General features: G+C 37.7%; 50 protein-coding genes, 2 pseudogenes and 1 riboswitch. Of the genes and pseudogenes, 21 read left to right on the top strand and 31 right to left on the bottom strand.

Translation table 11 applies throughout. The features are described from left to right. Together H6G06_RS25430 and H6G06_RS25425 are read right to left on the bottom strand one after the other, a co-directional pair. Positions 1–888 (bottom strand): glycerol-3-phosphate acyltransferase (locus H6G06_RS25430; RefSeq protein ID WP_190564845.1); only part of this gene is annotated, 888 nt, incomplete at its 3' end. Positions 889–1,051: 163 nt separating this feature from the next. Beyond that, positions 1,052–1,192 carry a hypothetical protein gene (locus tag H6G06_RS25425; protein ID WP_190564844.1) on the bottom strand — a complete coding sequence of 47 codons (141 nt, stop codon included), beginning with the start codon at positions 1,190–1,192 and terminating at the stop codon, positions 1,052–1,054. A 262-nt stretch (positions 1,193–1,454) separates the two neighbouring features. Here H6G06_RS25425 and H6G06_RS25420 point away from each other — a divergent pair, with 262 nt between their 5' ends. Next, positions 1,455–2,390 carry a GDSL-type esterase/lipase family protein gene (locus H6G06_RS25420; RefSeq protein WP_190564843.1) on the top strand — a complete coding sequence of 312 codons (936 nt, stop codon included), beginning with the start codon at positions 1,455–1,457 and terminating at the stop codon, positions 2,388–2,390. Between the two features lie 41 nt (positions 2,391–2,431). Here the strand turns inward: H6G06_RS25420 and H6G06_RS25415 are convergent, their stop codons facing one another. Beyond that, on the bottom strand, positions 2,432–3,052 hold the full coding sequence (locus tag H6G06_RS25415; RefSeq protein WP_190564842.1) for a hypothetical protein: 621 nt from the start codon (positions 3,050–3,052) through the stop codon (positions 2,432–2,434). Between the two features lie 430 nt (positions 3,053–3,482). On the opposite strand from H6G06_RS25415, the gene H6G06_RS25410 reads away from it, so the two are divergent. Continuing rightward, a complete protein-coding gene (locus H6G06_RS25410; RefSeq protein ID WP_190564841.1) occupies positions 3,483–4,031 on the top strand; it encodes a pentapeptide repeat-containing protein in 549 nt (182 codons plus the stop codon). Positions 4,032–4,112: 81 nt separating this feature from the next. Here H6G06_RS25410 and H6G06_RS25405 read toward each other — a convergent pair whose 3' ends face one another. The 8 genes from H6G06_RS25405 to H6G06_RS25370 all read right to left on the bottom strand — a co-directional run bounded on the left by H6G06_RS25405 (position 4,113) and on the right by H6G06_RS25370 (position 14,068). After that, a complete protein-coding gene (locus H6G06_RS25405; protein ID WP_242039851.1) occupies positions 4,113–4,421 on the bottom strand; it encodes a hypothetical protein in 309 nt (102 codons plus the stop codon). A gap of 1,072 nt (positions 4,422–5,493) precedes the next feature. Next, the gene (gene cobJ, locus H6G06_RS25400) at positions 5,494–7,224 is read right to left on the bottom strand and encodes a precorrin-3B C(17)-methyltransferase (protein WP_190564839.1); all 1,731 of its coding nucleotides are present in this window, start codon (positions 7,222–7,224) and stop codon (positions 5,494–5,496) included. A gap of 433 nt (positions 7,225–7,657) precedes the next feature. After that, positions 7,658–8,707, bottom strand: coding sequence for a serine hydrolase (locus tag H6G06_RS25395; protein ID WP_190564838.1), 1,050 nt, complete (start codon positions 8,705–8,707; stop codon positions 7,658–7,660). An 82-nt stretch (positions 8,708–8,789) separates the two neighbouring features. Beyond that, positions 8,790–9,494 carry a precorrin-2 C(20)-methyltransferase gene (locus H6G06_RS25390; protein ID WP_190564837.1) on the bottom strand — a complete coding sequence of 235 codons (705 nt, stop codon included), beginning with the start codon at positions 9,492–9,494 and terminating at the stop codon, positions 8,790–8,792. Further along, positions 9,491–10,120, bottom strand: a complete 630-nt coding sequence (locus H6G06_RS25385) for a precorrin-8X methylmutase (RefSeq protein ID WP_190564836.1) — start codon at positions 10,118–10,120, stop codon at positions 9,491–9,493. Before H6G06_RS25385 ends, H6G06_RS25390 begins: the two co-directional genes overlap by 4 nt. Positions 10,121–10,145: 25 nt before the next feature. Continuing rightward, positions 10,146–11,699, bottom strand: coding sequence for a precorrin-3B synthase (gene cobG / locus H6G06_RS25380; RefSeq protein WP_338422989.1), 1,554 nt, complete (start codon positions 11,697–11,699; stop codon positions 10,146–10,148). Between the two features lie 29 nt (positions 11,700–11,728). After that, positions 11,729–11,967, bottom strand: a riboswitch (cobalamin riboswitch). A 65-nt stretch (positions 11,968–12,032) separates the two neighbouring features. Then, positions 12,033–12,860, bottom strand: coding sequence for a metallophosphoesterase (locus tag H6G06_RS25375; RefSeq protein WP_190564849.1), 828 nt, complete (start codon positions 12,858–12,860; stop codon positions 12,033–12,035). 35 nt (positions 12,861–12,895) lie between these two features. Then, entirely contained in the window at positions 12,896–14,068 is a 1,173-nt protein-coding gene (locus H6G06_RS25370) for a phospholipase D-like domain-containing protein (RefSeq protein WP_206754724.1), read from the bottom strand. A gap of 411 nt (positions 14,069–14,479) precedes the next feature. On the opposite strand from H6G06_RS25370, the gene H6G06_RS25365 reads away from it, so the two are divergent. Beyond that, on the top strand, positions 14,480–15,109 hold the full coding sequence (locus H6G06_RS25365; protein WP_190564835.1) for an HPF/RaiA family ribosome-associated protein: 630 nt from the start codon (positions 14,480–14,482) through the stop codon (positions 15,107–15,109). A 4-nt stretch (positions 15,110–15,113) separates the two neighbouring features. After that, the gene (locus H6G06_RS25360; RefSeq protein WP_190564834.1) at positions 15,114–15,341 is read left to right on the top strand and encodes a hypothetical protein; all 228 of its coding nucleotides are present in this window, start codon (positions 15,114–15,116) and stop codon (positions 15,339–15,341) included. 193 nt (positions 15,342–15,534) lie between these two features. On the opposite strand, the gene H6G06_RS25355 is transcribed toward H6G06_RS25360, so the two are convergent. From H6G06_RS25355 to H6G06_RS25345, 3 genes and pseudogenes are all read right to left on the bottom strand, one after another. Beyond that, the gene (locus H6G06_RS25355; RefSeq protein WP_190564833.1) at positions 15,535–16,107 is read right to left on the bottom strand and encodes a DUF4142 domain-containing protein; all 573 of its coding nucleotides are present in this window, start codon (positions 16,105–16,107) and stop codon (positions 15,535–15,537) included. A 19-nt stretch (positions 16,108–16,126) separates the two neighbouring features. Next, positions 16,127–16,201: pseudogene (locus H6G06_RS27680) on the bottom strand (ChaB family protein); the annotation flags it as partial. A gap of 37 nt (positions 16,202–16,238) precedes the next feature. After that, positions 16,239–16,700 carry a pyridoxamine 5'-phosphate oxidase family protein gene (locus tag H6G06_RS25345; RefSeq protein WP_190564832.1) on the bottom strand — a complete coding sequence of 154 codons (462 nt, stop codon included), beginning with the start codon at positions 16,698–16,700 and terminating at the stop codon, positions 16,239–16,241. A 269-nt stretch (positions 16,701–16,969) separates the two neighbouring features. Between H6G06_RS25345 and H6G06_RS25340 the strand changes: the two genes are divergently transcribed. From H6G06_RS25340 to H6G06_RS25320, 5 genes are all read left to right on the top strand, one after another. Beyond that, positions 16,970–17,554, top strand: coding sequence for a DUF5132 domain-containing protein (locus H6G06_RS25340; protein WP_190564831.1), 585 nt, complete (start codon positions 16,970–16,972; stop codon positions 17,552–17,554). Then, positions 17,514–20,489 carry an HAD-IC family P-type ATPase gene (locus H6G06_RS25335; protein ID WP_190564830.1) on the top strand — a complete coding sequence of 992 codons (2,976 nt, stop codon included), beginning with the start codon at positions 17,514–17,516 and terminating at the stop codon, positions 20,487–20,489. Before H6G06_RS25340 ends, H6G06_RS25335 begins: the two co-directional genes overlap by 41 nt. 60 nt (positions 20,490–20,549) lie before the next feature. Then, positions 20,550–21,734: a methionine adenosyltransferase gene (metK, locus tag H6G06_RS25330; protein ID WP_190564829.1), complete on the top strand. Its 1,185-nt coding sequence runs from the start codon at positions 20,550–20,552 to the stop codon at positions 21,732–21,734. A gap of 260 nt (positions 21,735–21,994) precedes the next feature. After that, the gene (locus H6G06_RS25325) at positions 21,995–22,348 is read left to right on the top strand and encodes a type II toxin-antitoxin system Phd/YefM family antitoxin (protein ID WP_242039850.1); all 354 of its coding nucleotides are present in this window, start codon (positions 21,995–21,997) and stop codon (positions 22,346–22,348) included. Beyond that, positions 22,335–22,616: a type II toxin-antitoxin system RelE family toxin gene (locus H6G06_RS25320; protein ID WP_190564828.1), complete on the top strand. Its 282-nt coding sequence runs from the start codon at positions 22,335–22,337 to the stop codon at positions 22,614–22,616. The genes H6G06_RS25325 and H6G06_RS25320 overlap by 14 nt, the downstream gene beginning before the upstream one ends. Before the next feature lie 129 nt (positions 22,617–22,745). Here H6G06_RS25320 and H6G06_RS25315 read toward each other — a convergent pair whose 3' ends face one another. Together H6G06_RS25315 and H6G06_RS25310 are read right to left on the bottom strand one after the other, a co-directional pair. Next, positions 22,746–23,426, bottom strand: a complete 681-nt coding sequence (locus tag H6G06_RS25315; protein ID WP_190564827.1) for a hypothetical protein — start codon at positions 23,424–23,426, stop codon at positions 22,746–22,748. A gap of 473 nt (positions 23,427–23,899) precedes the next feature. Continuing rightward, positions 23,900–25,300 carry an aromatic ring-hydroxylating dioxygenase subunit alpha gene (locus H6G06_RS25310; protein ID WP_190564826.1) on the bottom strand — a complete coding sequence of 467 codons (1,401 nt, stop codon included), beginning with the start codon at positions 25,298–25,300 and terminating at the stop codon, positions 23,900–23,902. Positions 25,301–25,422: 122 nt separating this feature from the next. Here H6G06_RS25310 and H6G06_RS25305 point away from each other — a divergent pair, with 122 nt between their 5' ends. Further along, positions 25,423–26,559: a serine/threonine-protein kinase gene (locus tag H6G06_RS25305; protein ID WP_190564825.1), complete on the top strand. Its 1,137-nt coding sequence runs from the start codon at positions 25,423–25,425 to the stop codon at positions 26,557–26,559. A gap of 291 nt (positions 26,560–26,850) precedes the next feature. Here H6G06_RS25305 and H6G06_RS25300 read toward each other — a convergent pair whose 3' ends face one another. The 5 genes from H6G06_RS25300 to gndA form a co-directional block, all read right to left on the bottom strand. Beyond that, positions 26,851–27,084, bottom strand: a complete 234-nt coding sequence (locus H6G06_RS25300; RefSeq protein ID WP_190564824.1) for a hypothetical protein — start codon at positions 27,082–27,084, stop codon at positions 26,851–26,853. Positions 27,085–27,605: 521 nt separating this feature from the next. Further along, a complete protein-coding gene (locus tag H6G06_RS27105) occupies positions 27,606–27,821 on the bottom strand; it encodes a PIN domain-containing protein (RefSeq protein WP_199306882.1) in 216 nt (71 codons plus the stop codon). Next, positions 27,814–28,056 carry a hypothetical protein gene (locus H6G06_RS25290; RefSeq protein WP_190564823.1) on the bottom strand — a complete coding sequence of 81 codons (243 nt, stop codon included), beginning with the start codon at positions 28,054–28,056 and terminating at the stop codon, positions 27,814–27,816. Before H6G06_RS25290 ends, H6G06_RS27105 begins: the two co-directional genes overlap by 8 nt. Before the next feature lie 224 nt (positions 28,057–28,280). Beyond that, on the bottom strand, positions 28,281–29,582 hold the full coding sequence (locus H6G06_RS25285; RefSeq protein WP_190564822.1) for a hypothetical protein: 1,302 nt from the start codon (positions 29,580–29,582) through the stop codon (positions 28,281–28,283). A gap of 136 nt (positions 29,583–29,718) precedes the next feature. Further along, entirely contained in the window at positions 29,719–31,149 is a 1,431-nt protein-coding gene (gndA, locus tag H6G06_RS25280) for an NADP-dependent phosphogluconate dehydrogenase (protein WP_190564821.1), read from the bottom strand. A gap of 231 nt (positions 31,150–31,380) precedes the next feature. On the opposite strand from gndA, the gene H6G06_RS25275 reads away from it, so the two are divergent. Further along, entirely contained in the window at positions 31,381–32,211 is an 831-nt protein-coding gene (locus H6G06_RS25275; protein WP_190564820.1) for a Ycf66 family protein, read from the top strand. Positions 32,212–32,381: 170 nt separating this feature from the next. Here the strand turns inward: H6G06_RS25275 and H6G06_RS25270 are convergent, their stop codons facing one another. Together H6G06_RS25270 and urtA are read right to left on the bottom strand one after the other, a co-directional pair. Beyond that, a complete protein-coding gene (locus tag H6G06_RS25270) occupies positions 32,382–34,481 on the bottom strand; it encodes a sensor histidine kinase (RefSeq protein WP_190564819.1) in 2,100 nt (699 codons plus the stop codon). Positions 34,482–34,506: 25 nt separating this feature from the next. After that, entirely contained in the window at positions 34,507–35,766 is a 1,260-nt protein-coding gene (gene urtA, locus H6G06_RS25265; RefSeq protein ID WP_190564818.1) for an urea ABC transporter substrate-binding protein, read from the bottom strand. A 406-nt stretch (positions 35,767–36,172) separates the two neighbouring features. Between urtA and H6G06_RS25260 the strand changes: the two genes are divergently transcribed. After that, positions 36,173–37,534, top strand: a complete 1,362-nt coding sequence (locus H6G06_RS25260; RefSeq protein ID WP_190564817.1) for an NAD(P)/FAD-dependent oxidoreductase — start codon at positions 36,173–36,175, stop codon at positions 37,532–37,534. A 370-nt stretch (positions 37,535–37,904) separates the two neighbouring features. Here H6G06_RS25260 and H6G06_RS27675 read toward each other — a convergent pair. After that, a pseudogene (locus H6G06_RS27675) lies at positions 37,905–38,111 on the bottom strand (DUF4926 domain-containing protein); the annotation flags it as partial. A gap of 159 nt (positions 38,112–38,270) precedes the next feature. On the opposite strand from H6G06_RS27675, the gene H6G06_RS25250 reads away from it, so the two are divergent. Then, the gene (locus tag H6G06_RS25250; RefSeq protein ID WP_190564815.1) at positions 38,271–38,813 is read left to right on the top strand and encodes an REP-associated tyrosine transposase; all 543 of its coding nucleotides are present in this window, start codon (positions 38,271–38,273) and stop codon (positions 38,811–38,813) included. Positions 38,814–38,914: 101 nt separating this feature from the next. Here H6G06_RS25250 and H6G06_RS25245 read toward each other — a convergent pair whose 3' ends face one another. Continuing rightward, positions 38,915–40,522 carry a DUF262 domain-containing protein gene (locus tag H6G06_RS25245; RefSeq protein WP_190564814.1) on the bottom strand — a complete coding sequence of 536 codons (1,608 nt, stop codon included), beginning with the start codon at positions 40,520–40,522 and terminating at the stop codon, positions 38,915–38,917. Between the two features lie 201 nt (positions 40,523–40,723). On the opposite strand from H6G06_RS25245, the gene ileS reads away from it, so the two are divergent. Together ileS and H6G06_RS25235 are read left to right on the top strand one after the other, a co-directional pair. Beyond that, complete coding sequence (ileS, locus tag H6G06_RS25240) at positions 40,724–43,657, top strand: isoleucine--tRNA ligase (protein ID WP_190564813.1); 2,934 nt, start codon at positions 40,724–40,726, stop codon at positions 43,655–43,657. A gap of 172 nt (positions 43,658–43,829) precedes the next feature. Then, positions 43,830–43,982: a hypothetical protein gene (locus H6G06_RS25235; protein ID WP_190564812.1), complete on the top strand. Its 153-nt coding sequence runs from the start codon at positions 43,830–43,832 to the stop codon at positions 43,980–43,982. Positions 43,983–44,106: 124 nt separating this feature from the next. On the opposite strand, the gene H6G06_RS25230 is transcribed toward H6G06_RS25235, so the two are convergent. Both H6G06_RS25230 and H6G06_RS25225 read right to left on the bottom strand, forming a co-directional pair. Then, on the bottom strand, positions 44,107–44,703 hold the full coding sequence (locus tag H6G06_RS25230) for a hypothetical protein (protein ID WP_190564811.1): 597 nt from the start codon (positions 44,701–44,703) through the stop codon (positions 44,107–44,109). Between the two features lie 398 nt (positions 44,704–45,101). Next, positions 45,102–45,986 (bottom strand): ParA family protein, encoded by an 885-nt coding sequence (locus H6G06_RS25225; RefSeq protein ID WP_190564810.1) that lies wholly within the window; start codon positions 45,984–45,986, stop codon positions 45,102–45,104. 331 nt (positions 45,987–46,317) lie between these two features. Here H6G06_RS25225 and H6G06_RS25220 point away from each other — a divergent pair, with 331 nt between their 5' ends. Together H6G06_RS25220 and H6G06_RS25215 are read left to right on the top strand one after the other, a co-directional pair. Next, on the top strand, positions 46,318–47,796 hold the full coding sequence (locus H6G06_RS25220) for an AAA family ATPase (protein ID WP_190564809.1): 1,479 nt from the start codon (positions 46,318–46,320) through the stop codon (positions 47,794–47,796). A gap of 6 nt (positions 47,797–47,802) precedes the next feature. Beyond that, the gene (locus tag H6G06_RS25215; protein WP_190564808.1) at positions 47,803–48,600 is read left to right on the top strand and encodes a ParB N-terminal domain-containing protein; all 798 of its coding nucleotides are present in this window, start codon (positions 47,803–47,805) and stop codon (positions 48,598–48,600) included. A 159-nt stretch (positions 48,601–48,759) separates the two neighbouring features. On the opposite strand, the gene H6G06_RS25210 is transcribed toward H6G06_RS25215, so the two are convergent. Beyond that, positions 48,760–49,746: a glycosyltransferase family 2 protein gene (locus H6G06_RS25210; RefSeq protein WP_190564807.1), complete on the bottom strand. Its 987-nt coding sequence runs from the start codon at positions 49,744–49,746 to the stop codon at positions 48,760–48,762. Between the two features lie 205 nt (positions 49,747–49,951). Between H6G06_RS25210 and H6G06_RS25205 the strand changes: the two genes are divergently transcribed. From H6G06_RS25205 to H6G06_RS25195, 3 genes are all read left to right on the top strand, one after another. Further along, positions 49,952–51,172 (top strand): glycosyltransferase family 4 protein, encoded by a 1,221-nt coding sequence (locus tag H6G06_RS25205; RefSeq protein ID WP_190564806.1) that lies wholly within the window; start codon positions 49,952–49,954, stop codon positions 51,170–51,172. 51 nt (positions 51,173–51,223) lie between these two features. Continuing rightward, positions 51,224–51,442 (top strand): hypothetical protein, encoded by a 219-nt coding sequence (locus tag H6G06_RS25200; RefSeq protein WP_190564805.1) that lies wholly within the window; start codon positions 51,224–51,226, stop codon positions 51,440–51,442. A gap of 311 nt (positions 51,443–51,753) precedes the next feature. Continuing rightward, positions 51,754–52,920, top strand: a complete 1,167-nt coding sequence (locus tag H6G06_RS25195; RefSeq protein ID WP_190564804.1) for a helix-turn-helix domain-containing protein — start codon at positions 51,754–51,756, stop codon at positions 52,918–52,920. Positions 52,921–53,047: 127 nt separating this feature from the next. Here the strand turns inward: H6G06_RS25195 and H6G06_RS25190 are convergent, their stop codons facing one another. The 3 genes from H6G06_RS25190 to H6G06_RS25180 form a co-directional block, all read right to left on the bottom strand. Then, a complete protein-coding gene (locus H6G06_RS25190; protein WP_190564803.1) occupies positions 53,048–53,281 on the bottom strand; it encodes a hypothetical protein in 234 nt (77 codons plus the stop codon). A gap of 175 nt (positions 53,282–53,456) precedes the next feature. Continuing rightward, the gene (locus tag H6G06_RS25185) at positions 53,457–53,786 is read right to left on the bottom strand and encodes a hypothetical protein (protein ID WP_190564802.1); all 330 of its coding nucleotides are present in this window, start codon (positions 53,784–53,786) and stop codon (positions 53,457–53,459) included. Positions 53,787–54,388: 602 nt separating this feature from the next. Beyond that, positions 54,389–54,769, bottom strand: a complete 381-nt coding sequence (locus tag H6G06_RS25180) for a hypothetical protein (protein ID WP_190564801.1) — start codon at positions 54,767–54,769, stop codon at positions 54,389–54,391. Between the two features lie 522 nt (positions 54,770–55,291). On the opposite strand from H6G06_RS25180, the gene H6G06_RS25175 reads away from it, so the two are divergent. Continuing rightward, the gene (locus tag H6G06_RS25175; RefSeq protein WP_190564846.1) at positions 55,292–56,455 is read left to right on the top strand and encodes a glycoside hydrolase family 10-like protein; all 1,164 of its coding nucleotides are present in this window, start codon (positions 55,292–55,294) and stop codon (positions 56,453–56,455) included. The last annotated feature ends 155 nt before the right edge of the window (positions 56,456–56,610 follow it).

The raw sequence follows: 56,610 nt of genomic DNA, 5'->3' as shown, positions 1-56,610 counted from the left end.
AAGTTTACTAGTAACATTCAAAACGGTTTCGTATTGTCCAGCCGCAGAAGCTTGTTCTGAGTCTTCCCCAATTGCCGAGGAACGCACTACTAAGGGTGAGAGTGATGATGGTTGGAGAAAATCAATCAACATCCCCGGATCATCAAATGGGGCTAAAATCCATCCTTTTGGCACTGGATAACCCCAGCGTTTAATTTGAGATAATGTAGCTGCTTTAGCCCCAAATATCTCTGGTTCTACCTCATCATCCAAAGTGATAATCGTTTGCTCACTACCGCTTAAATATTGCATCATCGGTTGCGCTTGTGCGTCTGCCTCTTCGACTGGCAGGTTCAGATCATCGGGGATTTGTGTATAAATCCATCCTAGTAACCCCGCTAATCCAAAGGCAGCGACAATTTTGGGGAAATCATTAAAATGTAGGATCGCCACAAATAAGGGAAATAAAATCAAAACCCCAAATTTGATTGTTTCTTTAGAGCGCAGAATGATGAAACCGATGGCTGCTACTAAACTGACAAATCCTGCAATCAGGGGATCGTGCATCAAAAATCCCCAAACTACGTTTGTCGTTCCTGCACCTCTACCTAAAGAATATCTACCTATAACCAAGGCAATCAAAGCAATCAATTCCCAAAATGAGCCTTCACGAAAGAAAACACGGGCGATTGATACCGCTGCAATTCCTTTAAAAGCTTCCGACAGCACTGCCAGAATACCCACCAATTTACCGCCGTGGTAGAAAGCAGCGGAGACGCTAATATTTCCTGTACCAATTTGTGCTAATCGCTGACGCTTGAGGGCGTAGGTAATCCAAGCAATTAGTGGCATTGCCCCTAAGAGTGGGCAAGTAATTAAAATAACTAATAAACCCCAAAGCTGAAACATTTATTTTTGATTGTGAATTTTAGACTTATATTGCATCTAAAATTGCAAATCGCAAATCTAAATTTTAATTATTTTTCTTCGGACTGTTTGATTGATGGCTTTATGGACACTGAACAACTAGGTCAACCCTTGTTGTCAGCGTCCTTTGAGCCTATCAATGATTCTAGCTTAACGCATAGGCAGATTGCAACGCCCATAGGATGAGTGCTACTATTGATCCCAAAACTAACACAGTAGAGATTGTGACTACTTTTGGTGAGTCTGCACCTTCAAATTTCATAATTCCGCGATTTAAGTCGGACATACCTTTGTAAGCCTCCTTTGTTACATTGTCACTCTGTCAGATTCGATTGTAGTTCTTCTGTTGGCCAATGATGTTAAATTCACATTATTATTTTCAGGGAACAGGGAACAGGGAACAGGGAATAGGGAACAGGGGGCAGGGGGCAGGGAGCAGGGGGAAAAGGGTTTTAGCCTTGTTTACTTTTCTTTACACACTTTGGTTTTATTCTGCCTACTTATTTATTTTAGTATAATTCGATACATCAGTTTGAAGGGGTTTGTCGGTGAAAGCAGTGTTGATGGTGATTTTGGCGGTATTTGTGGGGTTATTTGCGGCGATAGAGTTGGGGTTGCGATCGCTGTTTGGTTTTGGTAATCCCCTGATTTACATTGGTGATGAACAAATTGGTTATTTATTAGCACCTAATCAACGTACCCGCAGAATGGGCAACCGCATTGAAATCAATCAGTATTCTATGCGAACTGCGCCGATACAAAACTTACCTCAACCTTCGACATTACGAATTTTGCTTTTAGGTGATTCTATCGCTAATGGTGGCTGGTGGACAGATCAACAGAATACCATCTCTAGTTTGATAGAGGCTTCTTTAGCATCCGAGAGCAGTTACCAACAGGTAGAAGTGCTAAATGCTTCAGCTAACTCCTGGGGACCAAGAAACGAATTAGCTTATTTGCAGCGTTTCGGCAATTTTCAAGCTCAGGTCATAGTGTTATTAATTAACACTGATGATTTATTTGCTACTGCTCCTACTGCCTTACCTGTGGGACGCGATCGCAACTACCCAGATCGTAAACCACCTTTAGCAATTGTAGAAGTTTTACAGCGTTATTTATTTAAACAAAAGCCGATTCCTGAACTCGAAGCAGTTCAAAAAGAAGCAGGCGATCGCGTGGGCATTAATTTAGAAGCAATTGCTAAAATTCACAGTTTTGCTCAAGAAAATAACAGCAAATTTATACTAGCCATGACTCCATTATTGAGAGAGATTGGCGAACCAGGACCCCGTGATTATGAAATCATCGCTCGTAAACGCCTCAATGATTTTACTAAAGAACAACAAATTAATTATATTGATTTTCTCCCAGAATTAAACTCAATTAAAAACCCGCAAAGCTTATATCAAGACAATATTCATTTCAATTTTAAAGGTAATCAATTGGTGAGTGAAGTAATAGAGCGTTGCCTGCGGCGAGCCTAGCTATCGCTTTTAGAGAATTTGGGATTTTAGATTTTGGATTTTTAATTGTTTTCTCGAATCCAAATAGCCAAACCCCCACCTCTACCACGGGCAGCAATAAAATCTTCCGTTATTAAAAAGAAAGCAAAAAATGGTAATTTAGCGATAGACTGATGATAAAAATCCTCAGATTCTACCTTACCAGAACGAATCCTCTGGTTGTAGACAACACGATTAAATAAACTAATTTGCATCTGAGTAAAATCAAAAGCCAAGAGATTTTTTTTGCCCAAATATTGCGCCAGACCTGTGAGTTTTAACAACATAGATCCTAGTTGTACTTGATTAGCAATTTCCCCTCTACCCGCAGACTTCTCTAAATCAGCACTAAAAGAAATATGGGCAGATGCAAATTTTGGTACATAGAAACCCTTACCTAAAATAATTCCCCCGCGTCTTCTGACTTTTTTGGTTCCAGTGGCAAAACAAAGCCGCCATTTACCGACGAGAGAATCAAAAGGATAATTTAGGCGTTGCTGTTTGGCATTTTTTTCTGCTTGTAACAACGCATTGACTACTATCTCAGCAGCAGGAAGTTTATTTCCCTGTCGATACGCAGCCACAGCTTGGGTGAGGGTGCTGAGAAAGTCAGGTGTAGTAGTAGATATCAAATCAGTCGTCATGTTGGTATTTCTTTGTTTTTCCCATACAGGACTTACGCAAAACAGAACGGAAGTAGGGGTAATTCATGAATTACCCCTACGCAAGAATCAGGTTTTGAGTTCAATCTTGCGTAAGTCCTACCATAGTGCTTATAGATTTTAACCTTGATCAACAAGATAGGATTGCTATAGATGCCCAGATTACCTGTATATGGCATTAACATTAAGTTAAGTATCTTTCTATTAAGGAAAGATTCAAAATTCAAAAATCTTGAGGACAATAGAATAACTAAATAGACATCTGAGAAAATTAAATATGCGTTTTTCACAATCCTTGTAGAGACGTTCCATGGGTAGAGATTCTCGGCTCTACTTGCTCACCAGATGTCTAAAGGTATTTTGTGTGGTTTGTAGGAGTTGAACTCACCTATAGACATAGAGAGGTGAAATTATGGACGCTAAAAGCTTCCTGAATCAATATAAATCAGGAAAGCGAAATTTTAAGGGAGCAAAGCTGCATCAGGCAAAGCTAACTAAAGTTGAATTAAGCGGTATCAATTTATCTGAAGCTGACTTGAGTGGTGCTGATTTAAGTGAAGCAAACTTGAGTAAATGTAACCTTAGTCGCGCAAATTTGACTAATGCTGACCTAAATGGTGCAAATTTGCAAGGTGCAAACTTGAGTGAAGTAAATTTGATTGGTGCTGACTTAACGAAAGTTAATTTCCAGGAAACCAATCTTAGTCGTGCAGATTTGCGAGGTGCAAATTTAAAGTTGGCTAACCTACTGGGTGCAAACCTCAGGGAAGCAGATATCAGTGGTGCTGATTTAAGTGGTGCTAATCTTCAAAAAACAAATTTGATTGGTAGCAATATCGAGGAATCAGAACTCAAAGATGCAGATTTAACTAATGCAATCATTTCTGAACCAGAGACAACCCAGGAAGTTCTGCACATAAGTTTATCCCATACATGGATAACATGGGCTGGAAGTTGTTGATATTTTTGGGGAGATGGGGAGATGGGGAGATGGGAAGAAATTTATTCTCTTGCCTTCTGCTTATTCCCCATTCCCTATTCCCTAATAAACTAGAGGTGTAACACCACGCATTTGCCGTAAAGAATTTATACAAGCAGGGCAATCACAGCCAAATAAATCAACCGCCATATTGCTTTCGTCAACATTGAACTCTAGCATTTGAATATCATCAGGAGTATCAAAATCTTCTGGTTGGGCTTGATACTGTGGAATTTGAGCCAATACGGAAGCTCTAGCACAGACTAAACCCACTTTATGTTTATTGCGAATACAGGACAAATTATCTCTATTTTGGGCTGTGTTTGTGGCTGCTGGTTCGGCTGCTTGGGCTTGATTTAGCATCACTCCCATGGTCAAAAAAGAGCTAATCAAGACAGGAGAAGAAAACAAGCTTAGTATAAATTTGTTCGTCATTTTTCTTGATAAATGTTCTTGACTGCTAAGAATACACGATTAAAACTTTCAATTCAAGAGCAGAGCTATCAGGAATAATAATAGTTGATTTAGGTGCTATCTAATGTCAGTGTCAGTCAGGGTAAGTGGCTCAATTTAAAAAACATAATACCCAGATACCCAACTTCTTGGAAAGGCATGAAATTTTTCGGACATAATTATAGGATTTATGTCTTTTTATTCTGCCAATCTAACTCTGAGTAAGAGACTGAGAAATTATTTTTTTTAATCAAACAAAAAATCAATCTAGATGGTGATTTATAAATATAAAAAATGTCCGCAAGGGCGGACATATATCAGGGCTTCTGTCACTTTTATTGGCTACAATCATGTATGGAACATGATGCTTTTATTGTTGATGATAAGAACCGAAAATTCAAGTCTTTATCAGCATTTGACTAGACATAATGGATGGAATTATATCTTTTTGTTTGTGTGAGAATTTAGAAGTTAGCAGAGATGCTTGCTGGAATTTATGGAGAAAACGATTGTCAAATCAGTAATACAAAGGAACAAATTTTTAGATAAATTATCAAGTCTGACTCTAAAAGCGGTTATTTTTCTGACTTTTGTTAGCATATTTTGGGTTAAGCATCTTCTGTATTCTAAATCCTGAAGATTTTCTCAGAAAAATAACCTGGTAAATCGCCTAATAAATATCTGGATTGATTATATAAAAATAACAATTTGCATAACAGGATAGCACAAATCACTAGCATCATTCATTTAATTTTAGACATAATTCCGATATTTATGTCTTTACGTTCTCAAAAGCTATGGTATTTTTAAATTACAAAGGTAAAGGTGGTCAGGTATGACAGCCCTGAGAATAAGTTGTTATTCTTGGGGCTTTATTTGCAGAAGGTAAGGGATTGAGGACTGGGAAATGGGGAGGCAGATAAATCAAGTCAAAAATCAAAGGTCAAAATTAAAAAACGTTTGCCTCTTGTAACCTGTCACCTATTTCCAGTTATGAATTATAACGGCGTGGTGTATAAACCCGTATATCTTGTTCACTAGTTTCAATCTTCCGAGTTTGAGAAGAACCAACAATAATCAAGGTTCGCATATCGGCTTCTATTGGTTCTAATTGTTCAAGGGTGATGACTTTTACTGCTTGTCCTGGTCTGCCAAGATTCCACCCTAATATTACTGGAGTATCTGCTTTTCTGTACTGTAGCAAGATATTTTTAGCTTCTGCTAATTGCCAAGTCCGTTCTTTGGAAACAGGGTTATAAAATGCTATAACAAAATCACCTTGGGCTGCTGTTGTAATGCGTTGGGCGATAATTTCCCAAGGTTTCAAAATGTCAGAAAGAGAAATTACACAAAAGTCATGTCCTAAAGGTGCGCCAATAGCTGCGGCAGTGGCTTGCATGGCGGAAATGCCTGGGGCTACTTGAATATCAATAGTATGCCATTCTGGTTGATTATATCGGTCTATGACTTCAAAAACTGCGGTTGCCATTGCATAAATACCAGGGTCGCCTGAAGAAACTACTGCTACATATCGTCCTTCTGCGGCTAAGTCTAAGGCCATTTTCGCCCGTGCTTCTTCTTCTCTGTTATCAGATTCATGAATATTTTTACCATCAGCTAAAGCACCAATTAAATTGATATAGGTTTTATAACCGACTAAATCAGTTGCAGCATTGAGAATTTCTTTGACTTCGGGAGACATCCACTTTGATGCACCGGGTCCTGTACCAATGATGGCTAATTTTCCCTGTGGTTGTCCGATGGTTTCGGGGTGGATAATTTGGGGTGAAACGGTAAGAGTAATTTGGGAAAATGGAGAACACAAGGATTTGTTATTTGGTTCTGTACCGACAAAAACAACTGCTTCGTGAAAACTGTATCCTTGGGTGGTAAATTCTGTCAGTTGACTGGCTTGGAAAAACCGAGTGGGTACTTGGAAGATTTTGGCGATATTTTGGAGTATGGGGTTAGCAGCTAGGTAGAGAGGTGCAAGGATGACTGCGACTGCTTTGGGGGAAACCTGCGCGTCTGCTAGTAGTTCGTGAATTTGGGTAAGTGTTTGTGTTGAGGGGGAAGTTATGGCGATCGCAATCTTGGCGGGATGATAAACTAAACAGTCAGGTTGAGGAATCACCTCTTTTTCTGTAACTTGAATGGTTAACTCGCCATTATCATCGATAGGTAAGTTACTTTCACTCAACCAAGGTGCTGTTCCTACTAATTTAACTTTTGCCCCTGCTAATAAGTCAGCTATAAATTTTTTTGCATCTTCTGGGTTGGCTAAATGATATCCAGGAGGAGGAGATAACAAGGCTGTGCGAAAACGCAAATCTCCTGTAGTTGTAATTGCAGCTTGGATATTTAAAGCTTCTGCTATTTGACGCGCTAATTCATTAACTCCACTTAGTCCACCCAAAAGCGGTACAACTGCACTTCCATCTTCAGCTACAGCTAATACTGGTGGTTCTTGACTTTTATCTGTAATCAGTGGTGCTAAAGTTCTAATGAGAATACCAGCCGCACATATACCAATTATAGGTGTACCCGCAGCAAACAACTCCCGCAATGTATCGCCAAAACTCGTAAAACTAACATCAACATCACAGGTGCGACTTGCTAAACCGTACAACTTCGCCCCTGGTAAAATATTAATAATTTGCCTTGCTACTGCGATACTATTTTGTCCCAGTATGACAACGGCTGGTGCAACCCTTGTTTTCATTTAATATTTAAATTTATTTAATTATTATTGCCAAATAGTTCTTCCGCATCGAAGCTAATTTTATCAGGCTTTTCGGTTAAAGTCAATAGTCCTACTAGACTATTTTTCGATTCCAACTATCTTAGGACTTACGCAAAAACACGAAAAATCAAAGGTTTGCAAAAAAGGGTTAGGTGATGAACAGTTAAAGATGCACAAGAGTAAAACCCTTACACCCTGTCTTCACAGATAACTTCTGTGCGTAAGTCCTGTATCTCAACTAACAGGTCAGTTGGGGTTTATCTATAGCCTGGAATTATGGAAAGCACTGAAATCAGAGAAGTGAAAAACGTTCAATAAGAAAAGGTAGCACTCTCCTGGGAAGATAAAATTGATGCTGAGATTTTGAAATCGAAAAACGCTGACAATTTTATAATTTTATATCGTCAGTGATTTACCGGACTTGATATAAAACAGCGAAAACAATATCCTCCGCCTTAAGTCCCTCTTCCATTGCACACATCGCGCAGATTGATACCCCTCCTAATTCAGGAAAGTGAAATGCACTGGCGCTATATCCTGGACCACCTCCATTGTGACCCAACATTAACCCCCATGCTGATGCTGGATCTCCCATCAGTCCCAACCCATAACTAGGCCTCACCCAGGGCTGGGTCGGTTTTGGCGTAGCTAAACCTTCAATAGTCGGCAGCGCAACAGGCACAAGTCTTGCCATTTCTTCAACACAATGCTGAGGGAGGAGCAGATTGCTAAACAAACTATTCAAAAAAAGTACAATTTCGGAAGGTGTTGATGCAATAACGCCGTGGGAGACCCAGCCAGGATGATAGTAATGGCGTACATCACGAGGTGTTCCGTCAAGTGCTAATGCACAAGATGTCGCTGGGGTAAGTGAGGAAAGTTCTTCTACCGATTCAGGCACAAAAGTTTGGCGCAATCCTAGCGGTCGGATGATGCGATCAAAGATCAGATCGCGATAGGAACTGCCAGTCACTGCTTCGATAATCCGTTTGAGGAGCAGGTAGCCAGGATTGGAGTATGCCCAACTTGTTCCAGGAGCAAAGCACAGCCCCTGGTCAAACGTAACTGCTGCGAACTGTTCAAATGTCCAGGGAATAGAGGGAAAAGAGCGTACAGCATCGTGGTAAGCCCGCAGCGAACCATAATCAGGAATGCCAGCAGTATGGTTGAGGAGTTGGCGAAGGGTAATGCAATCGGCTTGACCAATTTTGGGAAACCAAACTGCTAAGGGATCTTCGAGGGTTAACAACTCTTCCTCCTGTAGCAACAGCAACACAGCAGTAGTAAATATCTTAGTAATGCTATATACGAGGAATACGGGTTCATCAGGGAGCAAGGGAGGATGCCAAACATATTCAGGTTTCTGGTTTATGTTCAGCGTAACAGAAACACCTGCAACGCCTCTATCCTGAACCAGGGTATTAAGTATCTCAACTAGCCGTTTTCTTATGTCTGTCACCACGTATTTTTACCCCTACTCCATGTCTCCCTGTTGTCTTAATGATAAGTGTTTAATCGGTTATGATATGACTCAACTTCCTGGATTAAAGCTTTTGCTTAGTAGGTATGACGATCATTGAGAAATAAGGAACTTGTTCTGGATCTACTTCATCTAAGGGTATGATGCGTTGTTGGGTGGTGGTTGCCCGTTCAATATATTTTGCCCGTGAAGCTAGTCCCAATTGATGCAAGACATCACGGACTTTAGTAAAATGACGGCCGAGTTTCATAATTGCGGCTGCATCCGTGGCTAAAAGTTGGGCAGTGAGCATTTCTGTAGGCAGTGTGGCGGGTAGAACTGTGAGAATATCGTTGTAGTAGGTGAAGGGTACACCCAAGGAGACTGGACAGGCCATGAGGGAAGAAATGCCGGGGACAACTTCCGTTTGATATTGATCAGATAAACGAGTAAAGATATACATGAAAGAGCCGTAAAAAAACGGATCGCCTTCACACAATACGACCACATCCCGACCTGCGGCTAAATGTTCGGCGATGGGTTCAACTTCTTTGTCATAGATGGCTTGAGCTTTTTCTGGTTCTAAGGCACGAGGAAGATGATATAAAACCTCAATTTGATGACCGGGTAAATATGGCGACACAATTTTTCTGGCAATACTTTCCCGGTCTATGGCTGACTGATAGGCGATAACAGAGGCCGAACGTAATAAGCGCAATGCTTTTAATGTCAATAGTTCTGGATCTCCAGGACCGACACCAATTCCATACAGACGGCCTTTTGGGTTCATATTTCTTCCTCTGTGGCTAAGGCGTTAACAGCAGCAGAAGCGATCGCACTGCCGCCCCGTCGTCCATGTAAAGTTAAAAATGGTACATTGCGGCTATCTGCGGCTAATGCGGCTTTTGATTCTGCGGCACCAACAAAACCCACGGGAAAGCCTAAAATTACTGCTGGACGTGGCACTCCCTCATCTAGCATTTCTAATAATCTAAATAAGGCTGTGGGTGCATTACCAATAGCGACAACAGCCCCATCTAGATGAAAACGCCATAATTCTAAAGCTGCTGCTGATCGGGTATTTCCCAACCTTTTCGCTATTGTTGGTACTTCGGGATCATTCAAAGTGCAGATAACGGCGTTATTGGCAGGTAATCTTTTTCTGGTGATACCTTCGGCAACCATACGACAATCACATAAAATGGGTGCGCCAGCTGCTAGGGCTTTTCTCCCTGACTCTACTGCATTTCGTGAATATGCCAAATCTGTGGCAATATCCGGCATTCCACAGGCATGAATCAGACGGACAGCTACTTGCGCTACATCTTCAGGCAGAATATCTAAGTTAGCTTCTGAGCGAATAATGGCGAAAGATTTTCTGTATATTTCGTTTGCATCACGTATATAATTAGACATAATTTCGAGCTTTTGGATTTGAGACTTAAATTGATTGAACACTGAACAATTGTTTGAGTTCAGATATATCATAACGATTGGCAAATTCTCTAAATGATTCTTGAGAACTAACCCGTTTAATTTGATACACTTTCAACATTCGGTTCATGAGTTGAGGCAAGTCAGCAAAAGTCACATTTTCATAAATTTGACGACCAAATTGTTGTAAGGTATCGTCACCAAGATACACTTGATATCCTTCCAAAGTTTCATTTTCTGCCTTAATGTTGACACCAAGAAATGTAATATCACCTTGATGATGTTGAGCGCAAGATTTAACACACCCACTAAAATGTATATTAATGGGAGAATCTAAAGTGATTTGAGTTTCTAAATATTCTCCTAATGTTAAAGCGTGACTTTTGGTGTCAGTCGCAGCAGCAGCACAACCCTGTTTACCAGAACAGGATACCAAGGCGCTGTTGATGTTTATGGCTGAATAACCAAGTCCTAAGTGGGTAATTTCTGTTTCAACTTCAGAAATGTGTTGTTGGGGAATATCAGTGATAAGTAAATTTTGCCAAGGTGTGAGCCTGAGATTACCACTACCATATTTTGCAGCTAAATCAGCCAAACCCCGCATTTGCCAAGTTTGCAAACGCCCCAAAGGTAAAACAATACCAATATAAAACAAACCTACTTGTTTTTGGCGATGAATACCAAGATGATATATTTTTTTATTTTTATCAATATAGAATTTTGCGTCTTTGCGTTTATGGGTGAGGTTTTGATATTCTAGTTTTGTACCCAGGTGGGGCTTATAGCTGCTCAACTGCTCTTGAACTAGCTGTAGATAATATTCCCTGCCTAAATTATGAATAACTTCCCGCAGACGTGGTTTACTACGACTATTAGAATCTGTATGTTGTAAATAAACCTGTGCTAAAGCGGCTAAGACTGGGATACATTCCTCTGGTGTTAACAAGATTCCTGTATTTGCAGATAATTTTTCTTGTTCGCCACCACAAAGATGCAAAATGAGGTAAACTAAGTTATGTCCCCATTTCCCCGTAGGAAAGAACTTCGGTTCTTTCCTACCCCCCTCATCTCCCAGAACAGCAATAAAAGTGATATCGTTGGGACAATTTTTGACAGAAAGTTTACCACCACCATCAAAGCAAACGCTAAACTTTGCCGAAAGTCCTCCTAAATGGGAATGTTTGATCATATATTCATCCCAAGCTTTCACCAGAGGACGAGTATCTATCAATTCTTGAGTATCTATACCCGCAGTGGGACTGGTCATAATATTGCGGATATGGTCTACAGCGGGATTAATAGAACCTAAACCCAATTTTTGTAACCGCTGGAGAACTTCAATATTTATTTCTTGTTTAATTTCTCTAATTTGCAAATTAGCGCGATTTGTCACATCTACATAACCTCCCCCATAATTATCAGCTATATTGGCGATAGTACGAAACTGTTCACTGTTCAAAATGCCACCAGGTATTCTCAGGCGAGATAATATCCCATCCTGGGCTGGTGTGGTGTAAAATAAGCCTGGACAGGCAGTAAATGGGCTTAACAAAACTAGCACTCCTTCCCCGTGCGACGCAGAGACAGAACTTAGATAGATTCCCTAGAGTTGGCATTCTGACTTGTTCAATTTTGGATTTTAGATTTTGGATTTTGGATTTTCTGATTACCCGTATTGTTTGCACAAGGGGTTTTCTGAGTATCAACCATCTAAAATCAGCAATCTAAAATATCAAATTGCTTTACAGCTGCGGCACAGTCCCGGAATTTAACCGGAGTTTCCCAAATCTGGGAATTAGCATTTTACCACGAGAGGAGATTTAGTGGTGGAAATATTTGCCAAATTCAGGAGAGCGCAAAGTGATCTGTTGTGAAACGTTGCGATTTAATGTTTTTACACCAGAGAGATGGCTGTTACTTCGGGTGGACAATACCAACGTCCGGGGGGGAAAGTTCCCAAACCACGATTTACATACAATTGATTTGTACCGACTTGATGTAGTCCTTGACTCCATTGCCAATTTTCCACTACTTTCGGCCATTTACCCTTAATAAAAGGTATCCAAGGCCAAAAGAATTCAGGAATTTTATCACGGGATGCATGAATCCAACTAGGGACAGAACCAACTCCGGGAATAACAATTTGACCCCCATGAGTATGTCCTGATAATTGTAAATCTACGCGCCATTTTTTCAAAACTACTGCACTATCAGGATTATGAGATAAAACAATGCGAGGGATATCTATATTTAACATATTCATCACAGGTGCGGGATGAAATTCTGGCGACCAAAAATCAGCGAGTCCTACTAATGCTAACTCTGAACCTAAAGGATAGGCTACTTGATTCCAAAGTACCTTAATTCCCACCGCAGTTAAAGCTGAAGTAATTTCTGTTTTTGAGTGAGAAAAATAAAGGTCATGATTGCCCAAAATTGCATAAACACCAGCGCGACTTTGCAAATGCTTTAACCGCTTGGCTAATTGATGAATGGGTTGGGGATTATGAGTTACAAAATCGCCTGTTAATACCACTAAATCAGGTTTCATTTGATTGGTGACATCAATAGCTTGAGCAAGTAAATCTTCTGCTAGTAATAAACCATCAAAATGGAAGTCTGAAAGCTGAACTATCTTAGTATTGTGCAAATATTGAGGCAAGCCCTTAATCTTGATTTTTAAATATTCGGTACTTAAGGGTTCTGAGAATATCTTGTTCATCTTTGAATTCATTTCTTCCTATCCCCTATTGTTTGCTATAATTGCCAACGAAAAGACAAAACCAATTGACCTAATAGCTTTTGTAGAATATTTCTTCGCTTCCATTCTGACATCTTGATTTGACGGCTTTTGGAAAAGCCATAAACAAAGAAAGTTTCGACAAAATTTGCTAATTTCGGTTCAGCTAAAGAAATATTCAGTTCATCATTATGAAACATACTGCGAGGATCTAAATTAGCACTACCTGTACTGACAAAAGTGTCATCAATTAGCAAAACCTTCGCGTGCATCATGCTTGGTTGATATTCATATATTTCAATTCCTGCTGTTAACAAATCAGCGTAACCTTGACGCACGGCATAGTAAACTAATGTTTTATCATTCTTTGTACCCATTGTCAGAATCCGAATCTCAACTCCTCTTTTTTTGGCTTCTAATAAAGCCCTCCGCGAGTTACTATCAAGTAAAAAGTAAGGACTAGCAATCCAAATGCGTTTTTTCGCTGCTAGGAAAGTCGTATAAAAAAGGGCGCAGACAGAAGAACTGGCAGATGGTGAGCTACCAGGTGTTACCAACATATTAAATTCACCCGTAACAGCAGGTTTAAATAATTCTGCTCTCAAACTGGCTACACCACCTTCATACAACCAGTGTTGCATGAAAATTCCTTCCAGAATAACAACAACTTCTCCGGTCAAGCAAACCTCCAAATCTAACCAGGGGGGGATGATATCTTTGGGCATAATGCCATCCCAATGATCAGAAACTCCCGTACCGCCGACAAAAGCAACTTCTCCATCAATTAATAACAATTTGCGGTGCGTGCGGATGTTATAATTTAGGGGAGCTTGCCAATTAAATTCATGAAAAAATCGCACTCCCACACCCGCTGCTTTTAACTTTTGCCAGTAGTCTTGAGAGATAGAACTTACACCCAAACTATCGGCAATAAAGAGGACTTCTACACCAGCGAGCGATCGCTCCATTAAGGCCGTAGCAAAGTCATCAGCCCGCTGCCCTGGAGTCATGTAAAATGTTTCAAAGTGAATTGTCTTTTGGGCGCGTTTAATTGCCTCTAGCCTAGCTGTATAGATAGCATCAATATCAAACCAAAATCTTACTGCATAACCAGAAGTAAGGAGTGAATTTGACACACTCATCATTGCTGGCAGAAAATGAGGTTCCTCAAAGCTAGGAACATCTGTCATTCTGTACTTGACTTTCTTATGCCAAGCAATCCTTAAATACAGGATGAATAAAACAAGTACAACTAAAAATAGGATAAAGCAGCCACTTAGCCAGATTATTCTCGAAATTAAGTCTGAATTCAACTGAAGTTTTAACCCAATTGTGACAACAAATTTTAGTATAAATATAGTTCTTGCCTTTTGACTAGTGAAGTCACTCTTAAGGTAGATACTTAGGCTGAAAATCTCTTCCCCTTAGTAAGAGGAAAATAATTATTTCTCTCTTTAAAATTAGTTAAGGTTAAGATTAACCTAGATGGAATATAGAGAAGCATTTGTCACCAGTAAATATTTTCACTAGGTAGAGAAAACTAAATGTATAGATGTGGGATTGGCAAAAATATTTAGATTCCCTATTTGGATGATAAAAGCATGAAAATACCACCAGAAATCACCTATCGTAATGTAGATAAATCAGATGCGATTGATACTTTAGTTCACGAAAAAATTGCCAAGCTTGAGCATATTTGTAATTACATCAATAGCTGTCATATTGCCATTGAAAAAATTCATGAACGTCCCCGCAGTGGCTCTCCTTATCGAGTGAGAATTGATCTCACTGTCCCCCCTGGACATGAACTGGCAGCAGAAAAAAATCCTGGTGAGGGTATCCAATATCAACCTCTAGATGCGGTAATTCGAGAAACCTTTGATGCTATGCGTCAGCAGTTAGCTAAACTTACTCAGCTTCAACGTGCAAGTGAACAAGCTAACAGATATGAAGAAGCACAAGAAAATACAGCCTTTGTCACTAAATTATTCCGAGAAGATGGCTATGGTTTCCTGAAAACTTTAGATGGTCGGGAAATCTACTTCCACCACAATAGCGTTTTACATCATGACTTTGACCGTTTAGAAATTGGTACTGGCGTGCATTTTTCTCAAGAAGAAGGTGAAGAAGGACCTCAAGCAAGCACCGTAAAAATAGTTGATAAACCCGGTGTTCGTGCTGGTAAATCATCAGAAACCTTGATTGAACCGCCTTTAGATTGGCAGGAATAGGTAGATGAAGACAAAAAATGATGAATTGAAAAAAACGGCATCTCAATTACTAGCTGGTATGCTATCTAATCCTCACATTTATTCCCAAGTTAGTGATGAGGGAGGTTATGGAAATATGGAACAGCAATTAATTATTGCATCTGTAGAAATGGCGGAAAGCTTAATTGGGTATATTGAGAAAACTCATTCCCAAAGTGAACGGGAAGTGATGTCAAATAAATCAAATAAATAAACTAAGTAAGTCGGCACAAATAAACCTAACTATGTAACAGAATGTAAAAACCCCAAGTCCCTTGTGATTGCTTCACTCCACTTCGTTACGTTCGCAATGACATACATTGAAACTTTCACACCGACTTACTTAAATTAAGATACCCAACTTATCCAATAAGTTGGGTATCTGGGCTTGGTAATTTTCAGAGTAATTATCTTCTACTACGTCCTGGTAGACTATCTTGAATAGAAGTAGCTAGGCGTAAATGTTCTTGCAAAAGTGCTAAACTTCTTGCTGCCCAATTTTTCAAATCCTGGTCATTACCTTGTTGAGATTGACGACGATATAAAGCAATATCCTTGTTGTGATCTTCAATCATGTGCCTGATATATGCCGTATCAAAAGCTGAACCAGACAACTTCTGTAAATTGGCTCTGACTCTATTATTTTCTGAACCGATATCTGTCGGAAAATCGATACCTTTTTGAGCAGCTAATTGTTCGAGTTCTTGATTTAATCGCCTATGATCGTCTACCATAAGTTGTCCAAATGCTTTCACCTCATTACTCTGGCCCCGTTCGGTTGCTAATTGTCCTAATTCAACCTCAGCTAAATTACCCTGAGCAGCTTTAGTTACAAACTGTCTATCACTTTGACTAACATTATTTTGCGTTAATTTAATCGGAATTAAATGTGACTGAGCCAAAGCATTATTTGGTCTATAAGTAAAGGTAAATATGCTGGCTGTTAACAGAACGGTCATGACTATTGGCTGTTTTTTCATGACTTAATTTCTAGTCCTATTATTTTGGTTTTTTGTGCCATTGGCCATCATCGCCTTTTTCGTAATCTCGCTTCACTGCACTCCAAGCAACACGAAAGGCACGTTATTCTTCACCGTATTTTTCCTCAGCATTAATGGTGTGAAAGTTCTAAAAAACTAATTGTTTGTGGTGTAAAACTTGATGGACTTTCCCAATAGTCGGCTTTGTTAATATTCACTTTTAGCAAAGCAATATTCGGTTCATCTACTCCTTGGTGAAACCAAGTTTGTAATTCTGGTTTCCATTTTTCTTCTAATTTATTTCTATCTCTGACCAGTTCTGCTGTGCCTGAAATGGAAACATATCGCTGTTGATCTGGTGAAGCAAAACTCACATTTACTTGTTGACGACGTTCAATTTCTAATACTTTATGGGAGTTAGCAAAGGTAAAGAACCAAAGTTTCCCCTCTGCGTCAATGTCGCTAAACATAGACATAGGACGACTGTGCAAACTACCATCATCATCGACTGTAGTTAACATAGCATTGTCAATGTCTGTAATTAGTGTACGTAACTGCTGATTTTTTTGATTGCGGTCTTGTGAATTTGCCATTTAGCTATTTTTTTAATTAAGTAATGGTCATTGTCTTAGTATTAAGGTGTTTAGGTTTCTATTACATGAGTCTATAGGTGTAATTTTCGTCTTGGTGATTAAGCTGGTTAGTGTATAACTAAAGAAATACGTTTAGAGAAAAAATGGTTTTCATCTTGTTAATCAATCACCAATAGTTCTGTTACTTTAGTAGGATGGAAATAGCTAGTGATTTAACTACAGTTGGATATTGATTGACTACATAACGTGCTAACAATGGAGATTTAAAAATGTCATCTACATTCGACACAATTTTTGAAGGTTTGACAGCAATAGTTTTCTCACCTGTGATTTTACCTATTGCATCAGCCATGAAAGAACCAGTAGTCCAAAATACTATTAGAGATGGTATTCTTTTATCTGAAAGGGTTAAGGATGCGGTCGCAGAGATGGCTATAAATTTGGAAAAAGCAACCGCAGACGCTAGAAAGGAGAAACCAGAAAGTTTTAAATCTAGAACTTATCCCAAGTATTCTATAAATGGAAAGTCAGAAGCCGCAAAAGATTTGATAAATGTAATGTCTGATATCAATGCAGATGTGGGGAGAATGACAAATGGAGTTGCTGATTTACGAGTGATATTACCTCTAGGAGTTGGTTTACTTTCGCTGCAACAATTGCTAAGAAAAGGATTACAACTCGAAGAAATACCTTGGTATATATTGGCTTGGTATGCTTTTGATATTTTTACCAGACTGAATTTTGAGGATGAAACTCAATTAACGAATTTATCAATTAATACTGTTTCTATGGAATTTCAGGAGCAACAAAGTAGTGATTCAAATAATACACAGCAGTGTCAAAGGGAGAGGTAGATATAAAATCAAGGAACTTTACCATTCGCAGTCCTTAAAAACATTTTTGGAGCGATCGCTTGCCAATTACCCAGAAATAACTTATGTGTCTGCTAATGTATTAACCAGCAATATTCTGGTTATTTTTCAGCCGGATATTAGCCATAGAAAAATTGCATATTTTATTGATAGAGCTTTATCAGATTATAAAGATAAGGTGGGATTTAATCATGAAATTAAAAGTTTAGCAAAGCTTACCAAAAGAAATAAATTAATTGCACCCAAGCAGGAGCAAAAAACCAACAACTGGCATTTAATGACAGCGGATAATGTTCTGCAATCATTAAATACTTCAAATATCTCCGGATTATCTAGTGAAACTGCTACTAAGAACCTAAATAAATATGGTAAAAATCTGTTATCAGCAACAGTAACACGCTCTGAAATAAGTATGTTAATTGAGCAGTTTAAATCCTTGCCAGTTGCTTTATTAGGTGTAGCGGCAGGAATTTCTATTTTCACCGGGGGAGTTATTGATGCTGTAGTAATTTTGGGTGTAGTGGGATTAAATGCTGCTATTGGATATGTTACAGAAAGTCAGTCAGAACGCATTATTAATTCCCTGAAAAATCGCTCAGAAAAAACTACTTGGGTAATTAGAGATAGTAACTTACAAGAAATACCTACAGAAAATGTAATATTAGGAGATATTTTAGTTCTTAAACCTGGTAGCTATATTGCCGCTGATGCCAGAATTATTGCAGCTGATAATTTAAGTCTTGATGAATCTGCTTTAACTGGAGAAAGTGTACCCGTCACTAAAATTACCACATCATTAAATGGTGAAGATGTGCCTTTAGCTGATCGCATCAATATGATTTATAAAGGCACTTTAGTTATTAATGGACAGGGAATAGCAGCGGTAGTTGCTACAGGCAAATTTACTGAAATGGGGAAGATTCAGGAATTAGTAAGTGAAGCGAAAACAACCCAAACTCCCCTTGCTAAACAATTAGATCAAGTGGGTAGTCAACTAGTTCTCATTGGCATGGGATTATGTGGTTTAGTGTTTGGTTTGGGATTGTTACGAGGATATAATTTATTGCAAATTTTGCAATCTTCTATATCTTTAGCAGTGGCAGCAGTTCCCGAAGGTTTACCAACAATTGCCACTACTACCCTAGCTTTAGGCATTCGTGATATGCGAAAAAATAATGTCCTTGTCCGCAGTTTAAATGCAGTAGAAGCGTTGGGTTCTGTGCAGACTATTTGCTTAGATAAAACCGGGACACTCACAGAAAACAAAATGTCAGTGGTAGAAATCGTCACCGACAGTAAACATATTCAAGTAACTGATGGTGAATTTATTGCTGAGGAAGAAACTATTAACCCTTACACCTATAATGAACTATTAAAATTAATTCATGTGACGGTTCTTTGTAATGAAAGTGAAGTTAGTAAAGAGAATGATGTTGATGATTATTTAGTTACAGGTTCAGCCACAGAAAATGCCTTGATTTACACAGCGATTAGTGCGGGTGTAGATGTCATAGCATTGAAAGAAAAATATCCCTTGCTGCAAACTAATTTGCGTTCAGAAAATCGTAACCTGATGAGTACAATTCACTCAACTCACAATTGTCACCAAATGGTTGCAGTTAAAGGAAATCCTGCAGAAGTGTTGCAAGTTTGTCATCGGTGGCTGAAAAACGGGCAAGTTGTACCTTTGACAGCAGAAGATAGGCAAAAAATGGAAATAGAAAATGATCGCTTGGCAGGAAAAGCACTGCGAGTTTTGGGTATAGCGTATAGTTATATTGAGGAAGGTGATCATAGTAATAATTATGAGTCAGATTTAATTTGGTTGGGTTTGGTGGGGATGGCAGATCCGATTAGAAAAGGTGCAAAAGAATTAATTGCAAACTTCCATCAAGCGGGAATTGATACGGTAATGATTACTGGTGATCAAACTCCTACAGCTTATGCGATCGCAAAAGAGTTAGAATTAAATCGACATACCCAATTAGAAATTCTCGACTCTAATAACCTCAATAATCTCACCCCGGAAGCATTAGCAGCACTCAGCGACAAAGTAGACGTTTTTGCCCGCATTAGTCCTAGTAATAAGCTGCAAATTGTCCAAGCATTGCAGACATCGGGCAAAGTTGTTTCTATGACTGGTGATGGTATTAACGACGCACCTGCATTAAAAGCCGCCCAAGTCGGTGTAGCAATGGGTAAAGAAGGTACAGATGTTGCCCGTGAAGTTGCTGATATTGTGTTAGAAGATGACAGATTAGAAACAATGATGATTGCTGTTAGTCGGGGCAGAACAATTTACAACAATATCAGAAAATCTGTGCATTTTCTCCTAGCTACAAATCTCAGTGAAATTATGGTGATGACAACCGCTACCGCAGTCGGTATTGGTGAACCTTTAAACGCAATTCAACTTCTCTGGTTGAACTTAGTAACTGATATTTTCCCTGGACTTTCTTTAGCTATGGAAGCACCAGAACCAGACGTATTAAATCAACCACCTCGTAACCCTAACGAACCAATTATTAAAAATACCGATTTTGGCAGAATTGTGTTTGAGTCTGCTGCCATATCTGTTAGTACCTTAGCTGCTTATGGTTACGGGATTTTTAAATATGGAATTAGTCCTAAAGCTAGTACCTTAGCTTTTATGACTTTAACATCAGGGCAATTACTACATACTATTAGCAGTCGTTCTGAAAAACACAGTATTTTTAGTAAAGAAAAACTACCATCTAATCCTTATTTAAATACTGCTGTGGTTGGTTCTTTTGGTATTCAACTTTTAGCTTTAACTGTGCCACAGTTACGGACTTTGTTGAAGATTGCACCATTGAATATGGTCGATACTGCTGTAATTGCTAGTGGTGCTTTGTTGCCTTTGTTGGTTAATGAAGGGAGTAAAAAAATAAATTAAATCATGATAGTAACGAACCGCAGAGGCGCAGAGAACGCAGAGAAAAGAGAGGTTTTTTTTATGAAAAAAGATTTTATGTTTACTTCGGAATCTGTGACGGAAGGGCATCCTGATAAGCTTTGTGATCAGATAAGTGATGCTATTATCGACAGGTTTTTACAACAAGACCCATACTCTAGAATTATTACAGAATGTGCAGTTTCGACAGGAATTGTTTTTATTGCTGCTAGATTTCAACCAAGTGGAAATGTAGATTTTACTAATATAGCACGACAGGTAATTGAACAGGTTGGTTATCAACAAACGGAATTTAATGGTAAAAATTGTAGTATTTTAACTAGCTTAACAGAATTACCTCCTGATGAATATCATTTATTTGATGAGAAAAATTTATCTGATGCGGAAATAGAGAAAATTACTGTCACTAATCAAGCTACGGTTTTTGGGTTTGCTTGCAATCAAACTTATAACTTTATGCCTTTACCAATTTGGTTAGCACATAAATTAGCTAGACAGATTAGTGCAGTGAGAAAGCAAAAAATCCTCCCTTATCTGACTCCAGATGGTAAAACTCAGGTAGGTGTTGAATATAAAAATCGTAGACCTTATAGAATTCACAGTATTACAGTTATTGCTAGTCAAAATCAACCTGCACAACCTGATTTACAACAATTGCGTGATGATATTCGTGAAACTGTGATTTCTCCTGTTTTTGAGAATGAAAAAATCAAACCTGATGCCAAAACTAGAATATTTATTAATCCTGATGGCAGATTTATTATTGGTGGACCAACTACTCATGCAGGTTTAACAGGTAGGAAAAATGCTATTGATACCTATGGTGAATATTCTAAACATAGCGGTTCGGCGTTAAGTGGTAAAGACCCCATTAGAATAGATAGAGTTGGTGCTTATGCTGCCAGATATGCTGCTAAAAATGTCGTTGCTGCTAAATTAGCTGATGAATGCGAAGTACAATTAAGTTATTCTATCGGACTTTCTCGACCTGTGAGTGTGCAGGTAGAAACTTTTGGAACTGGGAAGATTTCTGATGAGGAAATTACAGCAATTTTAGAGAAACATTTTGATTTTCGATTAGCAGGAATTATCAAGAAATTTGATTTAAGATTTTTACCTTCGTTAACTAAAGGTGGTTTTTATCGTCAGCTTGCTGCTTATGGTCATGTGGGTAGAAGTGATATAGAATTGCCTTGGGAAAAGGTAGATAAGGTGGGTGTGTTTTAGATTTATAGCAATTCCCATTCAAGTGAGGTACTTCTCTTATAAAAGTAAAAAAATATTCAGTATCGCAGATTGAACCATCATGCTTTAACGAAGGTAGAATCTGGGAAAATGATTGTAAAAATAAATGTTGGATAAATTAAAGTTAGCAGCCCATTAGACATCTCCGGTAATTAAATGTGCGTGGTTTGAAACCCTTGTAGAGACGTTCCGGCGGAACGTCTCTACCATATTTCCGGAGAGGTCTAGTGATGAAATAATACTTGCATCTCTACACTGACTATAGTTATGCGATCGCATCTGCTAAAATAAATATAGTCAAAATGTCTAAATTAGTCAAAATTGCTATGCAGACCTACACTCTCACAGATGCTCGCAATAAACACGGAGAGGTTTTTGATAAAGCCGCTACTGAGCCAGTGTTACTAACCAAACAATCACGGCCTAGCCATGTAATTATCTCAGCCCAAAGCTATCAACAATTAATTCATCGGCTGAATGAATTAGAAGATATGGTTTTAGGTCAAGCTGCTGAAACTGCTCTGAGTCAATCGCAAATGGTTGGTACAGAGGCTTTTACATCTGCACTAGAGCATTTAGCTAATGGCGAGGCTTGATGGTTTAGCCACTGTTCTCGATTTTCTGAACGGTTTGCAGCCTAAGATAGCAGCGCAGATTGCAAAAAAAGTCTTGGCTTTGAATGTTAATCCTTTACCAGCAGATAGTGAACAGCTATCTGGTTATCAGGGTTTCTATCGAGTTGATAGTGGTGAATATCGAATTGTTTATAGGTTCTTCCCTGAACAAGATTTAGTGGAAGTGATTTTAGTTGGGAAGCGCAATGATGATGATGTCTACAAAAGATTAAAGCGTTTACTGGGATAAACTTTTGTTTCTATTAAAAACGCTTGAATCAACATTATTACGGAGAATTGGTATTAGCCCCCCTTAAAAAGTAGGTTGGGGGGATCTAAATATTACCTATCCTAAATTGATATCACTGCTTGATTCAACTTAGTTTTTCTTAGCATAAACCAAAAGACTCTTGTATTTTTCAACCAGATAAATTTTCCCTTGGGCTGTAAATGATTCTATGATTTCTTCAGCTTTAGCATAACCTACAGACTGTGTATAGAACAGTATTTTCCCGTGAGGATTCAATTTACTGAGAAATAAATCAACCAGTGATTCATCATTATGATGAACAAAGGGAGCGTCTTCAGCCATATAAAATTCACCAATATGAAAGAGTGCAGCCACATCTAACATCGGTAGAGAACGATCCGTTAGAGTGTATATGTCTGTACACAGCACCTTGTAAAATTTAGCCAATTGGCGATTTTGACGACAGATACGAACATATTCTTCATGTTCCGGAATAGAAGCAGTAATACCAATAATTTCATTGGGTTTTTCTAGCTTCTGATTTTCTAATCCTAAAATGTGATGAGCGCCGGTACCAAAATGAAATACAGTCTGATCTTGAATATTATACTTTTGCAAATATTCTATCAATTCCAAATCACATGGACACAGGTGAGGTTGCAATTGCCATGATGATTTTGTGCGGTAGTAATCATTACCAACCCAGTGTGGTAAAACAGGTTGACTCAAGCTCACTGAGTAGTACAATTTTGCTAATTGACGATTACTAAATACAATATCACGAATTGTTTTTCTCAGAGTAAGAACCATCGGTGAATAACCCTCAATATTTTTGAAGAAGTGAATTGGATTTTGATATTTCGGCTACTAAATCAGTCAAGGTATTTTACTAAAATGTTGATTATGTATTTTAAACTTGATCAGCAGTAGCTATCTTGACATCGTTGCCCACAAGTGAAAATGACCCTGTCTGAGTACCAAAAAACTAGAGTAGATGCGGTTTGAGATGTCAATGGCCAGGGAAAATTATCTTGTAGTTCAAGTCACCTAGCAATTGCATAAACTTACTTTTTACCTTGAAGATATTACCTCCAAGAATTTTGGTACTTTGTTTCTAGTAATGCAGGTCAGCTTAACATAGAAAAAATTTGCAAAAATAAAGATAATATCAAGTTAATATAAAAACTTGTTTAAGTTTTGGTAGTATAAAATTTTGATTCAATAATATTACCAGGGTAAGATATATAAATTGTATAAATCTTACCCTGACATCTTATCTAAGATTACCCAATTTTTACCTGATTTTTATACAGCTTTACCCAAGGTATACCCCGTTTGGGAACACTGCTTAAAAAACGATGTTTCAAATCATCTAATAGATAAAATGCTAAGGAACTAACAACAGCAATAATTGTAGATATCACTGCTAATTGTACAGGTACACTGATGATAATTAATAGTAATGTTAATACTGCAAAAACGACGGTGCTGATGTTACAAATTCTTTGCAATTTTTCTATCAACATTAATGAACTACGACAACTAGGACAATGTTTTGTATGCCTGTGCCATCTGTCGAATAATTGCTGCTCATCTAATTCTTGAAAACTGGTTTTTATATCTCCTGACCAAGCGGGACTACCTCCGGCAAATTCATCTAACCATTTCCTAAAGGTAACAACACCTACATCAGATTTAGCTGGCATAAAATAAGCTTTTGTCCAAGGTTTTTGTATTGATGATTCAAGGGTTTCTTGAGAGTGCATCATGGCTAAATCTTGATCACCAAGTTTGTAACCGGATATATGTTGTAATCCGGTTTGAAAATATTGGGGAAGCAGATTAAAAAACGGATTCTTAGAAGTAGAATTAACACCAGTTAGAAACTTGACGATGTACCGACAATAACCTGGTTTTGTTGGCACAAAGTATAATTGAAATAGGTTACTTTTGCCGTTAGCATATTTATATATAGTCGTATTGGCAGAAGGTGGTGTAAATTTCCGCGTAGCTTCCATATCTTTATTTGAAAGATTATAGCCGCTATGTTTGAGGGTAAAACCTCCTTGCCCTGTGATTTCTCCTATATTTTCAAACTGCTGGATAGGTACAGTTTTTTCTGGTGAAAAACTCCCAATTCCTTCGTGTAAAAATTGAGCATGGGAAGGGTCAAAACTACTTTCAACTGATACTGTATAACCGACTGGTGCTTCAAACATATACCAGTCTGTGGCATGAATATCAAGTTCTGTTTCTGGGATGGTGGCTGGTTGTTTAGATGTACAATCGGCAAATGCTGTTAAACTATGATCAGGCCATACCCAAAGTAAATTTTGTGCTACTTTTGTGGGATAGGTGGTAACTTGCGATCGCTCACTTTTACAAGCTGTTTCTTCTGCTTCACTACCTGCTAACATGGGAATTTTCGTACATTTTCCCTCACTGTTAAAACACCAACCATGATGTCTACACATCAAGGTTCCATCTGCATTGATTTTTCCCAGCGATAGACGCGCTAACTTATGAGGACAAGCATCATCCATCACTACCCAGTTTTCGTTTTTATCTCGCCAAATTACCAGCTTTTTACCCAGCAGGTTGACAGGAGTGGGTTCAGCAGGATCTAAATAGCTGATGGGACTAATAGGATACCATTGTTGAGTCCAAGAAAATTGATTTTTCATAATTATCAAAGTCCAGCTTGTTGATACTATTTTGTTAAACTATGCCTTTCTTTAATAATCTTAACAATTACCATCTAGCAAAGCACAAGGCACAATAAGTATAAGTGAGCGCGATTGCCTTTATGAGTTACTGTCTTAATCCCCATTGTTCCAAACCGGAAAACCCTGATGATGTCAAGTTTTGCCTGACTTGCGGTACAAAGCTACTTTTAAAAGAACGTTACCGCGCTACCAAACCCATTGGACAAGGTGGTTTTGGTAGAACTTTTTTAGCGGTGGATGAGGATAAACCCTCAAAACCTCCCTGTGTAATTAAGCAATTTTATCCCCAAGCTCAAGGTACAAATACGGTACAAAAAGCGATAGAGTTATTTAACCAGGAAGCGGTACAGTTAGATGAGTTGGGACAACATCCGCAAATTCCTGCACTGTTGGCTTATTGTACTCAAGATGACAGACAGTATTTAGTTCAAGAATTTATTAATGGGTTAAATTTGGCTCAAGAATTAGCAAACAGAGGCGCTTTTAATGAAATTCAAATTCGGCAATTACTGAAGGATTTATTAACGGTGTTGCAATTTTGTCATACTAAACAAGTAATTCACAGAGATATTAAACCAGAAAATATTATTCGTCGGGGTAGTGATAATAAACTGGTTATAGTTGATTTTGGTGCGGCGAAATCTACCGCAGGTGAGGCTTTAAACCGCACAGGTACAAGTATTGGTAGTCCTGAATATGTTGCACCAGAACAAATGCGCGGAAGGGCAATTTTTGCCAGTGATCTTTATAGTTTAGGGGTAACTTGTATTAATCTGTTAACGGGGCGATCGCCTTTTGATAGTTATGATACCCATAATGCGGCTTGGGTGTGGCGACAATATTTGCAAAATCCCATTAGTAACGATTTGGGTAATATTATTGACAAAATGGTAGAAACTATACCTAGTCGGCGTTATCAAACAACTGATGCAGTTATTAAAGATTTAAATATTCAATCTCCCGCAGTTATCCCACCCACAATTATTAGTCAACCTGTTAAACAAAATCTTCCTACTTCTCCACCTGCTGTTGTTCCTCAAACTCCTAGTCAATTAGAGAAGGAATTACTGGAATTAAAAACCCAGTTTACAGGTGGTAAAGTGCAACCGCAAAATGTGACCCCACAACCATCTGTTTCTACTAATAATCCTCCTCAGAAGGATGCTGTAGATAAAGATTTGGAGGAAATGAAGGCTAAGTTTTTGGGTAATGGATGATTATTTTCATCCTGGTTTGCATCCTCATGCTTTTCTTTATAAAGTTTTTAGCGTAACCGTTAAAAAGCTGAATGCTGAATGCTGATAGCTAGTGTATTTATCAGGAAAAATTTATGTAGTTTAAAACTAAAACCCAACATTTTTTGGAGACGGAAAGCAAGCTACAACCCAATCTACAGTTATCCTTAACTGAACTAAAAACTACCAAGTAAAATAAACCATCAACACAAGTGAGATGGTTTACTTTTTTGAAAATTTTGTAAGTTGCTAAAATTAATGCTGGCTCAAAATTTAAACAGTTACGGGAACTCCAAGAGAACTCACATCAAGTGGAAAAGTAGTAGGAACAGAATTAAGCAGATCAACCGAAAGATTAGAAAGATTAGGAATATCAGGTGTTAGCTCACCAACATCAGAAGGTATAGGTATCTCAATACCCCCACTAACATAAGCGGCTTGATAATCGCTTATTTGTTGAAAAATTTCAGTATTTTTGGAAATTATAGAATTAATCTTTTTCAGCATTGTTTAATGTCCCTAAAGACAGAAGCTATATCCAATTAAAGATAGAATATTTTCACTTTATCTCCACCTTTTGATACATTTTTTATATTGCTACTTTATACTGTCCTTTGAACAATCAGCTTTGTTGTAAATTTTGCGGTCAATTTTTGCCCATTTGGAGGCGATCGCTTGCAGTAGCAATAACTGAGTTATAAAATTATTACACATCATAGAAATTATCTCATATAAAAAAGCGATCGCTAACTTATTTGCACTACGGATAGGGCAATAGATTCAAATTTTGAATAAATCTATAATCTCGCTGGTTTTTGCTGATAAAAGGGTAATTATATATTATTGCTGTAGCTGCTATCAAACCGTCGGCAATTAGTAATCCGTGACTTATACCAATCTAATGTGAAGCTGCATATAATTAGGAGGCTGAAAACCTTGTCAATTCAAGAATCATTCTGTGCAGCTTCATATAAAAATGGTATTAGCCGATATAATCGTAATAAATCAACTGCTTTGTCTGAAATAGGCTAGTCAATCCTAATTACATCAAACTGCTGAAGAAACTTTTCTAGGGTCTGCAACTCTACCTTGTTAGCGCAGCCAACAATTAGTTCCATTTGAGTAACTATGCTAATTGACAATCTAGAACTTGATTTTAGACTTTGTAAACAATTAACTGCTTCAGAAATACCCCGACCAACATCAATGATTATGTCGGTATCTATAATTGTTGAATTAGTCATGGGTTTTTGACCACTCGGTTTCTCGCAGATTTCGTACCCAATTAGCACTACCTAAGTCTTGACGATTCTGCCACATTCCGATAAACCCATCGTTGTTTAAATCAACATCCGGTGACACAGAGAGAGATTCAGTGTATGTGTACTTTTGTTTCAAATAGGCAATCAGGTTGATTACTTGATTTTGGGCTTCAGTAGGCAGAGATAAAAATTCACCTAAAAACTCTTGATTTGTCATATTTTACTATCATTAAACACCACAATACATTCTCTATCTTAACGTATTTCAATCAGCTAAGGGCGATCACTAGTTGACTATTCTAGCCAATATTATCGCTCTTCCACTCATTTCCAAAAAGCGATAAGTGTGATCGCTTGCAGTATCAATAACACAGTTATAGAATTATTATACATTGTATAAATATAACAACAAAGTGCAAAAACTTCCAGTGCATCGCATTGTTAGGCTTGCTCTTCTCCAAGTCCAAGAACTCGTAATATTTCCCAAACTGGTAAGAATTTCCTCAGCGTATCATAGGAGTATTTGGGTAAATCATCATGGTAAAATATACAATTTTCTTTGCTGTCATATATATGACTAATATAAGTCACATATATTAACCTCAGCAATCCAGTTAAATATATATCTAGTTTATGAGTACATACTGAATCAATAATATTGGTCTTGAATTCGTACCAATCTGGCCGAGAAATTTCACTATGCAAACTTGAGCCATTTTTATTCTTAAAGCAAAGTTGGAATTCTTCTTTAACGGATATTGTAAGGCGATTATGAAAGCTTAACTCCATACTTTCAAACCAAAATTTTCGTTCATCATCGCTTATTTGATTATATATGGATTGTATTTCAGATAGCCTACCTTGTGCTGATTCACCGTAAACAGTATCTTCATAAGTGGCAGTACGAAATGATGAAAAAGGATTAATTGCTGCTACACATATTGTATTGGGATAAGGAAACAACTGGCCAATCTCCCCCCATTTTTGAGAAGCATATACAAGTGCATGAAAGCCTTCAGACTCTAGCCTATGTGAGATTGCATTCGATATTGTATTTAGTGCAGCCTTTGAATAATCAGGTATTGTTTTATTTTCACTCTGAGTATCATTATCTATCCATCCTTCAATTATTGGAAAGGCAATTACTACAGTTAACATTGACCTGTCATCGAGCAGATTATTTTCAAACCATTGATAATATGATTCGTCTGGATAGTAAACAGATAAGGTTATTTTGCCATTATCATCTTTTGGTATTAGTGCAACAAGACTTTTATTGTTTGCAACTAGTTCTTGAACAAAGGCATCTCTGACCGTTCGTGTTTCCATCGGAGCTATCAATATTGAAGTAATTGAGCTTTCTTTAAGCCCTGGAAATATTGAACAAAAATGATTAGCATATGCAAGAAGCTCAGTAAAAGCTTGGCGCTCAGTTTGCTTTGATTTTTTCAATTCAATGATTGTTATGCCATTACGTTCGGAACTACCAAAAAGGTCTAATCTTGTTGTTGAGTCACCTAATTTTCCAAGTGGCAACTCCCTTGCAGTAATTACTAATGATTCCAGATCATCTAGTAATTCGTTGATTCTTTGTTCCGCTAATTTTTGTAATAAAAATCGTAATGGTGGAAATTCGTTACTCTTCCAAGTAACAGGATTTCTGCGCCCAACAATTAAATCAGAAATATTTTCTTTGTGGTTGTTAAATAAATAATCCCTAAATTCGTTTTCTGTGAATTGCATCTAAATCTCTTTATCTTTACTAACTAAATTTAAAGTCTTTAATTCTTACAATTAAGGGCGGGAAAACCCCGCCCCTACAGGCAATCTTGCCGAAATTAACAGCAAGAATTAATTGTAAACCTTAACTAGAAGTGTCTTACTTCTTAGCTTCAGCAATAGGAACCCATTCAGTGTGGAAAGTTCCTTCTTTATCAGTACGCTTGTAGGTGTGCGCGCCGAAGTAGTCGCGTTGTGCTTGAGTCAAGTTTTGAGGTAAACGTTCCCGACGGTAGCTGTCGAAATAATCGAGAGAAGCACTAAAAGCAGGAACAGGAATACCCAACTTAGCAGCAGTCACAATAACTTCCCGCCAAGCTGCTTGTCTATCCAGAATTGTTTGCTTAAATTCAGGTGCTAACAACAAGTTAGGTAATGCTGGATTTTCGTCAAATGCCTTCTTAATCTTATTCAAGAAACCAGCGCGAATAATACAACCACCCTTCCAAATCCGAGCCATTTCACCCAGATTTAGATCCCAATTGTAGGTTTTAGAAGCTGTAGATAACAACGCCATACCTTGAGCATAAGAACAAATTTTGGAACAGTAGAGCGCATCACGCACCATGTTCACAAAAGCCTTGATATCTCCGGTATACTTAGCAGATGGGCCAGTAATTTGCTTAGAAGCAGCAATCCGTTCATCTCTAATCGAAGAGAGAATCCGGGAATTAACAGCCGCAGTAATTGTAGGAATAGCAACGCCTAATTCCAAAGCAGTTTGTACAGTCCAACGACCAGTACCTTTTTGTCCCGCAGCGTCAACAATTAAATCAACCAAGGGCTTCTTGGTTTCTGGGTCAACGTAGGGGAAAATATTCGCTGTAATCTCAATCAAAAATGAATTGAGTTCGTCAGTTGTATTCCACTCACTAAACACTTCATGTAGCTGTGCAGCACTTAAACCAGCCACATTTTTCAGCAAATCGTAAGCTTCTGCAATTAACTGCATATCGCCGTACTCAATGCCGTTGTGAACCATTTTTACATAGTGTCCAGAACCACCGGGACCAATGTAAGTTACACAAGGACCATCATCAACTTGAGCAGCGATTTTGTTGAAAATGGGGGATAGGTACTCATAGGAACTTTTTGTACCACCAGGCATGAGAGAAGGACCATTCAGCGCACCTTCTTCACCACCACTCACACCCATACCGATGTAGCGTAAACCGGTGGGTTCTAATTCCTGAGTCCGTCTTTCGGTATCTTCAAACCAAGAGTTACCACCATCAATAATGATGTCACCCTCTTGTAGCAAAGGCTTAAGCTGTTGAATTACCGCATCAACAGGCTTACCAGCTTGTACCATCACTAGAATTTTGCGGGGACGTTCTAGTGCAGCAACGAATTCTTCTAAGGTAAAGGCTGCAACCACATTCCGTCCTCCAGCGCGTTGCGCCATGAAGGCATCGGTTTTCTCGCGAGAACGGTTGTAAACTGCAATTGGGAAGCCATTGCGCTCAACGTTTAGAGCGATATTCTCGCCCATAACGGCTAATCCAATCACACCAAAGCTTTGTAGTGTCATAGTTCAAATCTTTTCTTGGGTTTGGCTAACTCTTGCAGATCCTTTCTCTTTAAGGGTAAACCGAGATTTTAGCTTCACTCCTAAAGAAGATATTAAGAGTTGATGTAAACGACAAAAAATCACAACTAACACCAATAATTAGTTTTTATTTGTATCTAAGTCAACAATTCAGTGACAAAATTTGCAAAATGGAAATAGTGGCACAAATAAAACAGTAAGGAGTTTGAAAAAATGCTGGCCTATCTCCTAGCGTTAGTAGTCGGACTTGGAAGTTTAGCCATTTACTTAGCAGCTTTCTTTTTCCCGGAAATCCACCGCAAGAATGACTTTATCTGGAGTGGTGTAGGGCTGTTTTACGCTTTGGTATTATGGATTTTTGCACCCCGGATTACTGGGGGTCTGTTACTAGGTCACGTAGCTAGTGTGGCGCTTTTGGTTTGGTTTGGTTGGCAAACTCTTTCTCTCCGTCGCCAACTCACACCAGAGGTACAACAAACGCCTATTCCCAGTCCTGAGCTAGTTAAAATTAGTATACAAGAACAGGTATCTAAGTTTTCTTTACAGGAAAAGCTGGGACAAATACCAGCCTTTGTTGCTAATGTCTTCAGTGGTGTTAAAGGCAAGGTACAGCAGACTGTGAGCAAAAAGCCTGCCGCACCCCCACAAAAACCTGTTGTGGAAATTATTGATCACACTACTCCTGTTCCAGAACAACCGAGTGAAACAGCAACACTACCAGATGAAGCGGTAACTGTTCCCGCACCTGAGACGGGAGAACCCCACCCCTTAACCCCCTCCCCGCAAGCAGGGAGTGGGAGTGAGGAAGTTATAGCTGAGACGGAAACTGTTTCCCCAGAGAGTGAAACTGAAGCCAAAACCGAAACTGTACCAGAAGCAATACCCCCAAATCCGCCAACTCCTGAGTTAGTAGCACAAGCGCAAGAGGAAACTGAGCAAAAACCCCCGATTCCTGTTGAGGAAGTTGCACCAGATGCGGTACTTGCTCCCCCAGCAGAAGCACCACCGGAAGAATTCCCGCCAAGTCCAGAAACTGAGCGTTAGGAACTGGGAACTGGGGATGTAGGAAAATCATCCGGTTTCCAGTTCCTGTTAGTTTTCCTATTTAAACCACGTCTACTTTGAAACCCATAGTTTTTTCTTAATCGGGTTTTGTTCCTAAATCCTATACTCTTCCCTGTTCCCTGTTCCCTGTTCCCTGTTCCCTTTTGACCTCAACTTGGACGAGGTTTAATATCTTGATACAAGGGAATGGTAATCATAAATTCTGTACCCTTTCCAGGGGAAGAAATACACTGCAATTTTCCCTGATGTTGTTGAGTAATAATTTTATAACTAATAGATAAACCTAAACCCGTCCCTTTCCCTATGGGTTTAGTAGTAAAAAAAGGATCGAACAATAGCTTTTTCAATTTTTCTGGGATACCAACACCGTTATCGATAATACGAATAATTACTTGTTTATCATGAGTCAATTCTGTGTAAATATAAATCTGTAGTTTATCTAAACCGACAAAGTTTTTGATTTTTCTGTCTTCTAAAGCATCAATCGCATTGGCAAGAATATTCATAAATACTTGATTAAGTTGTCCTGTGTAACACTCTACTAGTGGTAACTCAGTGTATTTCTTAATCACCTCAATGGCTGGACGATCAGATGTAGCTTTGAGACGATTTTCTAAAATCATGAGTGTACTATCAATACCTTCATGGATATTTACTGCTTTCATTTCCGCCTCATCCAAGCGAGAAAAGTTTCGCAGCGATCGCACAATTTCTGTTATTCTTTTAGCACCAATTCCCATTGAATTTAGCAGCTTAGGCAGGTCTGCCATTAAGAAATTAATATCTATTTCTTCTGCTTGCTCTTGAATTTCTGGGACTGGGTGAGGATAGTGCTGTTGATAAAGTTGTAACAACTTGAGTAAATCTTCAATGTATTCATTGGCAGGAGTGAGATTACCATAGATAAAGTTAATTGGGTTGTTGATTTCGTGTGCTACACCCGCTACTAGCTGTCCCAAACTAGACATCTTTTCACTTTGAATCAATTGAGCCGCTAGTTGATGTGCCTCCTGCTGCACTTCTGCTAAAACTGTTTCTAGTTGCTTTTTGGCGGTAGTTAGTTGCTGTTCCCGTTCTTGAATAGTTTCAAAAGAGGCTTCTAGTTGTGCAGCCATGCGATTAAATGACAGTTCTAGTTGACCAATTTCATCATCACTAAGAACTGATGCTTGTTTATTGAAATTTCCTTGAGCAAATTCTTGAACTACTTTGGTAAGTTCAATAACTGGCTGAGAAATAGATTTGGCAACTATGATAGCTGCCAATGTAACTAACAAGAGTGTAATAATTCCTAAAATAATAACAATATTTTTGAGGGTTTTTAAGGGTTTAAAGACTTCGGCTACATCCATTTTTACCAAAAGTCCCGCATTTAAAGAAGGTAAATATCTCCAGGCAGCAATAGTTTCTTGACCCCGGTAATCAATTGTGATATTATTTCCTTTAATACCCTGATTCGCTTGGTTGAGTGGGTGTGATTGATTGTTCCTAATATTGATATATCTTTGAAAAGCTGCTTTTTGGTCATGTCTAGTAGGAGCAGTAAAAATTATGCATTCATCAACTAATGAACCGACAATTGTCTCACCACTTTTACCTAAGCCAGTATAGTCATTGACTACTTTATTAAATTCTTGATTATTCAGTTGCAGTACTAATACACCAATAATTAGATTCTTTTTAAAGATAGGGGCAGCAATAAAAGCAGTGGGTTCATTATTAGATGTATAATAAGTAAAATTGGATATTTCTACTTGCATTAATGTTTTGGCACGGTCAAATACTTTGGCTACTTCAGAATTTTTATAAGTTCCTTTGTAGTAGTTTTTTCCTATTTCTTTAGCGTTATTTATAGAAAAAATCGTATTTCCAGCTTGAGAGATTAACAAGATATCAGAATAACCAAATATATCTAAGTAATTAGTAATAAACTGGCGATATTTTTGGTCTATTTGCTGATATTGTCTGGCATCAATTCCATTTTCGTTAAAAGCTTTTTGATATTTCTCTGTGGCTTCAATTATATTTGGTATTTGGGCGAGATTTTCCGCATTTTTTTGTTTTTCGTGAATATAAAAATCTAAAAATTTTGCTTTACTATCGGCAATAGAAATTAAATTATTATTAACTTCTTTTATTAAAGAATTACGGGCCATGTAATATTGTATAGAGGTAACTATACTCAGGGGTACTAAGGCAATTAATAAAAACCACAATAGTAGTTTATTAACAAGTTTTTTATTTTTCAAATCCTTTACCTCCAAAGTTAGGTATTTAATCAGTATGAGGATTAGACCAATTTTGATTCCAGCCTTGATAAAGACTTTTTATAAATAGTTCCCAGTCAGCTTTAGAACGGGAGATAGGATAAGGTACCGGACGAATTGGTTTACCTGAATTCCAGACAATTTTAAATTGTCCGTCTGACTGAATTTTCCCAACCCTGACTGTTTTCCATGTATGTTGGTTATTAGCATCTATATATACAACTCCTCCCGGTGCTTTAAAACTTTGGTCTTTGATATATTCCCGAATTGTATTTACTTCATCTGTTCCAGCGTCTTTAACTGCTTGCGCCCACAAATAAACTCCAAAATATCCAGCTTCAATGGGGTCAGATGTAACTCTATTTTCTCCATACTTTTTTTTAAAGTTTTGAATAAATTCAAGATTTTTAATATTATTAATATTTTGAAAATAATTCCAAACTGCATAATCACCTACCACATCTTTATTGGGTAATGATTTTAATTCTTCTTCAGCAATACTAAAGGAAATAGTAGGTATTATATCAGAGCTAATTCCGGCTTTTCTCAAAGCTTTAAAAAAGGCGATATTACTATCACCATTAATTGTATTTAAAATAACGTTTGGTTGAGTTTGTAAAATTTTTTTGATGACCTTTTCTACTTTATTACTACCCAAAAGTATATATTCTTCCCCTAGAATTTCTCCTTGTAAGGCGGTTACTTGATCTTTGATGATGGCGTTGGCTGTACGCGGAAAAATATAATCAGAACCGACCAAGAAAAATCGTTTCCCTAAATTATCAAAAGACCACTTGACGGCGGGAATAATTTGTTGGTTTGGTGCTGCACCTGTATAAACAATATTTGGTGATTCTTCTAATCCTTCATACTGAACAGGATAAATCAGAAGATGATTATACTTTTCAAATATAGGCTTTACGGTTTTACGACTAGCAGAAGTCCAACAGCCAAAAACTGTCACTACTTGTTTTTGAGTAATCAGATTTTCAGCTTGTTTGGCAAATGTATTCCAGTCAGATTCACCATCAACAATAATTGGTTGAATTTTTCTGCCTAGAATCCCGCCTTTTTCATTTATTTCTTCAATAGCAAGTAAGGTAGCATCTACGACAGATTTCTCACTAATTGCCATTGTGCCAGTTAGAGAATGAAGAATCCCAACTTTAATAGGTTTTTGGGATAGTTGAATCTGGAGATGAGTTAAAAAATATATTGTTAACCCTAATGCAAAAGCTACTAATAAAAAAAATATTTTTTTATTCATCAGTTTTTTAAGCTGTAAACTAATTAGAGAAATCTGAGAGGATAAATGTTGAGGGCTAGTGTCATAAGTTTCTGTGGAGTGATTTTACTATTAAATAAACAATCTTGGAGAAACATTAAAAAATTATGCTAATGCTTTTGCTTGAGCTTAACTAATTGCATCCAACATTAACCGTAAAATACCAATAGTGTTGGGTCTAGGAACGAAACCCCACATACAACTGAGTTTATTAGTCCAACTTGTTCTGCCTCTTCTCCTTGTTACCTTTTAATAATAACTGATTAGTAACTTTGGCTACTTTTATTATTTTTTCAAGTGTTCTAAATAAACGGCAAAACATATTATAATTTTGTTACATATTTGTTAAGAAACATTACACCCCTCTTAACAAAAGGAAATATTTCTTATGGTAGTTGCACTTGATAAAAAGCCATCACATGAGGTTGTTATCGTTGGTGGTGGCTTTGGTGGACTGTATACAGCAAAGGCTCTGGCTAACGCAAATGTAAATGTTACTCTGATTGATAAACGTAACTTTCACTTATTTCAGCCACTTTTATATCAAGTTGCCACAGGTACGCTATCACCTGCTGATATTTCTGCACCATTGCGCTCTGTATTCAGCAAAAGTAAGAATACAAAAGTGTTGTTGGGAGAAGTCAGTGATATTGATCCAAAAGCGCAAAAAGTAATTTTGGGTGATCAAGTAGTACCTTATGATACACTAATTGTCGCCACAGGTGCTAACCATTCCTATTTTGGTAAGGATAACTGGAAAGAATTTGCTCCCGGTTTGAAAACTGTAGAAGATGCCATAGAAATGCGTCGGCGGATATTTTCGGCATTTGAATTGGCAGAGCAAGAAACTGATCCCGAAACACGCCGTGCTTTCTTGACGTTTGTGATTGTGGGCGGTGGTCCGACCGGTGTAGAATTAGCGGGTGCGATCGCAGAATTGGCATACCAAACTCTCAAAGAAGATTTCCGCAACATTGACACCTCAGAAGCGAAAATTTTACTATTACAAGGGGGCGATCGCATCCTCCCACACATTGCACCAGAGTTATCGGCAGCAGCAGAAACATCTTTGCAAAAGTTAGGTGTAATTATCAATACTCAAACCAGGGTAACAAATATTGAAAATGATATTGTTACTTTCAAGAAAGGCGATGAAGTGACAGAAATTGCCTCAAAAACTATTTTGTGGGCAGCAGGTGTTCAAGGTTCGACTTTAGGGAAAGTTCTAGCAGAACGTACAGGTGTAGAGTGCGATTTCTCTGGCAGAGTAATTGTAGAACCAAACTTGACCATCAAGGGGTATAAAAATATTTTTGTACTTGGAGATCTAGCCAACTTCTCCCATCAAAATGGTAAACCCTTACCTGGTGTTGCACCTGTAGCTAAACAACAAGGAGAGTATGTAGGTGGACTAATTCAACTACGACTTCAAGGTCATACTTTACCAGAATTTCATTATACCGATGTAGGTAGTTTGGCAATGATTGGGCAGAATTTAGCTGTTGTAGATTTAGGTTTCATCAAACTTACAGGTTTCCTGGCTTGGGTATTTTGGCTAGTAATTCACATCTACTTCTTAATTGAGTTTGACACTAAATTAGTAGTGGTTATTCAGTGGGCATGGAATTATATCACTCGTAATCGTCGCTCTCGATTGATTACAGGTAAAGAAGCTTTTTTGGGTCCACAACCTGTTAACAAAAACAATCCTTACCAGGCTACAGAAACTAAGCTGCCAGTTAAGGTTTAGGATTTTTGCTTTGTGGTACTGCTGCATTGAGACTCATCGAAAGACCCGCCATTTTTCTCCCCACTCTGGCGGGTTTAGCTTCTATATAATTCCGTGAAACATGGTTTGGTGACAGCATCAAAGGATTGAGAATAATGAGTAATCAATCATTTAGATTATTAGGCTATGGCTAAAGGCGACCATATTTTTATTGAAGGTCATCTCTATTTATTTTAACCTTGGCAAAACTTAACTAACTCGTAAGTTTCAAAGCAGCAGCTAAAATATTATCATCAGATTCCATCTCATCTAAATTATCTACCTTCATCTGTTCCATAATTTGACGATGAGTGATTTCATATTGAGCATCTACTAAAGTACGTGCTTTTGTCTCAAAATGTAAAACCATTATTTGTTCTGGACGTAAACCAAAAGATTGATATGTTTGTCCATTACTATCGCTAAATTCTACTTTAAATGCAGCACCATAGGTTAATAATTCAACTATTGTACCAACTTGACCACGCAATAAGTTATATTCAGGTAGCTCAACTGTGAGTGCTACTACATCTAGTAATTGGGGTGTACTTTTACTCATTTTTTATAACCTCCAATATTTGTAGGTTGGGTTGAGGAACGAAACCCAACATTGATTATAATATCTCAATTGGTGGTGTTGGATTTCCTTGCGTCAACCCAACCTACGGGGTAAAATCAAGATTATAAAAAACAACTTTAATCACAGGATATTTATAGTATGGAATATCGCCGCGCCAAAGTGGAAGGAGGAACATACTTTTTTACAGTAGTGACAGAGAAAAGACAAAAAATATTATGTTTACCAAAAAATGTTTCTTTATTAAGAGATGCTTTTGGTTATGTAATGCAAAAACATCCATTTATTATAGATGCTGTTGTTATTTTACCTGATCATCTCCACTGTATTTGGACATTACCAGAAAATGATCAAGATTTTTCTACCCGTTGGCGTTTAATTAAAAGTTATTTTAGTCGTAAATGTGAAACTATATCACCAGAAAATATATCTGCATCTAGAAAAAAGAAAAAACAACGTGCAATATGGCAATATCGTTTTTGGGAACATTTAATTAGAGATGAAATAGATTTTCAAAATCACGTTGAATATATTCATTATAATCCGGTAAAACATGGTTTAGTAACAGCACCAAAAGATTGGGAATATTCCAGTTTTCATCGGGCTGTGCGTCAAGGTTTGTATGACATGATGTGGGGTGCGGGTGAGGAAATTATTTTTGATGATGATATTGGCAACGAGTAGGTTGGATAGAACGAAGTGAAACCCAACATTAATTATTATATAATACCGATTGGTGGTGTTGGGTTTCGTTCCTCAACCCAACCTACATTTATTGATGATGTTTAGAATAGTGTTAATTGTTCAATATTTTCATCTTGTATTAATTTTTTTGCAAAAGCAAAAAGTAACTCTACTCTTTCATTTATGAAAGCATTGAAATTATCTTCAAAGGTATTTGAAGGGCATAAAGCACTGTCTAAGATATATTCTAATGATTTTCCTTTTGGCATCATTTTCACATATTCTGATGGTTTTTTTGCTGATATTTTTTTATTTTCTGAACTATTTAAAAAACAGAAATTAGCTAAACAGTTAATAAAACTATCCTCAAATTTTGATTTTAGATATGCCTTTGGGTAAATATGATGAAATTCTGTTCTATTATATTTTTGTAAAACTTTATCGAGGTCAATATCTTGTCCTGATATAAAAGACTTGGGATCATTATTAGCAAGCAATAAAACAAAGGTTTTAGTGTTAATGTTATCGAAACGAAATCGGTTATTTATAAAAAAATCTTTATCAATTTCACACTCAATTTCTCCAAAACTGCTATCTTCACCATTTTTTAGTTTGATAACTTCTTTAATATCACTTATAATAAATTTTCTAGTTTGAATACTATATCTATTGGTAAAGCAAGACCTCCAAAACCATTTATTTAATTGATTATTAACTTTGAAATTATACGAAACTTCTTTTCCATCAGGTTCTGCAAAAAAAGCAGATAGAGGAATTATAAGGCTAGGATATGGGAGATTTTTTAGAGTAGTAATTTTTAGTTGTTTTCTCATAAAATCAATTGCGCCGAAAATACCATTCCTAACTTTTGGAAAAGCTGCTCTTATTTCTTGTCCACTCAATTCCAATAAACTTTCTGGAGTGGTTTGATTTTTGAGAATAGCTGCTGTACATCTTAATATTAAATCACAATCTTCCCCTACTTCAGAAAAACCAAACTCTTCTAGTTCTTCTTTCAAATTTCTGAATTTTTCTAATAAATCAAAATCTTCATTCCATGTCCATGCTGAGAGTAATTGAAGGGTATCAAGTTTCATTCCAAGACGATTAACTCGCTCAAAAACAATAGCAACAATAGCTCTATCTTCTGTTTTTAAAATTTGTGCAGGAATAGATACTTCTTTGAATTTCTCTTGTAGTGTATCTAATCGTCTAATTTGTTCTTTAGTAAATTTCTCTGTAGCATCTCTGTATTTTACAGAATCAAATAATACACTAAGAGAAAAATGTTTTCCCGCTATAACTTCCTCATCACGTAATGCGTAAAATTGACTTTCTTGAGCATCTTCTTCTGCGTCCAAATCAAAATATATCCCAGTCCAGTCATTTTCTTGTGTTGGGTTTAACTCTGTCTGAAACACAGAGAAAATAGATGTAAGTCTTTGCTGGCCATCTAGAACATAATCTATAGGGTAATCTTCTTTTGGGTTTGGAAGATCAAAAGCTCCAAGTTTTCTTTCAGTTGCAAGTTTAGATTTTGTTCTCCAAAATAGTAAAGAACCAAATGGGTATCTTTTATAAATGCTGTCCATTAAATATGCCACCCTATCCATATCCCATACAAAACCACGCTGGAAGGCTGGAATTCTAATGCTTCCATTGCTTACTAAATCTAGAAGTTGTCTAATAGAATAAGATTGATATTCCATAAGGATAAGGGTTAATATCTACTATTTACAGATAAAACTGTATCATATATTGATTAAAAAATTTCCGTAGGTTGGGTAGAACGAAGTGAAACCCAACATTAACCCCAAAATACCCATAACTGCTGTTGGGTTTCGTTGCTCAACCCAACCTACGACCTATAATTGATCAAATAACTGCAAACATATCTTAGGCATGAAACTGTGACTGAACCCGGACAATACAAAGATACCGTCAACTTACCCAAGACTAACTTCGATATGCGGGCAAACGCAATCAAGCGCGAACCCGAAATCCAAAAATTCTGGGAAGAAAACAACATTTATTCTCGCTTATCTGAAGAAAACCCCGGCGAATTATTTATACTGCACGATGGTCCCCCCTATGCTAACGGCCAGTTGCATATTGGTCATGCCTTAAATAAGATTCTCAAAGATATTATTAACCGCTACCAACTCTTGCAAGGTCGTAAAATTCGTTACGTTCCTGGATGGGATTGTCACGGATTGCCCATTGAGTTGAAAGTTCTGCAAAATATGAAGCAAGCAGAACGGCAAAATCTCACACCTTTGCAATTGCGACAAAAAGCGCAAGAGTTTGCACTAAAAACCGTAGATGAACAGCGGGAAGGATTTAAACGCTATGGGATTTGGGGTGATTGGGAAAATCCTTATTTAACCCTCAAACCAGAATACGAAGCCGCGCAAATTGGCGTTTTTGGGGAGATGTTCCTCAAAGGTTATATTTATCGCGGTTTAAAGCCGGTGCATTGGAGTCCTAGTTCTAAAACCGCTTTAGCAGAAGCTGAGTTAGAATATCCTGAAGGCCACGTTTCTCGCAGTATTTACGCTGCTTTTCCGGTGATTAAGGTTGCGGAAAATCTAAAATCGGTTTTAGAGCCGTTCTTGCCTGATTTGGGCGTGGCTGTGTGGACTACTACTCCTTGGACTATTCCCGGTAATTTGGCTGTGGCTGTGAATGGTGCGTTGGAATATGCGGTTGTGGAGGTTTCACGCAGAGACGCAGAGGAGGACACTTGCGTGGGCGGGTCTCCCGACTTGAGCAAAGTGTCCGTCGCGCAGAGAGGATGCAAGTATCTGATTGTTGCGGCTGAGTTGGTGGAACGGTTGGCTGCGGTTTTGGATGTTGAGTTGACTGTGAAGGCGACTTTTTCAGGTCAGAATTTGGAACACAGCACTTACCGTCATCCGCTGTTTGACCGTGAAAGTCCGGTGGTGGTTGGTGGTGATTATATCACTACTGAGTCGGGGACTGGGTTGGTACATACTGCTCCTGGTCATGGTCAAGAGGACTACATTGTTGGTCAGCGTTACGGTTTACCAATTCTTGCTCCTGTGGATGATAGCGGTAATTTTACGGATGAGGCTGGTAAGTTTGCTGGCTTGAATGTTTTGAGTGATGGTAATCAAGCGATTATTGACGCTTTGAATGAAGCTGGTTCTCTGTTGAAGGAGGAAGCTTATCCTCACAAGTATCCTTATGATTGGAGAACGAAAAAACCGACGATTTTCCGCGCTACTGAACAATGGTTTGCTTCTGTGGCAGGTTTCCGGGAAGATGCTTTAAAGGCGATCTCATCTGTGCGTTGGATTCCCGCTCAAGGTGAAAACCGCATTACACCGATGGTTGCAGAACGTTCTGATTGGTGCATTTCCCGTCAACGTTCTTGGGGTGTGCCGATTCCGGTGTTTTATGATGAAGCGACTGGGGAAGTTTTGCTAAATGCGGACACGATTAACCACGTTCAAGCTATTTTTGCCGAAAAGGGTTCTGATGCTTGGTGGGAGTTGTCTGTGGCGGAGTTGTTACCGGAACAATACCGCCATAATGGCAATACTTACCGCCGAGGTACAGATACAATGGATGTCTGGTTTGATTCTGGTTCCTCTTGGGCAGCAGTAGCGAAGCAAAGACCAGAATTAACTTATCCTGCTGATATATATTTGGAAGGTTCTGATCAACATCGAGGATGGTTTCAATCTTCTTTATTAACTAGCGTTGCTGTCAATGGAATTGCACCTTATAAAACAGTATTAACTCATGGTTTCACCTTGGATGAACAAGGCCGGAAAATGAGTAAATCCGAGGGAAATGTGATTGATCCAAATGTGATCATTAATGGTGGAAAAGATCAGAAAAAAGAACCTCCCTATGGCGCGGATGTGTTGCGTTTGTGGGTGTCTTCGGTTGATTATTCTGGTGATCAGCGCGTAGGAAGTAACATCATTAAACAATTAGCTGATGTGCGAAATAAAATCCGCAATACTGCACGGTTTTTGTTGGGTAGTTTGCATGATTTTGATCCTCAAAAAGATGCAGTCGCTTTTGATGATTTACCAGAATTAGATAAGTATATGTTACACCGCATTCGTGAGGTGTTTAATGAGGTAACGGCAGCTTTTGATAGTTTCCAGTTTTTCCGCTTTTTCCAAACTGTGCAGAATTTCTGTGTTGTGGATTTGTCGAATTTCTATTTGGACGTTGCGAAAGATAGATTATATATCAGTTCTGCTGATGCCTTCCGTCGTCGTAGTTGTCAAACAGTTTTGCAAATTGCTTTAGAGAATTTAGCCAGAGCGATCGCACCTGTTTTGTGTCATACTGCTGAAGATATCTGGCAATTTATCCCCTACAAAACATCCTATAAATCAGTGTTTGAAGCTGGTTGGATTAAGGTTAGTGATGAATGGGAAAAAGACGAATTAGAAGCAGAATTTTGGAATACTCTGCGTTCACTCCGCACCGATGTTAATAAGGTGATGGAACAAGCGCGGATGGAAAAAATGATTGGTTCATCTTTGGAAGCAAAGGTATTACTGCATATTCCCCACAAACAGTTACGTGAAGCTATCCAAGGTTTCAATCCTGTGATGGGTAATGGTATTGATGAACTGCGATATTTATTGCTGAATTCCCAGGTGGAAATTGTCGATGATGCTGCAAAAATTTCTGAGTTGAAATATACAGCAACCACAGAAGATTGGACAATTGGAATAGTAAATGCAGATGGTCAAAAATGCGATCGCTGTTGGAACTATTCTACCCATGTTGGTGAATCTGAAGAACATCCTTTACTGTGTGAAAGGTGTATTCCCGCTTTAGCTGGGGAATTTTAAAATCAATAGGGGTTTTAAGATCCCCGACTTCTACAATTAATTGATAATTTACTGATAATATCAAAAAAGAAGTCGGGGATCTGATCTCTCAATATTTTTAGAGTCTTAGCACTGCTAAACCCTTACAAAAAAGTCAGTTTTTCCAATTATACATAGTATGAAAATCAAAACTATGAATACACAAACACCCGTAGTTACAGAAACCTTACCAATGGTGCTAAAAATGCAACCAAACATCATCATTCATGATGTAGATAAACCACAAACATTAAGTGGTGAAGATATTTTACCAGGATTTGTTTTAGATTTAAGAGAAATTGGGTAATCAATTAATAATGTAGAGACATTTCATCAAACATCTCCACATTATTTTGAATAATGTTGAATTTTAAATTTTTTCTCCCCTAAACCCTTCCATCACTAACGTTGATAACTAGCAACTTGGGTTATTATTTCCTGGTAATAGACAAAGAACCACTATTAGAAGAACTTAAACTACCATAGCTGGTAAGATTGGTAATTAAGTTTTTACCATCGACAGTCACATTACCAGTAACCTTAGCATCACGATAAGAACCGACATTTCGAGATTTAGAAAAATAGCCTGGTCCTTGGAAATGACTTTGGTAGTTACCACGGAAAGTATCACCTGCACCTGTCCAATTTAGAGATACATCTGCATTTTTTGTATTTCCAGTAGAATCAGTAATGGCAAAAGTACCACTTAAAGTTGCAGATTGTAGATTATTGCTGCTAGTAAAAGTTGGGTTTTTCAGAGTTCCATAACCAGAAGTACCTGCCCCCGTACAGTAGTTATAGTTGGAATAGTAAAGATAAGCCTCTTTTTGGGATGTAGGAGAACCAGGTGCTGTTTTGCTGATGCTATCAAAAGCATAAACATCTACATAGCTTGAACTACATTCGTCATACTGATAAAAAGAAGCGTAAGCATTTTGACCTTTGTATTGATACTGTTCTGTGGTAGCAGCTAAGGTAGGTGCTGTCAAACTTAGTAAAGTTAAAGAAGCGATGATTGCAGTTTTCATGGTTTTACTTCAAAAGATTTCTGAATAGATAGATGTTAGTCTCACTAATAATGTTTCGCTGTCAATCATGAATTTACGTAAATCTAGCCAATTAATCTATCTAAAGTAGTAAATAACCTAAAAAATGCAACTAATTTTGTAACTTTGTCGTCTGTAGTTAGTTTTGCAAAAAAACCTAATATCTCAAGACGGTTCACTTAAGGAAGCACAATTAACGAATGTAGAGACGTTTTATGCAACGTCTCTCACTTGGTAAGTAAGTGGGCTTTAAAAAATATAATATAAACCTAACCCCCCAACCCCCTTCCCTGCTAGGGAAGGGGGAGTCAAAGCCTCTCTCCTGGTAGGGGAGAGGTTTGGAGAGAGGTTTTATATTTAATTGTGCCAAGTTACTTAAATTACAACTTCTGCAACAATTCCTGAGTTAACTGCATAAATGACTTAGCACCAGCAGAACCCGGACTCATTAATGTTACCGGCATAAAACTATCAACAGCTTTCGCTACATTTACATCAACAGGAATTTGCGACTGAAAAATACTTTCTACACCAAAATCTTCCACAACTCGGTGCATTACTTGTTTATAATATCTGCCAGTCAGCAAATTAGTATTGCACATACTAAAGACAATTCCTAACATTTTGATATTGATTTTTGCTTCATGTTCATGACTATCTTTCAACTTAGCAATGCGTCTTTCTAATAATTGAATTCCCACCACAGATAAAGGTTCTGGTTTAGCAGGAAGCAGATAAAAATCGCTAGTTGCCAAAGCACTACGAGTCATGAGATTATAACCAGGAGCGCAATCTAAAAGAATAAAATCATATTCATCACGCACTGATTTTAAAATATCCCTAATCAGCACTCTTTCAAAGCGATTCCAAATCGTTTCAAAATCTTGTTCACCCAAAGCTACAGATTGATTATGCAGCATTTCTGAAACGACAAATTCATCATATAAGTCGATATCTCCTGGCAATAAATCCAAACCCGGAAGATTGCATAATTGAGATTGAATGATATCATGAATTGTGAATTGCGGATTAGGTTCTGGGTTAATAACTTCATCTATCAAATACCTAAATGTCTTTCTTTGTTTGCGACGTTTAGCAAACTCCACCGGCGACATTAAGCTAAGTGTGGCACTAATTTGACTATCTAAATCGAGAACAAGTACCTTTTTTCCGTGATTTTTCGCTAAACAAGTAGCCAAGTTAACGGTGAGGGTTGTTTTGCCCACACCACCTTTCATGTTTGCAGTTGCAATTACATATCCCATTTTGATTTCCTCTGCTGACGCATTCCCATCAAGGTAGCGTACATATTATCTAATAGATTTCAACTTTGGCTAATTTAGTCTTTTGGGAGATGCGAAAATGTGATTTTAGCTATCTTTTCTCGTTTATACGGTTACGATATAAAAGTTTGATTCTATTTATACTTATATATAACACATACGCAAGTAAAGATTAATACTAACTTTTAGTTGGTAATTTTTTCACTTTTAAGTATTTTCCACATTGTTTTTTGTTATACAATACTTCAATATACTTTTAATTACGTTTTGTATAATTGTTTTAATTATAATTTACAAAGATATCTACCATATCATGAGTTCTAACTATGCGTCCAAGATCAAAAATATTTTGCAAGCAATTACACCAGTAAGTAACGAATCTGATGTAGAGCAAAAAGTTATAATTCCCTTATTACTTCTTCTCGGTTACAGTAATGAAGATTGGCAATCTCAAGTTGTGATTTTACAATCTAAACTTGATTTTATGGTAGGCACACCAGACCTAGCTTTAATTAAACCTGCTTATTTAATTATTGAAGTCAAAGCACCTAATAAGAAAATTGCTCACAGTGTTTGGCAAATAAATAATTATATGCGCCAAACTGGTGCTATTTTAGGACTTTTAACTAATGGTTATGATTTTCGGCTTCTTTGTAACTATGGTCAGAAAATTATTACAATAGTTGAATTTTCACAAACCACTCTTATCCAAAAATATCATTTATTTCACAAAATACTAGCCAAAAAAACTTATGTTAATTTTTCGTTAATTTTATATAAAAATCAACAAAATATTAAAATAAATTTTCTCAACTTAATTTCACAAACATTGGAGCAACAAGATATGTTAAATCTATTTAATAATCCTAAAAGTGCTACTTCGGATTTCAAAGAAATTCATGAAGAAAATATCAATACTGTCAATATCAGAGAAGAACAAAAAGCAATGATTATTACTGTGTTTAATAACAAAGGTGGAGTAGGCAAAACTACAACAACTATTAACCTTGCTGCGGCCTTGAATAAATTAGGTAAGCGGGTATTATTAATTGATATTGATGCTCAAGCTAATTTGACAATGGGATTAGGTATTGATCCTCTAGAAGATGTTGAACAGCAAGGTAAAAAAGACATTACTCATTTACTCATTGAACCCAAAACTAAATTAGAAGATACTATTATTAAAACATTTTGGGGAGATGTTCAATTAGATTTAGTACCATCACATATTCGCTTGAGTGGAATGGAACCTACTCTTCACCAAACAGTAGATAGTGATCGCTTACTAGCAAAAAAACTGAAAAAACACGACTACGATTACGTACTAATTGATCCACCACCTTCTTTTGGTAAAGTCAATAGTATATCATTAATGGCATCTTCAGCAATTCTTATTCCTACTCAACTATCTGCATACGCTATTAGAGCATTAGAATATGTACTAGATCGAACTAATAAGGTAGAACAATTAAAAGATGAACCTCTCCCAATACTAGGAATAGCCGTAAGTATGTACGATCAGAAATCTTCAAATTATAATAAATCTATGGTAAAAAGACTTTTTGAAATCTTAGAAAAAAGTGGAGGGAGTAGTAAAGTAGAACTTTTTCCTGAAGATACATGGATTCCTAGATTAAATATTGTTTCTATTTGTCAAGATAAAGGATATCCACTATATCAAAGTGAATTTGATAATAAACTTACATATCAAGAAAAAGAGGCTGCTCAAAAAGTTGTGGAAAGATATATAAATTTAGCTCAGTATTTAACTCAAGTGACTACAAGGAATTAAGCATCAATGGACATTTCAGAACGTCGCGCACGCATTCGGGAAATTTTGGGACTTCAAGCTATTAGTCATGGACAAGTATATACTTGTCAAATAGCAATACCAGTGAACGAACAAAAGAATATTAGTTCAGACAGGTTGCAAATAATAGAAGATTCTTTGATTCAACATAAGAGTAACTTAATTCCTTTAATTGTAAGACGTACTGAAGCATACAGTGAAGATGAAGAATTTGAAGTAGTTTATGGTGCAGACTGGTGTCTTGTAGCAAAAGAATTGGATATTGAAAAACTTTGGGTTTGGGTCTTTGATATGACTGATGAACAAGCTGTTGCTGCTAAAGAAGAAATGCAGCAGTTAATGGATATCAATAACAATATTCCTGAAGTATTCCCATCCAATACAGATAAAAAGCAGTCAGATAAACAAATTGAAGAAAAACAAATTAATGAGTTGTATTCCCAAATAGCATATTTAACAAAACATATTGAAAAAATTAGTAAATTTCTCAAAGAGATAGAGGTTATTTTTCGCAAGGTTGAACAACTTGATACGTCTATTAAAAAACTAGAATTACAAAAAAATCAAGCAATAAAAATTGATGATTCTACAATACAGCAACTGACTGAATCTATCAAAGCAATTGTAGAGGATAGTGTAATTAAAAAGAATAAAACTAAATCCAGCTTATCCACGTTAACAAAAGTTCAATTAAAAGAAATGGCCAAGAAACAGGGAATAATAGTAACTACAAAAATGAATAAGAATGACATTATCAGTGCTTTAGAAAAATCCGAAGATAGTTAGATAGTTAGCTTTGTCATATATAATTATCCTTTCTCTCGTTCCCATACTCTGTATGGGAATGAATTTTAGAAGGCTCTGCCTTCATAGTAAAGTAGAGGCAGAGCCTCTATCATAACATTCCCAGTCTGAGACTGGGAACGAGAGTAAAAAACTAAATCATCATGTTGCTTCCCTTACCTGCTCAGTATAATCCTTGGGACGCACCCGACGAAAAACCTCTAAAGCCAACTTCCGTAAACCGATAGGTAAATAAGACATCATCAAACCAAGCATGATTTTCTTATCACTTCCCAAAACCTGACTTGATGCTTGTAAAAGTTTTCTTCCTTCCACCGAATCACCGTTTTCAATCAATCTTAAACCCCATACTTGCTGAGTAACTGCTAATTTGTGCGATCGCAATTTTTCCAACTCTACATCATCAAACTTATAACTATCAATACAAAACACCTTAGCCTTCAAAAAATGCAGATTTTGTTTTAAACTTGTCTGTCCACCATGAAACCGATATTCCATCAAAAACTCAGTCAAAAAATACCCTTGTTTACCAGCAATAGCCAACCGAACCAGCAAATCAAAATCCTCGCATCCGTCAGCTTGTGGACGCATAAAATCCACTTCTAATAAACAATCTCGACGAAATAAAGTAGAACCAACTTGTAAACTTTGGTTGATAAAAGTTTCTCGAACTAAATCAGGAATTACCCCTTTGTTCAGCTTATCCTTTCCCCATTTCCGCGAATTTTCCAAAGTAGCAGATTCAATTCTTTCATTATTTTGATTAATAATCCAATGATTTGTACAAACAAAATCTACACTCTTTTCTGCATCTAAAACCGCCACAGTTTTCTCTAAAAATTCACAAGTAATAGCATCATCATCATCAAATTTAATAAAATAACTCCCGCAAGCAGCTTCAAAACCAGAACGCATATTCCGACTACGGCCACCATTAACAGGTTGTCTGATATAGCGAATCCGTGGATCATCCCATTGATTTACAATTTCCGCAGTATTATCTGTAGAACCATCATCACAAATGATTATTTCAAAATCGGTGTAAGTTTGAGATAATACACTATTAACAGCATAAGGAAGTAAATTTGCTCGGTTATAAGTGGGAATACAAACACTAACTTTAGGCATAATCCAAAAAATTTGCTAATGGAAATGAACTTTTTAAACGAGGATTGCTAAACTGTAATTTTACTGATCATCTTGGGCAAATAACAAAACTTAAAGTATAAATTATTATTATTTACAGTGTCTAAAGGAACATAGTGCTATTATATTTTGGTAAATCTAGTCTATATACAAAGTAAGCAATTTTTACCCTAAAGTTATCAGATTTATGAAAATCCTTATGCTGTCTTCAACTTTTCCCTATCCACCAACCAGGGGAGGAACCCAAGTCAGGACGTTTAATTTACTCAAGTATCTTAGTCAAAATCATAACATTACCCTGGTAGCTCAACGTGAGTCCGATGTCACAGATGCGGAAATAGCAGGTTTACGAGATTGCGTAGATAACTTAGTTGTTTTTGATCGTCCCTCAGATCGGGGAACATCAGCAGGAATACCCAAAAAAATCCAGCGATTAGGTAAATTTTTATTTACAGGGACACCCCCAAGCGTCCTTAACCGCTACTCAGTAGAAATGCAATCATGGATTGATAACTTTGTCAAGGCTGGTAAATGTGATGTCATTACCTGTGAACATAGCGTCAACGAAATTTACATAAGTCCTAAATTTAAAAAGCAAGTAAGAACTATAGTCAATGTGCATAGTTCTGTGTATGGTACTTGTTTTAATCAATTAGCAACAGGCACATCAGAAAATCAATTAAGAGACAAAATCAATTTGCCTTTGTTACGCCGCTATGAACAAAATTACTGTTCTAAGTTCACAAATATTGTAGTTACTACAGCAGAAGATAAACAACAACTGCAACAGTTTAACAAAAACGCTGAAATTGCAGTTATTCCTAATGGTGTGGATTTAGTTACCTTTCCCAACCGTCCTACAGATCTGGGGGGGAATCGGATAATTTTTATTGGGGCAATGGATAATTTAGCTAATATTGATGCCGTCTGTTTTTTCAGCAATGAAGTATTACCAGAAATCCAAAAAATTTACCCTGATACAACTTTTCATATAGTCGGTTCTGGTCCAGCACAGCAAGTTTTAGCACTTGGGCAAAAACCCGGAATTAATGTAACTGGTCGTGTACCATCAATGGCAGAATATCTACATAAATCTACTGTATGTGTTGTACCAATGCGGACAGGTTTTGGCATCAAAAATAAAACCCTAGAAGCGATGGCCGCAGGTATTCCAGTGGTGGGGAGCGATCGCGGTTTAGAAGGACTATCTATAGATGGTATAAACACACCAATACGAGCATTAAGAGCCAACCAACCCGCAGAATATATAGCTGCTATTTCTCAACTTTTTGAACAGCCACAACTCAGACATCAACTCTCTGTTAACGCTAGACAACTTGTGGAAACTCAATTTACCTGGGAAATAGCAGGACAGCGTTATGAGCAAATTTGCTTAGACATTAAGTAATTATTATTAGCATACAAAACATTATTCTTCAAATCAAAGGAGTCAACATCAATGAGTAATTACATCCACTGTCCTCGTAACAGCGTTACACCCCATTCAAATAGTGAGCAAATAGCAGATGCCAATTTATGCGATTTTTGCTGGTATGAATATTGCTTCTGTTGGTCTGAATACTGTATGGATGAGTGGTATGAGGTGCAAAAACAACATGATCACGGACAATTGCAGGAAAAACCAGGTGATTCCTACGGGGCGCTTTACTATCGCTAATCTCAATATTAATTATAGCAGTGGACAAGGCGGTTAGGACATTCTTGAAAGCTCAAATTCAGTGATGGCAAGGGTTTTACTTTTGCCTTTTGCATGAGTGCCTCTTGCCTTTTCCGATATTAAGTTTTATATTTATCCTTAAACTTAAATTCATATAAATAAATATAGCTAAACGCTACAAGTAGTAATCATCCCTTAAAATCTAAATAACATTTCATCTCTTAGCAGATTAAAGATGCTATAAGTTTTCCCAAATTAGAGGTAGTGGAATTTTTAACCAATATCTGCCATATAGAAGTGGTAATTAAAAGGTGAATCTAGAACTATTTGTCCAACGCGCAGAACTATTACACAAACATTTAGCAGATTTATACCAAACTGCTACCGTATTACCCTGGATACCCTCGGAGCTACTGCCTGAAGCATTTAAAGAACTGTACACGACATCAAGAATGGTGCAATTAGCGGCTGAGGAGCTTTACCAACAAAATGAAGAACTCTTACAAAACCGCAACTTACTGGAAACACAACGCCAACATTACCAAAATTTATTTGAGTTTGCGCCAGCAGCTTATTTAGTAACGAATGAAAAAGGGATCATCAAAGAAGCCAACCGTGCTGCATCACAGTTACTCAACGTTGCCCAAAATTTTCTAGTTGGTAAACCAATAATTAATTTCATCCCACGAGAACAACACCAACACTTTTACAGTACACTTAACCAGATAGGTAAATCTGAGCAAGTCCGAGAAATATTATTACAATTAAAACCACGTCATGATGATTACTTTGATGCCTATTTGACAGTCCAATCTGTCTCACAGCCGCATGGGAAAGAGACAAACCTACACTGGTTACTGCGAAAAATTTCTGAACATCAGCGAATAGAATCAACAGCTATTCAGAACCACACAGACTTAATTGAGAATAGTCCTATACATAAATATTCTAAAGGAGAAAATATTCCCCTCAACCCGCTCTTAATCTGGTGTGTTCGTCAGGGTTTAGTTAAACTCAGTACATTTTATGAAACAGGAGCAGAAAGGCTGACAGGGTTAGCAACAAAAGGAATGGTTTTTGGTTCCACTATGACATCTCTACCCATTTACCAAGCCACAGCCCTTGCAGATGTAGAATTAGTATCCATTTACACGTCAGAAATAGCAGTTGTACCCTCCCTCAATGAAATCCTGTTACCCAAAATTAACCAGCGATTACAACAGACACAATCTTTTCTATTTATTGCTGGTAAGGGAAAAGTACAAGACAGACTACACCATTTATTAGAACTTTTAAAACAGCAAATTGGGGAACCATTCCCAGGAGGAACACGCCTCACTTTTCGCCTCACTCATGAAGATATGGCCAGTGCTTGTGCTACTACCAGAGTCACAATTACACGCTTACTCGGTCAATTCCAAGAACAAGGTTTGATTAGCTTTGATGATAAAAAACATATTATTTGCAAACATTCGTAGTAATTACCAAAATATCCCCGATTTATTAGATAATTCGGGGATATAATACCGGAATTTCAGGAGTTTCAGGAGCAAGAATTAATTTTTATATCCATTACCCCATCACCGTTATAACCAGCAACTAGGTTTAGTAAAGAATTGTGCCAACATTATTATTGTAAGCCTGGATTTTTTCGTCGGTATTGCTTGTTTTCGTACTTCCAAAGGGGTTATTAGCACCTGCTACATTGGGAAAACCATTACCTAAAACATTAGGCATATTACCTAATTCCATAGGATTGGATTGTCCACCAGCGAAAAGCTGCTGTTCCACTGTTGACAAATCAACCAGCGGCTGAGATTTAATCATTAGCTTGGACATAAATTATCGCCTCACTTACTTAGATATTTATTTACCTCAGCCCTCCATTTTAAAGACTATTGATCATAAATTCATAAATCCAAAGAGATGGATTCAACTCCATCCAATGAACTAGAAATGAACTAGGGTTTTAGCATTGCTCCCACCCCCATACCGTAAACCGTTTTTAGCCCTATCAACTCCAAACAGGTAATGGTAGCGGTATGGTTATGGTAATAGCATTTTTGGGAGTAGGAGCAGTTCTGCTAGAAGGGTCAAGTGGTCCTAAACGTGGCAATTTTGTCGTCGGCAAATCAGGAAAAAAGGGAGTTAAACCAAAAGCATCATAGGCTATGGTAGATGGGATACTTGTTTTATTGCCTGTTGTGGGCAGAGTGCCAAGGTTATTTTCCCCTGTAGTTTCAGGAGTAGTAATAGCCCCACCACATAATTGTTCCGCTATATTATCGTTAATTTCACTAACTAAATGAGTAGCTTTTAAGTAGTTTTCTTTACTAGATAACATTTCTCTCTCACTTATTTTTATCAGGCACATTGCCAGAATAAATGAAACAAATTCTATTTATAATGACCCTTGAGGCGTAATTATCAGTAAAATAAGTATATGAGTCTATTTTATACAGCAAAATTCAGGAGTCAGGAGTCAGGAGTCAGGAGTCAGGAGTCAGAATTAATTTTTCTCCCCATCTCCCCATCTTTGCAGAAATAGGAAGAGGGGCGCTCCTCAACGCCCCATCTATGCAATCAAATCAGTTTTTCAGCCGTGAGCCAAATAATCCGAGGTTTTGGCAATTTGGCAGACAAAATTTTTTCGTTACCGTTTTAATGGGAATATCAACAAAAAGAACGGGACAGTTAAGGATTGTTCCGAGGGACGGATTGCAGCCAACCCTCAGAACTTACACCTACTCGCCAGTTGTTGATGAAGCACTGTACAACACCCCTATATGTTGTAGCAGTCCATTAACTTTGTCGCCGCTTCACTACAACTGGCTAAATATCTCACAGGACACATATAAATCTTTTATTAGTTCATCCATTTTTTGGTTGGGCATTTTTTGATTTTCCATCAGCATTGTCAAAGAAACATTTATTGATCATTAACTTTTAATCGCGTAGCATTTGGGAAATGATTTTATCGGCTTGCAATCTCTGATAAGTCAAGCGGATTACACTTGCCGCATCGAACAAACCACGAACATAGCAGGCAAAACCCAAAGCATCCAACAACATCAAGGTACTAACACCTTCTTTGGCTAGGGACAAAATAAACTCTGTCACCCCTGGCGCACTGGTATCTACTGGCATTGTCGCCAACAGGAAACGCAGACAATCGGCTGATACAATCGTGCCTTCTAATTCTTTGCTATCCGTCGCTAGGCGAACAATACCCACCATGATTTGATTTGGTGTCATCCCTTCTTCCATCAGAAGGACAAATAAAGATGCCAGGCTGTCTGGAGTGTGTTTATCGAGTTTGATATTCATCGTGCTTACATATTTACGTGTAACAATAAACTCAAAATTTTTTGCAAATCCGGAAAATTTAAGCCAATTTTTTTACTTTCTAGATGTGAAACAATAATCACCAAGACATACGTAATTGCTGAGTGAAGGAAAGCCAGCAATATAAGAGAGAGGCAAATCTTAGGTGAGCAGAACTCTGCTATTTACCTAAATATCCGTTGATAATTTCTAAAAGCGTAGAAATCTCTTCCCTACACCCAGACTCCACCAACAACTTCTTAGTTGACTAACACAGCATATTCCAAGTTCCAGGAAGTACAAAACCTACTTACAAATTGATGCACCAAAATGATATTACTGCTGACCGCTTGTTGTAGGGGTTGATCATTGCAAAACGCCTACTAACCGCTGATTGCTGCCGCAGTTCCCGAATGTTAAACCACAAGGCAACATCTCGGCTGTGATCTGAGTCTCTTACTCAGGGAATTTCTGAGGTAAAATGTGCGTCAACGGATAAAATCAGGGTTATTTGCAGTTGTATTTATGCTGAGTATGATAGCTGTAGTCATGCTATCGTTACCTTTAAAAGCTCAAACTGCTATTCCTCAAGGGCAGACATCAGAGTTAAGGGGAGTGTGGTTAACAAATATTGATAGCGATGTCTTATTTGAGCGCGGTCGCTTGCAACAATCCCTACAACGTCTAGATGAGTTAAACTTCAATACCGTTTATCCAACTGTATGGAACTGGGGTTATACACTTTATCCTAGCAAAGTTGCAGCTAAAGTAATTGGCAAATCCCTAGATCCCACACCGGGATTACAAGGACGAGATATGCTCAAAGAAATCGTTACTGAAGGACATAAACAAGGCTTAACAGTCATTCCTTGGTTTGAATTTGGCTTTATGGCTCCTGCGGATTCCCTCCTAGCCAAAAATCGCCCCCAATGGCTGACCAATCGCAGTAACGGCAGTAAAATTGTCAAAGAAGGTACACATGATCGGGTTTGGCTGAGTCCTTTTCGTCCCGATGTACAGCAATTTATCCAAGATTTAATTGTAGAAATCGTCCAAAATTATGACATTGACGGGATTCAATTTGATGACCATTTCGGCTTACCATCAGAATTGGGCTATGATGCCTACACAGTGGCACTCTACAAAAAAGAACATCGCGGTAAAGCACCATCTAAAAATCCCAAAGATCCAGAATGGGTACGGTGGAGAGCAAACAAAATCACCGATTTTATGAAGCGGGTTTTTACAGCTATCAAAGCTAATAAAAAGAATTGCATAGTTTCCGTTGCGCCTAATCCTCAACGTTTTTCTTACGAATACTTTTTAGCAGACTGGCAGAAATGGGAAAGGATGGGATTAGTAGAAGACTTAGTTTTGCAGATATATCGTGATGACTTGAATGTATTTATCAGCGAATTAGAATACCCAGAAGTGAAAGCTGCACGGAAACATATACCTGTAAGTATAGGCATTTTGAGCGGGTTAAAAAATCGCTCAGTCCCCATGCAGCAGATTAAAACCCAAATCCAAAAAGTGCGCGATCGCAATTTTGCTGGCGTTTCCTTCTTCTTCTATGAAACCCTCTGGAACATCAGCCAAGAAAAAGCCCTAGAACGTCAAGCTGGTTTCCAGCAAATCTTCCCCAAACCAGCAAATTATCCTAACTTACTGGCAGGCTGGAAACCGTAGGAGATGGGGTGATGGGGACTGGGGAATGGGGCTAGGGAATAGGGACTGGGAATAGAAGACAGTTATTCTCCCCTGCTCCCCTGCTCCCCTGCTCCTCTGCTCCCCTGCTCCCCTGCTCCCCTGCTCCCCTGCTCCCCTGCTCCCCTGCTCCTTCT

Origin of the sequence: Anabaena sphaerica FACHB-251 (assembly GCF_014696825.1) — a bacterium.
Lineage (GTDB): Bacteria > Cyanobacteriota > Cyanobacteriia > Cyanobacteriales > Nostocaceae > RDYJ01.
This window is presented reverse-complemented; position numbering and strand designations above follow the sequence as displayed.

Excerpts from the sequence above, each read along its gene's own strand:
- H6G06_RS25425 (WP_190564844.1), bottom strand. The coding sequence starts at position 1,192 with ATGTCCGACTTAAATCGCGGAATTATGAAATTTGAAGGTGCAGACTCA.
- H6G06_RS25415 (WP_190564842.1), bottom strand. The coding sequence starts at position 3,052 with ATGACGACTGATTTGATATCTACTACTACACCTGACTTTCTCAGCACC.
- H6G06_RS25410 (WP_190564841.1), top strand. The coding sequence starts at position 3,483 with ATGGACGCTAAAAGCTTCCTGAATCAATATAAATCAGGAAAGCGAAAT.
- H6G06_RS25405 (WP_242039851.1), bottom strand. The coding sequence starts at position 4,421 with ATGGGAGTGATGCTAAATCAAGCCCAAGCAGCCGAACCAGCAGCCACA.
- cobJ (WP_190564839.1), bottom strand. The coding sequence starts at position 7,224 with ATGAAAACAAGGGTTGCACCAGCCGTTGTCATACTGGGACAAAATAGT.
- H6G06_RS25390 (WP_190564837.1), bottom strand. The coding sequence starts at position 9,494 with ATGAACCCAAAAGGCCGTCTGTATGGAATTGGTGTCGGTCCTGGAGAT.
- H6G06_RS25385 (WP_190564836.1), bottom strand. The coding sequence starts at position 10,120 with ATGTCTAATTATATACGTGATGCAAACGAAATATACAGAAAATCTTTC.
- H6G06_RS25375 (WP_190564849.1), bottom strand. The coding sequence starts at position 12,860 with ATGAACAAGATATTCTCAGAACCCTTAAGTACCGAATATTTAAAAATC.
- H6G06_RS25370 (WP_206754724.1), bottom strand. The coding sequence starts at position 14,068 with ATGACAGATGTTCCTAGCTTTGAGGAACCTCATTTTCTGCCAGCAATG.
- H6G06_RS25365 (WP_190564835.1), top strand. The coding sequence starts at position 14,480 with ATGAAAATACCACCAGAAATCACCTATCGTAATGTAGATAAATCAGAT.
- H6G06_RS25360 (WP_190564834.1), top strand. The coding sequence starts at position 15,114 with ATGAAGACAAAAAATGATGAATTGAAAAAAACGGCATCTCAATTACTA.
- H6G06_RS25355 (WP_190564833.1), bottom strand. The coding sequence starts at position 16,107 with ATGAAAAAACAGCCAATAGTCATGACCGTTCTGTTAACAGCCAGCATA.
- H6G06_RS25345 (WP_190564832.1), bottom strand. The coding sequence starts at position 16,700 with ATGGCAAATTCACAAGACCGCAATCAAAAAAATCAGCAGTTACGTACA.
- H6G06_RS25340 (WP_190564831.1), top strand. The coding sequence starts at position 16,970 with ATGTCATCTACATTCGACACAATTTTTGAAGGTTTGACAGCAATAGTT.
- metK (WP_190564829.1), top strand. The coding sequence starts at position 20,550 with ATGAAAAAAGATTTTATGTTTACTTCGGAATCTGTGACGGAAGGGCAT.
- H6G06_RS25320 (WP_190564828.1), top strand. The coding sequence starts at position 22,335 with ATGGCGAGGCTTGATGGTTTAGCCACTGTTCTCGATTTTCTGAACGGT.
- H6G06_RS25315 (WP_190564827.1), bottom strand. The coding sequence starts at position 23,426 with ATGGTTCTTACTCTGAGAAAAACAATTCGTGATATTGTATTTAGTAAT.
- H6G06_RS25310 (WP_190564826.1), bottom strand. The coding sequence starts at position 25,300 with ATGAAAAATCAATTTTCTTGGACTCAACAATGGTATCCTATTAGTCCC.
- H6G06_RS25305 (WP_190564825.1), top strand. The coding sequence starts at position 25,423 with ATGAGTTACTGTCTTAATCCCCATTGTTCCAAACCGGAAAACCCTGAT.
- H6G06_RS25300 (WP_190564824.1), bottom strand. The coding sequence starts at position 27,084 with ATGCTGAAAAAGATTAATTCTATAATTTCCAAAAATACTGAAATTTTT.
- H6G06_RS27105 (WP_199306882.1), bottom strand. The coding sequence starts at position 27,821 with ATGACTAATTCAACAATTATAGATACCGACATAATCATTGATGTTGGT.
- H6G06_RS25290 (WP_190564823.1), bottom strand. The coding sequence starts at position 28,056 with ATGACAAATCAAGAGTTTTTAGGTGAATTTTTATCTCTGCCTACTGAA.
- H6G06_RS25285 (WP_190564822.1), bottom strand. The coding sequence starts at position 29,582 with ATGCAATTCACAGAAAACGAATTTAGGGATTATTTATTTAACAACCAC.
- gndA (WP_190564821.1), bottom strand. The coding sequence starts at position 31,149 with ATGACACTACAAAGCTTTGGTGTGATTGGATTAGCCGTTATGGGCGAG.
- H6G06_RS25275 (WP_190564820.1), top strand. The coding sequence starts at position 31,381 with ATGCTGGCCTATCTCCTAGCGTTAGTAGTCGGACTTGGAAGTTTAGCC.
- urtA (WP_190564818.1), bottom strand. The coding sequence starts at position 35,766 with ATGAATAAAAAAATATTTTTTTTATTAGTAGCTTTTGCATTAGGGTTA.
- H6G06_RS25260 (WP_190564817.1), top strand. The coding sequence starts at position 36,173 with ATGGTAGTTGCACTTGATAAAAAGCCATCACATGAGGTTGTTATCGTT.
- H6G06_RS25250 (WP_190564815.1), top strand. The coding sequence starts at position 38,271 with ATGGAATATCGCCGCGCCAAAGTGGAAGGAGGAACATACTTTTTTACA.
- H6G06_RS25245 (WP_190564814.1), bottom strand. The coding sequence starts at position 40,522 with ATGGAATATCAATCTTATTCTATTAGACAACTTCTAGATTTAGTAAGC.
- H6G06_RS25235 (WP_190564812.1), top strand. The coding sequence starts at position 43,830 with ATGAATACACAAACACCCGTAGTTACAGAAACCTTACCAATGGTGCTA.
- H6G06_RS25230 (WP_190564811.1), bottom strand. The coding sequence starts at position 44,703 with ATGAAAACTGCAATCATCGCTTCTTTAACTTTACTAAGTTTGACAGCA.
- H6G06_RS25225 (WP_190564810.1), bottom strand. The coding sequence starts at position 45,986 with ATGGGATATGTAATTGCAACTGCAAACATGAAAGGTGGTGTGGGCAAA.
- H6G06_RS25220 (WP_190564809.1), top strand. The coding sequence starts at position 46,318 with ATGAGTTCTAACTATGCGTCCAAGATCAAAAATATTTTGCAAGCAATT.
- H6G06_RS25215 (WP_190564808.1), top strand. The coding sequence starts at position 47,803 with ATGGACATTTCAGAACGTCGCGCACGCATTCGGGAAATTTTGGGACTT.
- H6G06_RS25210 (WP_190564807.1), bottom strand. The coding sequence starts at position 49,746 with ATGCCTAAAGTTAGTGTTTGTATTCCCACTTATAACCGAGCAAATTTA.
- H6G06_RS25205 (WP_190564806.1), top strand. The coding sequence starts at position 49,952 with ATGAAAATCCTTATGCTGTCTTCAACTTTTCCCTATCCACCAACCAGG.
- H6G06_RS25200 (WP_190564805.1), top strand. The coding sequence starts at position 51,224 with ATGAGTAATTACATCCACTGTCCTCGTAACAGCGTTACACCCCATTCA.
- H6G06_RS25190 (WP_190564803.1), bottom strand. The coding sequence starts at position 53,281 with ATGTCCAAGCTAATGATTAAATCTCAGCCGCTGGTTGATTTGTCAACA.
- H6G06_RS25185 (WP_190564802.1), bottom strand. The coding sequence starts at position 53,786 with ATGTTATCTAGTAAAGAAAACTACTTAAAAGCTACTCATTTAGTTAGT.
- H6G06_RS25180 (WP_190564801.1), bottom strand. The coding sequence starts at position 54,769 with ATGAATATCAAACTCGATAAACACACTCCAGACAGCCTGGCATCTTTA.
- H6G06_RS25175 (WP_190564846.1), top strand. The coding sequence starts at position 55,292 with ATGCTGAGTATGATAGCTGTAGTCATGCTATCGTTACCTTTAAAAGCT.